Raw genomic sequence first — 42,546 nt, 5'->3', positions numbered from 1 at the left:
ACCCGGCGTACCCCGGCTACCCGCAGCCCGGGCCCGCACCCGCCTACGTCCAGTCCGGCTGGCCCGCCTCCTACCCCGCGCCGCAGGCGCCGGAACCGGTGGACTACGAACTGGTCAAAAGGCTCCGGGCGGTCGTCGGCGGACAGCTCAGCCCGCTGCGCCCGGGCGCGCTCGAGCACCAGCGGCGCGAAGCCGAACCGCTGGTCATCTCCGCCGCGCGCAACGCCGGGGTGAAGGAAGGGGTGATCGACGAGACCGTGCAGGCGGTGTTGGACCTGATCTTCGGCGCGGGGCGGCTGCAGCGGCTGCTGAACGACCCGGAGATCGAGAACATCGACTGCAACGGACTGCAGGTGTGGGTCTCCTACCGGCAGCGGCCGGACGAACCGGTGCTCGTGGACCCGGTGGCAGATACGATCGAGGAGTTCGTCACCCTGATCCGCACCCTCGCCTCCGGGCTCGGCACCGCCAGCTCCTCGCGGCCGTGGGACACGGCCAACCCGCAGCTCGACTTCTCGCTGCCCGGGGGCCTGCGCTTCTCCGGCGTCATGGACGTCTCCAAGGAGCCCCTACTCTCGATCCGCCGCGCCGGGATGCACCGGGTCTTCCTCGAGCAGCTCGTGGAGAACCGGACCGTGCTGCCCGGTGCGGCATCGTTCCTCGCGGCCGCGGTCAGAGCGCGCAAGAACATGATCGTGTGCGGGGAGACCAACAGCGGCAAGACGACGCTGCTGCGGGCCCTGATCAACCTCGTCGACCGGCGCGAGCGGCTGATCCTGGTGGAAAACGCCCGCGAACTCGCCATCGACGAGCTGCGCGACCTGCACCCCAACGCGGTCTCCCTGGAGGTGCGCCTGGCCAACAGCGAAGGCGCCGGCGAGATCGACATGCGCCAGCTCGTGCGCCGCTCGCTGCGGATGAACCCCTCCCGCGTGATCGTCGGAGAGGTGCTCGGAACGGAGATCGTCGAAATGCTCCTCGCGATGAGCCAGGGCAACGACGGGTCCCTGTCCACGATCCACGCGAACAAGGCCGAGCTCGTCTTCGACCGCATCACCACCTACGCCGCGCTCGCCCACGAGCACCTGCCCCCGGCCGCGGTCCACCAGATGATCGCCGGCGCGGTCAACTTCGTGGTCTTCGTCCGCATGGTCAAGCCGGGCGCAGGCGCACCGGCCTACCGGTGCGTCTCGGAGATCCGCGAGGTCAACGGACACGACGGCACCGTCCTGTCCAGCCAGGTCTTCGGCCCGCGCGAGGACGGTCGCGCGGTCGCGCGCGCCTCGGTCTCCTGCTTCGACGAGCTGGTCGGGCACGGCTACGACTACACGCTCGAAGGGGGCTGACATGCTCACCGGCTCCCAGGCCGAATCGCTGCTCCTGGCCGTGCTCGCGGGCCTCGCCCTGTGCACCACGCTCTACACGCTGATCCCGCGCGAGGTCACCGCGGCCAGGCGGCTCAAGGCCGAGCGTCGCGCCAAGGCCCGCCGCCTGGCCACCCGCACGATGCTCGCCCTGACCGGCGGCCTGATCATGGCCGTGGCCACCGGGTGGCCGGTAGCCGGGATCGGCGCCGCCGCGCTCGTGCTCGCATGGGACAAGGTCGCCGGCGGGCTCGCCTCCGAGCGCGCCGCGGCCACGAAAGTCGAGGCGCTGGCCGCGTGGACCGAGACGCTGCGGGACACGATGGCCGCCTCCGCCGGACTCGAGCAGGCCATCCCGGCGGCCGCGCGCACCGCGCACCCGATCCTGGCCCGGCCGATGGCCGGGATGCTCGAGCGACTCGGCGCCCGCGTCCCGCTGAACGAAGTGCTCCGGGAGTTCGCGGACGAGGCCGACGATCCCGACGCCGACGTGATCATCGCCAGTTTGATCATGAACTCCACGCTGCGCGGCCCCGGACTCGGCGGCGTGCTGCGCTCCCTGTCCAAGTCCGCACGGCAGATGGCCCACCTGCGCCACCGCATCACCGCCCAGCGCGCCCAGTCCCGCCGCGGCGTGCAGATCATCGTGGTCGCCACCAGCGGCATCATCACCTACACCGCGGTGTTCGACCACGGATTCGTCGGCGCCTACGACTCGCCGCTGGGCGAGGCCGTCCTGGCCGTCATCCTCTCGATCTTCGCGGCCGCCTTCGCGTGGATGCGCAAGCTCGCCCGGGTGCAGGCCGGCGGCCGCATCCTGGCGCGCCCGGCGCCGGACGAACCCGACCCCGACCGGGAGGCGACGTGATCTACCTGGTCCTCGGGTCCGTCGCCGGGCTGTGCCTGTGCGCAGCGGTCTACGCGCTCCTTCCGCGCAAGGCCAGCGCCGCCGAGATCCTCGCGGCACTCGACATCCAGCGCTCGAGCGTCACCGCGCCGCGCCCGGCGGCCGCCGGATGGCGCGGCGCGCTCGGCGCCCGCATCGCAGGGATCCTCGCGGCCCGCGGCATCCAGCTGCGCTCGGTCCGCAAGGACCTCGCGCTGCTCGGACGCGACCTCGAGGCGATGCTCGCCACCAAGGTCCTTCTGGCGGGGCTCGGAGTCGTGCTCGCGCCGTGCTTCTGGGCGCTGGCCTACCTCCTCGGCATGCACCTGAGCCCGCAGGCCCCGGCGTGGGGCAGCCTGCTGCTCGCCGCCGTGCTCTTCTTCGCCCCGGACCAGGACGTGCGCAGCCAGGCGAGGCGGCAGAGGGCGGACTTCCGCCGCGTGGTCGGGGTCTACCTCGACCTGGTCTCCCTGAATCTGGAGGGCGGGCGCGGCGTGCCGGAGGCGCTGGCCGCCGCCGCGCAGGTCGGGGGCGGCCCCGCGCTCGAGCGCCTGAGCGCGGCCGTCGCCTCGGCCCGGCTGACCGGCATCACCCCCTGGGCCGCGCTCGGGCTGCTCGGCGAGCAGATCGGGGTGGAGGAGCTCGTCGAGCTCGCGGCGATGCTGGAGAACGTCGCCGGCCAGGGCGCGAAGGTGAAAGACACCCTCAAGGAACGCGCCGCGACGCTGCGGGAGCGGCGCGAGGCGGAGATCGAGGAGAGCGCCGGCGGGGGCACCCAGTCGATGCTGCTCGCCCAGATGCTCCTGGCCCTCGGGTTCCTGGCGTATCTGCTCTACCCGGCCTTGACGCGATTGGCGGGGCTGTGAACAGGCGGGCACGGCGAGCCCAGGATCGCGAGGCCGGCTACAGCGTGGTCGAATTCGTCCTCTGGGTCCCGCTCTTCTTCGGCCTGCTCGCCTTCGCCCTCCAGGCCGGGATGTATCTGTGGGCCGAGCACGTCGCCCAGTCCGCCGCCCAGGCCGGCGCGCTGACCGCGCAGGACGAGTACGTCGGCGACCGCGCCCACTGGTACGACGACGCGCGCCAAGCCGCCCTCGGCCAGTGCCGCCAGCTCGCCCCCGACCTGCTCCAGGACCCGGCGGCCGCCCCCAGCCAATCAGGGACCACCGTCACCGTCACGGTCACCGCCCACGTCCCCGAGATCCTCTTCCCGTTCCTGACCGCGGTCAGCGCCAGCGCGTCCGGGCCGGTCGAGACCTGGACCACCCCATGAGCGCCGTCCGGCGCCGACGCGGCGAGGAGGGGTTCAGCAGCGTCGAGGTCGTCATCATCGCCCCGGCCATCGCCGTGGTCATCCTGCTCATGGTCGCCTTCGCCCGGGCGGTGACCGCGCGCAGCGACCTGGAGAACGCGGCCGACGCCGCGGCCCGCGCCGGATCGCTGCAGCGCTCCTACCCGGCCGCCGTCGCCGCGGCCCGCCAGGTGCTGGCCGAGGACCTCGGGACCGAGTGCGTCGGCGGGCCGGACCCGAACTGGCCGCCGGCGGCATCCTTCGCCCCGGGCGGCGACTTCGTGGTCCACGTCAGCTGCGCCGTCGGGCTGCTGGGAGTGCCCGGGGTGCCCCCCGACGTCGACCTGCACGCGGTCGGGGTCTCGCCCATCGACCCGCTGCGCGGCCTGTCATGATCACCCGTGTCAGGGCGCGGATCAGGTATCTGCGGGCGCAGGATCCCGAGCGCGGCTCGGGCGCCGTGTTCCTGATCTTCTTCACGCTCATCGTGCTGATCGTGGCCGGCCTGGTCATCGACGGCGGCAACAGCCTGGAGATGCGCCAGCAGGCCGCGAACGAGGCGGGGCAGGCCGCCCGCAAGGTCGCCGAGGACGTCTCGGCCGCGGGCCTGCGCTCCGGAACCATCACGATCAACGCCGGGAACTGCTGGAGCGACGCCGACCAGGTCCTCGCCGCCTACGGCCAGGGCACCGTGACCGCGTGCACCGTGGCGGGGCGGGATGTGACCGTCTCGGTCTCGATCACCTACCACCCGATCCTGCTCGGCCTGCTCGACGTGAACCTCACCTTCACCGCGCGCGCCACAGCGGTCGCCCACCTCGCCGCCGGCATCACCTCGGGGAGCTGACCGATGCGCACACGACCCCTGCTGCGCCTGGCCGCCGGCCTGGCCGCGACCGCGAGCCTCGCGATCCTGGTGCTCGGCGTGCCCGCCGGGCTCGTCTACTGGCAGCACAACCCGCTCCCGCACACCCTGCCGGGCGCCTCGGACCTCAACCACCCGATGACCCTGGACGCGATCGCCCGATGCGTGGCCGTGCTGCTGTGGATCGCCTGGCTCCAGTTCGCCCTCGCCGTCGCCGCCGAGGTCCGCTACCAGTGGCCGCGCCGCCACCAGGCGCACGGGACACGGCAGCCCGGGCGCGGGAGGCATCTTGCGCTCACCGGCCCCTCCGGATCACTCGCCGGCCGGCTCGTCGCCCTCGCCCTGCTGCTCACGACCGCCTCCGCCGCGATCCTGCCGAGCGCCAGCGCGGCCACCGCCGCACACGCGAGCGCCGCCCCCACCCGGCACCACACCGTGGCGGCCGCCCCGGCCAGGCCCACCTCGGCGCGAACCGCGCGAGCCGCCGACAGCACGAGCACCGAGTCCGATGCTCCCGCCGCATCGAGCGTCGCGGGGATCCCGGTCGGCGCCCGCTACTACACCGTCGCGCAGACCGACAGCCTCTGGCGCATCGCCGAGGAGTGCCTCGGGGACGGGTCCCGCTACGGCGAGATCTACCAGCTCAACCACGGACGAACCCAGCCGGACGGGCGGGCGCTGACCGAGCGCTCCCTCATCCAGCCCGGCTGGCATCTGATCGTCCCGGCCGACGCGGCTGGCTGTCCGCTGGCCACCGCCCATCCCGGTACTCAACCGCACGCCACCGCCTACACCGTCGTGGCCGGCAACACCTTGACCGGTATCGCCGGCACCGAGTACCACGACCCCGCCGACTGGCCTCTGATCTACGACGCGAACCGCACCACGGTCCACAACCCCGACCTGATCTACCCCGGCCAGGTGCTCGAGATCCCCGCGCTGCCCGGCCAGGCCACGGCGTCCGCGCCCGCGGCCGGCGCCCGCCCGGCGAGCCCCGCCACCGGCAGGAGCGCCGCGACGAAGACCGGCACGAGTTCGAAGAGCACCGCCCCCTCCGGCGCCACCGGTCACACCGGCACCCAGCCGTCTACCGCGGTGACCGCGAGCCCGTCGCCGTCCGCCTCCACCGGCCCGGCTGCGCCGAGGCCTGCCGCAACAGACGGCGCCGCCCGGACCCCGGCGTCGGCGGACCCGACGCACGTACCCGCGCGCGCGGGCGTCGCCGCGGCCGAGGTCTCCGGACAGCGCGCGATCTGGGAGCTGCTCGGCATCGGCGGCCTGGCCGCGGCGGCCGCGGTCACCGCCCTCGACTTACGCCGCCGCCGCCAACAACGGGCCCGGAGAGAAGGGGAGTACATCAAGCTGCCCGGCAGCGGACCGCTCCCGACAACCTTCGAGATGCAGCTGCGCTCCGGCAACGACGAGCAGACCGGGGCATGGCTAAGCCAGGTCCTGCGCGCGGCCGCCGCCAACGCGGCCGCCACCGGTCGCGAACTGCCCGACCTCCGCGTCGTCTCGCTCGGAGCCGACGCACTCTATATACAGCCCGCCCAACCGACCGATCCGGTCGCGCCGTTCGCGGCGGCCGAGGACTGGTGGGTATGCCCGCGCACCTGCGAACTCCCGGCGCCCGCCGCACTCGCGGAGGTCCGCGCGCCCTATCCGGCGCTGGTCACCGCGGGCCACGACGAACACGGCCGGGCGATCCTGGTGGACCTCGAGTCCATCCGCTCGCTCGCCGTTCCAGGCCCGGCCAGCCTCGGCGCGCTGCGCGCGATCGCCCTCGAACTGCTCGGCCAGATCTCGGCCGACCAGCTCACCGTCACCCTGGTCGGGGTCGGCGCGGAGCTCGCCTCAGCCGGCCTGCCCGCCTCCCTCAACCTCGCCGCCGACCTCGACACGTCGATCGACGCGCTCGCCGACGGGATCGAGTTCGCCGCCGGGCGGCTCGACGCATCCGGCGCGCCGAACGTACGCGCAGCACGCGTCGCCGGGCACGTCGACGCACCGGTCGCTCACGTGCTCATCAGCGCCGAGGAACCCACACCGGCGCAATCCGAACGCTTGAGCCGCCTGCTCGCGGCCGCCCCGGCCGTGTGCGCAGCCGTGGTCACCGCCGCGCCGCTTCCCGTGGTCGGCGCGGCGTGGGTGCTTCCGGCCACCGGCGCGCCCGAGATCCTCGCGCCGACCGGCATCTCCGTTCAGGGCCAGTACCTGACCGACGACCTCTACGCGCAGTTGATCGAGCACCTCGACACCAGCGGCGATCTGGAGTCGACGCCGGACCCGCAATGGGTCGCACCACCGCGATCGGGCGCGGAGGCGGCCGAAGAACCAGCGGACGTGGACGACGAGTGGATCGCTGACCCCGAGTACTACGTCGACGGGCTCGAAGTCGGCACCTTCGAGAGGGAGACGCTCGAGACGAAGGCCCTCGACACTCCGCAGGAGCCAGCGCTCCTCGCCCCGGCCGGAAAGACGCGCGCGACCGGGCGGCTGGCGCCGTTCCCCGGCGCCGCCCCGGCCCACGCCACCGCGCGGCCGGTGTCCGCCGCCCCCCGTGTGCTGCTGCTCGGTCCGATCGAGCTTGTCGGAGCGCGCGGCAGCGTCGAGCCCTCCCGGGCGTCGCGGCTTCGCGAACTCGCAGCGTTCATCGTGCTCAATCGGGACTCCACCGCCACCCATCTGGTGGAGGCGGTCTGGCCGAACGGCACGACACAGGGGAACAAGGACACGTCGGTGAACAAGCTGCGTCACTGGCTCGGGCGCGACGATGCCGGCAAACCGTACTTCCCGAATGCGCACGGCGGCTACCGTCTGGCGCCAGGCGTCGAATGCGACCTGCTCGAGTTCGAAGAGCACTATCAGGCCGCCCTCCGCGCGCGTGCGGACGGTGCCATCGAGCAGGCCGCTGCGAGTTTCGAGGCAGGACTCGCCCTCGTGCGCGGTCGTCCGTTTGCCGGCGCCGAGTCCAAACGCTACGGATGGGCCGAACCGGCGCTCCAGAAGGCGGTGTCCGAGATCGTCGACTCTGTCCGGCACCTGGCCAGGATTCGGATGGCCGAGGGTGACTGGATGGCGGCGGCGACGATCGCGGCCTGGGGCATGGGGATCGGGCCCGAGCACGAGATCTTGTTCCGCCTCCGATTCGAGGCCGTGTATCGGATGGGCGATCAACGCGAACTCGACAGGCTCTGCACCGTCCTTCAGGCCAGGTTGGACGATGCTGGCATGAGTATGCAGGATGAGACAAAGGCATTGTTAGAGGAGATGTTGGACAGGCGCACGGCCAGTGTCACGCTGTAGGTTCGGCAACGGCGTGAGCGGTCCGGACTCGCCGCTGGCCTGCGGGCGGCGCGCTCTCGCTGTGGGGGTCCGGCGTGTCAGCCCAGCTGTGGCGCCTACCCGGAACCCGCAGGGTGAGTGCACCCGGGGCATAGAATCAGCGGACTGACCTCATCCCTACCCGAGGGGGATCATGGGTGCCAGCCCAACCCATCCCACGCCCGATGTGCAGGCCATCCGCGAGGCTGACCTGCCCCTATTTGCTAGGGGCCGTCACCTGGACCTGATGATCGCGGCACCGAAGAGCGTCTCGGTCCTGCTCGCCAGCTATCTGAGCGCGGGCCGGCAGGACGGTGTCTTCCAGACAAGGATGGCGCACACCGTCGCGATCGAGGCGGCCTTCAACTACCTGCAGAAGGAAGCCGGTTACGTCCGCGACGGCGCCGCCTACCTCGACGCGACGCTGCATCTGCGAGCGCTCGACCACATCGCGGCCGAGCGGGAAACCGGCGACCCCCACCTTCACACTCATCTGATCATGGACCTTATGGCAACCGGCCCGGCAGGCCGCGAACTGCCGGTGTACCGCGGCGGGGTGGATGCGGTACGTCCGGCGGTTCACGCAATCTACGACGCCACACTTGAGGTCGAGCTGCACCGCACCGTCGGTGTCGCGATGGCGACGCGACCCGGCTCGGACCGGCGCGAGGTCGCCGGCATCGACGACGCGCACATCAAGGCGTTCCGCGGAAGCCGATGCACGATCGGCCTTGAGCAGATCGTCATCAGCGATTGACGGCGGTCGCCCTCGAATTCTTACGACCCGCGGAAGCGCCTCCCACCGGCCTACGGGATCATGAGCACTGAGCCGGTTGCGCGCCCCGCGCCGGTCTGCCCGGCATGAAATGGAGTTCACCGCCGATGCCCGATGACACGCCGCGCGAGGTCGCGGAATTCGCCTGCTACTGGTGCGGAACGAGGGCGCGGGCGTGCGTGCGGTGCGTGACGACCATCGGGGTCGACCCGGGCACCGGGCTGCCACCCGACTGGGCGCTGACGCCGGACTATCAGCACCTTACGGCTGCTGAGGTCAAGGAGGGGTTCGCCGACCTGGTGCTTACCGGCCGTCTGCTCACCGGGCAGCCGTTCGCTGCCGAGGCGTGGGACCGGCTGACCGCGCGCGGGCTGTGCGACGCGTGCACGCGGGTGCCGTTCGGGCTGGAGCCGTCCTCCGCACGGCACGATCGGCTGGCACGCGAAGGAGGCGGCTGTCGGCCGGACGGCCCGAGATACGGATGATGCGCGGCGCGGGCCTCGGGCTGACGCGGTCTCAGGAGCGTTCGGTAGTGTCGAGGCCGGAGCCCGGCCGGGACGGTCGGTCAAGGCCGACCGTCGAGAAGGCCCGCTGCGTGACGGAGAGGATGAGCTGCCATCACGACCGAGGAAGCCGTCGCTGATGACGGGGAGCTGCTCGGCCCTGATCATCCCCTGGTGGCCGGCGCCCTGCAGCTGCGACCGCCTGCGCCGTTGACGACGACCGCCCCCTTGCAGCTCAACCTGGGCGATCTGTCGTGGGAGGCGGTGGAGTGTCTGGTGGTCGCCCTCGCCCGCGAGGTCGAGCAGGCCCGCGAAGCCCGGCGATACGGACGACCCGGACAGCAGCAGCACGGCATCGACGTCGCGGCGTTCTTCGACGCGCAGCCCGCCACCGTCTACCAGGCCAAGCGCTACGAGAGATTCACCGCCCGGGACCTGCGGAACGCCGTGTCCGCGTTCGCCACGGGCATGCGGCCGTACGACGCGAGCCGCCTGGTGATTGTGACCACCGCCGACATCGCCGACACGCGCATCGAAGACGAGCTCGAAGCGCAGCGCGCCGCACACCCGGACCTGCGCATCGACCTGTGGGGCCGCGCGCAGCTGTCGGACACGCTCCTTGAGCGTCCGGATCTGGTGCGCCGGTTCTTCGGTGAAGAGACGATGCGGATCTTCTGCCGGCCGCTCGGGGCTGCGGACGCGCCGGGCCCGGCGGCCGGCGAGGCCGAGGCCTACCGCGAAGGGGTCGCAGCACGTCTCGGCGGCCGGCTACCGGAGACGGTCAGCCTCGACATCGTGGTCGACGACACCGGCGAGGTGATCGCCAGCAGTGCGCTTTCCGCCTGGATGAGCCCCGGACGACACACGAGCCTGCGCGGCGTATCTGGAGCCGGCAAGACCCACGTGCTCAGCCGCCTGGCGATCGACCTGGCAACCGCCGGCTGGCTGCCCATAGTGGTGAGCGCCTCGTTCTACGAGGGAGGCCTCGAAGATCTGCTGGACGACGCCGTCGCCCCGTTCACCCGGCTGAGTGCCTCCGTGCTCGCGCAGGCGGCCCGACGCGACGGCCGTGCGCTCATCCTGCTGGCGGACGGGCTCAACGAATGCCCGGCCGACCAGCGACCGCGGCTGAATCATCAGCTCAGCGCCTGGTGCGCGCGCGAGGACGCCACGCTCGTGACCACCAGCGCAGACCGTGGACCCGGCCCGGTGCGCAAAGCCGCCGAGCTGACTCTGCAGGCTCCCGGCGCCGAGCAACGCCGGGCACTGACGCACCTCTACGGCGCGGACGCCACCGACGATCGGTTCGACGCCTTCACCACGCCCTTCGAGTTGTCCCTCGCCGCGCAGCTTGCGCGGGAGCTGCCGGAGGGCGCCGGGCTGGCCGTGCTGCTCGACTGCTTCGTTCGCCACCAGACGAACACCACGGGCCACGGCGGATCGGTCCGGCAGGTTCTTCGCCGCTGGGCGACGGCGATGGACGAGCGTCTGGTCAACTGGCTGCCCCTGGCCGAAGCCGAGCGTCTGGCCCATACCGCTGACAGGGGCTCGGTGCGCGAGACGGACCTGGCGCTGAACAGCGCACTGGTCGTGTCCGACCGCCACCGCGTCTCCTTCCGCCACGAGTTGCTCGCCCGCTTCCTCGTCGCCGAAGCCCTGCGCTGGCAGATCCAGGCTCCCGCCCAGCTCGCGCTCGAACTGACCCGCCAGCATCACAAGGACCTGGCCCGGCTCGTGCTGCCCTTGGAGCACGACCCGGACCGCGTGCTCGGCCTGCTGGTGCACCTTCACGATCACCACCTCTTCGAGCAGGGCCTCCTCGGCCGCCTGGGCGCATCCGCACTGCAGGCGCTTGGGGGCGAGGCTCACCGGCTGCTCGGCCTCGCGACCGAAACCGCCGAGGAGACCGCGGTGACGCTCGATCCCGAATCGGGGCAGTACGCAGCAGAGCCGGCCCGCGCATGGAGCAGCTACGAGATCGCGATGTTCATCGCGGTAGGGGCCGCCGCCCGCCATGGTCTCTTCTTCCGCGAACTCGTCGCGCTGGTTCGGGCCACCGGCGCGGCGTGCGAGCGCGCGGCCGCTCCGGCGCAGCACAGCGCCGGAGCGGTGACTGCATACGTGCTGCTCAAACTGCACCGGAGCAGCGAAAACCGACTGCCCGCCGACTGGCTCGTCCACGAGATGAGCGCTCACCGCGGATCATCTCCTGGCCCGATCGGGGCCCTGGAGCGCGCCACCTCAGCTGACCTGGCGCGGCTGCTCGAGCAGTGCACCGCGACCTCGGTCAGCGAACTGCTGGTGCTGTGCATCTTGGTTCGGCACGACGACGAGCCCCGAGCCGCCGCCCTGGTGCCGAGAATCCTCGCTCTGGCCTGGGAGAGCGGCGTGGCCGACCTCCAGATCCAGGCCCTGGACGCGGCCTGCCATATGTCGAGCGTCGCGGAGCCGGAGACGTACGAAGCCGTCATCGACGTCCTCGACGGGCTGTACAGCAGTGATCCCTTCGTATCGACGGCCCTCGGTGACGCGCTACGTGTGTACGGCCGGATCGCCTCGCCCTACTCAACGGAAACGATCAGTATCGAGATAGCCGACGTGCTCGCCCGCCCGGATGCACCAGACGCGCCCGAGCGCGCGAGTGGCCTGGTGTGCGGACAGTTCGAGGACATCATTGCCGCGCCGTGCACCGAGGCGGTAGAAGCGCTCTCCGGGACCGATCGCATGCGCCTGTACGCCCTTGCAGTCAGAGCGAAGCTCGTCGACAACTTCACGGCGATGCTTATGGACCATTTGCTGAGCGGCGGCGACGGAGCGGCGCTACCGGCGTTCGTCTACTGGGCCGGCCGACTCGACATCGACGCACTCTTCGCGGTCGACGAAGTCGGCTGCCATCTTCGCGGGATCGTCGGCTGCGCCGCCCTCACCGAGACCCCGCCGGACCTGCTCACCGCTCACAGCGGTCCTGACGCCGAGGCCTGGCGGTGCTACGGGGAGATCGTCTTCTGGCTCAATCGGCCGGATCTGACGCCCGAACAGCGTGCCGGTCGAGGCACTGCCGCCCTTGACCGCCTGACCACGAGCCTGCTGGACGCCGCCACCGATCCCTTGCAGGCGTTCTACTGGGCCTCCTTTGACTACCGCGATTCGCCGATGCGCCAGCTACTTCGCACCTTCCCCGCGGAGATGAGGCACATCCTGACCCACGGACTCGGGCACCGCGATCGAATCACCTCGCTCTTCCGGGACCCGATCTCAGGGTTGAGCAACGACCCCTTGATCGCCCTCTTGGGCATGGTCGGCGACCACAGCACCATCGCCCTCCTCGAACCGCTTCGCGAAGACCGGATCTACGGAAGGGACGCCGCCCATGCCGTCCGCGAACTCAAGGAGCGCCTCACAGCGTGAGGGCCGGTCGGTCTCGACGGCTGCCCCAGAACTCTCGCCGGGAAACCGGACGCGCCCGAAGAAGCCCACCGGAACTTCGTCCATCGCCCGGCTGCCGGGCGCGACGAGTGCGATCATGGCGGTGTGGCCGCCTCCGTCGAACCGACCGTCGAAGACGCACGCGCACTCGTGGACCGTTCCGTGGAGGTGGTCGAAGCTTTACGCGCCCTGGCCAAGCCGCGAAAGGGCGTCAGCAGGGCGTTGCGCAACAGGATCGGGAGACGTGACGGGTGGATATGCCGCATATGTAACGAACCGGTCGATCCCGCGCTCGCTTACCAGCAGCGCACCCCGCAAGAAGCCCGCGACCACGCAGAATACCTGGCCCAATACGCGGCGGAGGATGTTCATATCGTCATCGCGTGGGTGGGGCAGGATGGGGGCCGGGCCAACTCCGCGCTCCGGTGGTTCTCCGCGGCTCAATCTGCAAGTGACCTCCCCGAAGGATCACCGCGCTCGAGCTCGCGCAACTTTCTCAATATCATGATTTTGGTCGCGCAGGCGCGGGCCGAGCACAACCGGCGAACCGCGTCGGTCGAGCATCTGCACCCAGTCTCGGTCGGCGGCGGGAACGAGATGGACAACCTCGCGATCGCCCACCGGGGCTGTAACGCCGCCGTCAATCCGGCAGCGGAGAACGCGGATCTGCTTGACGCGCCGAGGCTGGCGGCCGAGTTTCTCGAGTGCCTGCACCGCGGCTCCACCAACGGCGAAGCGCAGGCCCATCGCCTGGATCGGGTATGCGCGGCCCTGGCCGGCTGCGGCGCGCCGGTGCCGGACCACAGGGACCTGGTGATGGGCTTCCCCGCTGCGCTCGCCGTGGTGCATGTCGCGTTCGCCGACATGTGGGCGGCGCGCCGGGAGTGCCGGATCCACCTATCGTTCCTGCGGTGGGACGCGGATCGCGGCACCGCCGAGGGCGGCGCCCGGCTACGCGAGTTGATGAGCGCGTACGGCCGGGTGCCCTGGCGCGGCCACACCGCGCAGTGGTGGCTGGCCCGGCGGGCTGAACTGCCCGAACTCTCTGCGGCGTTCGTCGAGTTCATGAGCACTTGGGACTTCGAGCTCGAACTCGACGATGAGGAGAGCGTCCCCACGCAAGTGCTCAGAGCACTCAGCCAGCACTGATAGAACATCCGTCCGAGCCAGGTGCTGCCCGTTGGCCGGGCACTTGTTCTCGATCGGCCGGGCCGCAGATGCCTTCAGCGGAAGTCGCGGCGGCGGATGCGGGTCGGCTGGGCGGCGACGCGCAGCGGCGCGATGCGCCCGGCCACGATGTTGATCGCGCCCTCGCCGTGGTCGGAGCGTTCCAGGCTGCCGGTGATGCGCAGCGCGCCGTGGGCGAGGATGACCTTCTTGTTCGCCTCCCAGATCGGTGGCGAGCATACGATGTTGCATATCCCGGTCTCGTCTTCGAGGGAGAGGAAGCAGACGCCGCCGGCCGTCGGGGGCCTCTGGCGGTGCGTGATGATCCCGGCGACGTGGACGAGTCTGCGGTCCGGCAGGTCGGCCAGATCGGCGACGGTGACGAAGCCGGCCTCGGCCAGGCGCGGGCGCATGTGGCCGACGGGGTGGGAGTCGGGGGAGGAGCCGGTGGACCACAGGTCGGCGAAGGTCTGCTCGATCGTGCTCATCGCGGGCAGTTCGGGCCCGGCCCCGGCGCCGGAGGTGCCGGGCAGGTGCGCGGCGCTGGTGCCGGCGAGGGCTCCGGCCTGCCACAGGGCCTGGCGCCGGGCGAGGCCGAGGCTGCGGAACGCCCCTGCGGTGGCGAGGGATTCCAGGCCCGCGCGCGGGATCTCGGTGCGGCGCACCAGGTCCTCGATATCCAGGTACGGGCCGTTCTCGTCGCGCTCGGCGGCGATGTGTTCGGCCCGCTCGGCGCCGAGCGCGCGGACCTGGTCGAGTCCGATGCGCACGGCGGGCTGGGGGTGGGGGGAGGCGTGCTTGTGCGTCGCGGCGTACGGGTGCGGCGCCTTGTCCAGGGTGGTGGCGGCGAGCGAGGCGTTGATGTCGGGGCCGAGGACCTGGACGTCGTGGCGGCGGGCGTCGGATATCAACGTGGCGACGGAGTAGAAGCCCATCGGCTGGTTGTTGACCAGCGCGGCCGTGAAAGCGGCCGGGTAGTACCGCTTGAGGTACGCGCTGGCGTAGACGAGGTAGGCGAACGAGATCGAGTGCGCCTCCGGGAACCCGTACGAGCTGAAGGCCTCGAGCTTGCCGTAGATGTCCTCGGCGAGTTCGGGCTCGATCTTGTTGGCCGCCATGCCGGACATCAGCCGGGCCCTCAGCGCGCGCATCCGGCCGGTCGAGCGCTTCGAGCCCATCGCGCGCCGCAACTGGTCGGCCTCGGCCGGGGAGAAGTTGGCCGCCGCACACGCCATCTGCATCACCTGCTCCTGGAACAGCGGCACGCCGAGGGTTCGCTCGAGCGCGTCGGCGAGCAGCGGGTGCGGCGGGTCGGGCTTCTCCATCCGGTTGCGCCGGCGCAGGTAGGGATGCACGGCGCCGCCTTGGATGGGGCCTGGGCGGATGAGGGCGACCTCAATCACCAGGTCGTAGAAGCACTCCGGTTTCAGCCGGGGCAGCGTCGACTGCTGCGCCCTCGACTCAACTTGAAATAAACCTATCGAGTCAGCCTCTTGGAGCATCGCGTACACGGCCTCGTCCTCGGCCGGGATCCGGCCGAGCCACAGGTCCTCGCCGTGGTGGGCGCGGATCAGGTCGAAGGCGTCGTGCAGCGCGCCGAGCATGCCGAGACCGAGAAGATCGAACTTCACCAGACCCGCATCGGCGCAGTCGTCCTTGTCCCATTGAACTACTGACCGGTTTTCCATCCGCGCCCACTCGGTGGGACAGACCTCTGCGATAGGCCGGTCCGTGATGATCATTCCGCCGGAGTGGATGCCGAGGTGGCGGGGCAGGTCGAGCAGGCGTCCAGCCAGGTCGCGCACGTCGGCCGGGACGCCGTCGGCGTCGTCCTCGGGCAGCGGGGAGTACGGGCCGAGGGCTGCGGACCAGGAGTCCTGGGCGCCGAGGGAGTAGCCGAGGGCCCGGGCGGCGTCGCGCAGCGCGAGCTTGGGCCGGTAGGTGATCACGTTGGCGACCTGGGCGGCGTACTCGCGGCCGTAGAGCTCGTAGACGTGCTGGATGACCAGCTCCCTCTTGCCGCTTTCGATGTCCAGGTCGATGTCCGGGTAGCCCTCGCGCTCGGGGCTCAGGAACCGCTCGAAGACGAGGTTGAAGGAGACCGGGTCGCAGCCGGTGATGCCCAGGGCGTAGCAGACCGCGGAGTTGGCGGCCGACCCGCGGCCCTGGGCGAGGATGTTGTTCTCCCGGCAGTAGGCCGCGATCTCGTTGACGATCAGGAAGTAGCCGGCGAACTCCCTTTTCGCGATCACCCCGAGCTCGTAGTCCAGCTGCCGGTAGGCCTTGGGGTTCTCCGGGCGCGGCCCGTAGCGCTCCCGGGCACCTTGGAGGGCGAGCTCGCGCAGCCAGGAGGACTCGTCGTGCTCGGCGGGCACGGGCTGTCGCGGCAGGCTCGGGGTCACGGCGGCGAAGTCGAACGCGCACGCGCGGGCGAGCTCGAGCGTGCGCTCCAGGATGCCGGGGAAGCGGGCGAAGCGCTCGGCCATCTCCTCGCCCGAGCGCAGGTGCGCGCTCGCCCCGGCCGGCAGCCACCCCTCGATCTCCTGCACGGTGCGCCGCGCGCGCAGCGCGGCCAGCGCCGAGGCGGCCGGGAAGTCGCCCGGGGCCGCGAAGTGCACCTGGTTGGTCGCGATCGTCGGCGCGTGGTGGAGGTCGGCGAGGTGGGCGAGGGCGTCGTTGCGCTCGTCCTCGCCGGGCACGTCGTGGTCGACGAGTTCGACGTAGACGTTCTGCCTGCCGAACAGCGCCTGCAGCCGGCGCAGTTCTACCCCGGCCTCATCTGTCCCGCCGCGCGCTAGTGCCGCGGGAACCAGGCCCTTGCGGCAGCCGGTGAGCACGGCCCACCGGCCGGCCGCGCGCTCGGCGAGGTGCTCGAGGTCGTAGACGGCGCGGCCCTTGCCCGTCCCGGCGAGCCTCGCCGCGCCGATCGCGCGCGAGAGCGAGCGGTAGCCGTCGATGCCGCGGGCGAGCAGCAGCAGGTGGGCGCCGGGCGGGTCCGGGACGCCGGTACGCTCGGCGCCGGCCGCGCCGAGGGAGAGCTCAGCGCCGAACACCGTCTTCAGGCCCGCGGCGCGCGCGGCCTCGGCGAAGCGCACGGCGCCGTACAGGCCGTCGTGGTCGGTGATCGCCAGTGCTTCCAGCCCCAGCCGGGCGGCCTCGGCCGCCAGCACCGCGGGGTCCGAGGCCCCGTCCTGGAACGAGAACGAGGAGTGCACGTGCAGCTCCGCGTACGGCACGCGCCCGGGCGCCAGGGCGGGGCGGCCCGCGGGGGCCGGCGGTTCGGCCTTGACCGCGGCGAGTTCGCCGTACCTGCCCCAGGACAGGCGCTTGTCCACCTCCCGCCACGGCACGACGGGGTTGAAGCCGCTCACTGGTGGACCGCCTCCACCCGCCAGGTACCCGACTCGAGCACGAGCAGCAGCACCCGACCGTCGGCAAGCAAGCACTGCATCCGGGCCCGCCGCCGTCGACCGGCCGTATCCCAGCTGCGCTCGTACCCCCACGGGCCCGCGTACCCGGCCACCTCGATTTCGCGACCCTCCAGTACGACCAGTGCCGGTGTGGCCGAGATGCGGGCGCGTCCGGACACCGCGACCGGCGCCCGTCGCGCGTCGAGCACGTCGGCCTGCGCCGGTTCGGGCGGGACGGCGGAGGGCGCCGGCCGCAGCACGGCTCCCGGCCACGGCGCCTGCTCGGCCTCGGCCGCGGGCTCCTCGCCCCACGGCACCAGCTCGAGCATCTCCGCCGGGCCGCGCCCGCCGACCAGCCGCAACCGCGCGACACTGTCATGCCCGAGCAGCGCCTGGACCCGCTCGGCCGCCCTCGCCACCCGGTCCGGGATCACCTCCGCGCCCCACAGCGCCTGCTGGGTGCCCGTATCGAGAACGAGCTGGTCCGGGACCAGCCGCAGCAGCGCGACCGGATCAGCCACCGGGTGCGCCTCGCGCGAGCGCCAGCCGTCGAGCTGCCAGGCCGCGCGCTGAGCCAGGCCGGCCGCCGAGAGCCGCCCGCCGTTCGCATCCGCGTGCCGCCACAGCCGGTAGCTGACCCGCCCGGTCACGGTCTGCGCCTCGATCCCCACCCGCACACACGCGAGCCCGGCCGCGGAAAGACCGGCGTGCAGCCGGTCGGCGAGCATCTTCGCGACGAAGACCACCGGCTCGTCCGTCTCGGCCGGCGGGTCGAACTCGTGCTCCACGCAGAGATCCTCGACGGGCCGGCGCGAGGCCGGCGGCCGCGGATCGAGTCCCCGCGCCGATCGGTGCAGCATGACGCCTTCAGCGCCGAAGCGGCCCGCCACATCGGCGACCGGGAGCGCGGCGAAACGGCCGATGCTGCGCACCCCGAGCTGGTCCAACACCGCGATCAGGTCGGGCGGCGCACCGATGGCCGAGAGCGGGAAAGGCGCGAGATAGGCGGCGCTGCCTCCCGGCTCGATGATCACGGCCTCGTCGGCGCCCGGGGTGCGCGCAGCGATCCCGGCAGCCGTGACCCCGTCGGCGATGCCGATACCCACGATGATCGCGCTGCCCTCGCCGGTCTCCAACTGCGCGACCCGGTCTCGCAGCACCAGCCCGAGGGCGCGCTCCCCGCCGTGGTATCGGGCCGGCCCATGCGCCGAGAGCGCGAGCAGGCCGGGGCGGATCACCTCCACACCGGCTGCGACCTGCTCGGCCGCGGCCACCACCGGTTCGAACGCCCGCGCCTCGGCCCGCTCGTCCCGGGCGAAGGCCGCAAGCTGCGGCACGAGCCGCTGGGCGTCGCGCAGCCGCTGGCCGCGCCGGACCCCGGCCGCCCGCGCCCCCGGCGAGCACGCGATCACCACCCGGCGCGCTCCTTCGCCGGAGAACACCGCGACCTGGGCGTCGAGGTCGGCGCCCACGGCGAGAACGGGAAAATCGGGGCACCACGCGACCGCCGCGCGCGTAGGTCTCGCGTCCATGGCCGCCGCCCTCAAGCGACGACGCGCAGTGCGCGTTCGCCGGACGCCTCGGTGCCGCGCGCGGCAACGGCAGCATCATCGATCGGGCGCGCGGCCCCGTCCGCGGCGGGAAGCCACATCCGCGCGGAGTGCCGGCGCCCGCCGGTGGCCCGCCCCTCGGCGACGAGCATCGAGACCCCGCCGGTCAGCCGGCCGCAGCCGCGCGTCGGACCCACCCCGTCCAGCCCCGTCCAGGTGGTGGCGGCGGTATGCAGAACCAGCCGCGCGCTGCTCCAGGCTCCGAGCACCACCAGCGCCGCACTGTGCCGGGTCCCGGAGCTGCGTCCCTGCCGCAGCCGGGCATCGACCCGCCGCCCGACCTCCGCGCGCACCTCGATGCCCGGGCGCACCAGCACCAGGTCCACCCCGTCCGCCAGCGCCGCCACCACCTCCGGCCACTGCTCGCCGGGCGCTGGAACCACCACGAGCCGGTCCAGCGCGGCCGCGCGGTCTACGTCTCCTTCGCCCGCGACCAGATCGGCCAGGGCCGGGCCGCCGAGCTCCGGTACTCCGACCACCGCGCACCACAGACCCGCGGCAAGCGCCCCGGCCAGGAGCGCGAGCGCGAGATAGTCGCAGATGCCGTCGCGCGACTGCACCGAGACCGCATCGCCCCGGCGCACCCCGCCGGGAAGCAGACCCGTCAGCGGCTCGAGCACGGGGATCGACTCCTGAACCTGCTCGGCACCGCCGCCCGCGCCCACGATCTCGCTCAGCGGCGCCGCGCCGAGCACGGAGCGCTGCCCGCCGGCCCTGGTAGACGGCACCTTCTCCAGCGCCGCCGCGAGCGCCGCCCGACGTCCGGCGAGATCCGTCGGATCTTCGAACGTTTGAGCGACCACGTGCCAAGTCTCGCCCCCGGGCCAGGAAAGGTCAAGCTATGTACTTGGCTGACGCACTTTCAGCCGCCTCGGCGCAGGCCACGCGACGCGCCCGCGATGCGCAGCGCTCCCGCGCATGTTAAGTATCGAAGGTGGGCATGCAGGTTCCCGAGTCGATGCTGACGGCGCCGACGAACACGGCGGTGCTCCCGGCCCGCATGATCGCCGAGCCGAAGTGGGACGGGATTCGCGCGTGGATCGCCCGGTTCGCGGACGGCCGGGTGCTCGTCCGCTCGCGCCGCGGCACCGATCTGACTGCGGCGTTCCCCGAGCTCGAGGCTGCCGCGGCCGCGCTGCCGGCGACGTGCGGCGAGATCCTGCTGGACGGGGAGATCGTGCTGTGGTTCGGCGGGAAGCTCGCCTTCGACAAGCTGCTGAGCCGCATGGGCCGCAAGCGCGCGAGCGCCGTGCGCCTGGCCGCCGAGCTGCCCGTGAACTTCGTCGCGTTCGACCTGGTCCACCTGGATGCCGACGACCTCCGCGCTCAGCCGTACGCCCGCCGCAGGGCCAAGCTGGTGGAGCTGTTCGCGCGACTGGAGCTCGCCCCGCCGTGGACGCTGTGCCCGGCGAGCGCGGACCCGGACGAGATCGCCTCGTGGCTCGCCGCGTGGCTTCCCCTCGGGATCGAGGGCCTGTGCTTCAAAAGGGCTGACCAGCCATATCAACCTGGGCGTAGGGGGTGGCTGAAGTACAGGGTGCGCCACAGCACGGAGGCGGTGGTCGGCGCGGTGACCGGGCGCATCGAGGCGCCCTCCTCGCTGCTGCTCGGCCGGTTCGACGAGAGCGGACGGCTGCGCTACGTCGCGCGCACCACCACGATCGCGCGAACGAGCGCGGCCGAGGTCGGCGCGTTGCTCACCCCGGCCGCGCCCGCCCACCCGTGGGCAGGGCGAAGGCCCTCGCCGCGGTGGAACGCCGCCGACCCGGACCAGATCACGCTGGTGGAGCCGCAGGTGGTGGCGGAGTTCAGCGGGGACCTGGCCCAGGATGCCCGAGGGGTGTTCCGGCACCTGGTCCGCCTGCTGCGGATCCGGCCGGACCTCTGCGCCGCCGACGCCCCGCGCGCCTCGGCCGGCGGTGAGGCCGCGGCCGGTTGAACCGGGCGATCAGCTCCTGCTCATCGCGGTGCCCGCGAGATAGTCGGGATCGTCCGGGTCGGTGACCTCAGCCCAACGGTCGGCGTCGAACGGGTCGTACGGACGCTGCGACGTCACGGGAGGCTCCGCAGGCCGGGGCTCGGCGAAGCCCGTCTCGCCCAGAAGTGTGCCGGGCAGGCCATCGTGCAGTGCCAGCCACCATGCCGCATCGTGCGAGTGGCCCGAGACCTTCCTCAACTCGTTGACCCGATCGCGTATCGCCGCGGGCTCACGCTTCAGCCGGGCCGCCGCGCTGATCGCGGCCGCCCGCTTCGCCTCCCACCGCTCGATCGCATCGGGCCGCTTGAGGCGAGCCAGCCTCCGGCTGATCGCATCGATCTGACGTCGCAGCGTCAGTCCGGTTCCCGGATTGTCGAACTCGAAAGCCCGGATCCGCTCCATGCACGCGCTCCGGGCATCCCACAGTTCCCGGTGGTGCGTCGCGTAGGTCTTCAGCGCTTGGCGTGCCTTGACGTCCAGGCCGTTCTCGCCGTCAGCCGCCGTACCGAGCAGACGCCGAGCCTCAAGCAGGGTTCTGACATTCCGCACTGTGTACTTTGCGTCGATCTCGCGGGCGTCCCGCAGCCGCTCGAGATCGTCCAGGAACCCTCGTGCGCTGCCCGGGGCCGCGAGCAGGACCGCGTTCGTGGACCCCTTCGCGCCGATGTGCGTGTTGCACCGCTTGTGCGCGATCACCAGGTTCGACTCCGCGTTCGTGCCGCCCACGGACACGGGGATCAGGTGCTCGACCGTGCCGCACTCCGCGTTGCGAAGGGCGCGCTGCTCGGTCACCTTCCACAGCGCGCTGTCGAGGCTGGCGGGCGACCCGCCACGGTCCCGGCCGGCTTGTGCGAGCACGCGTGCGTCATGCCGGTCCGCCCAGCTCACGCCGCGCGACCACGCGTAGGCGACCTGCGCCCGATCAGCGTCGCCTCCCACCCACGCGAGCACCTCGGCCTCACCGGCCGGGTCGAGAAGCGCGATCTCGGCCTCGTACTCGGGGATCGCTGCCCGGTTCGGCTGCTCCCACTGCAACCGCGGGTCGATCAGGCCGTGGCAGACCTGGCAGATCCAGCCGTCACGATCCCCGATCCGTTTGCGCTGCAGCGCAGTCACCGTGCCGCGCCCCTTGTTGAGCGCAAGCACCGAGCGGGCCAGTTCCTCCGCTGCGGCCAGGATCGCATCGGCTTCGGCCAGTGACGCGGCATCGACGATCGGCATGGACGCAGCATCGCAGAGGGCGGTGACACGGAATCGCGCCGGGCGCGGGCAAGGCCGGTCGGTCCGTGTCGCACCGCAGCCTCTTGCGATCGTGTCGAGCGGCGCGCACCAGCGCAGAGGTCGCGCTCGCAGGCCGCCTGAACCTCGCTCACCGTCTCGCTCGGAGGCAACGATCTGATTTCGCGTGCGCTCTCGCCCATTCGAGCGAGAAACCGAGCGAGTGGCCCTGACCAGCGTGGATAGCGAACCCGATTCGCGATCCAGGAGGTCAGCCATGCCCGGCACGAGCACGCTCGCCGCCACCCCGTACGCCCTGCGCCTGAACGCCGACTGGACCCACCTCTCGCGCCGCCCAGCCACCGCGGCGCTGCTCAAGTCGCTCGCCGCAGGCCACCCCGGCTTCCCCCAGGGCGGGGCGGACGCCGTGGTCTGCGCGCTGCGCGCCGACGACGACGCGCTCATGCGCCTGCTGGTCGCCGCCGCTCAGGAGCCGGGGGAGAGCGGGCAGATCGCGGCGCGCATCGTGATCGAGGCGCTGCGGCCGCTGGCGGTGCGCCTGGCCCGCCAGCACGCCGAGGCCGGCGGTTTCCAGGACTCGTTCGCGCACGTGACCGCCGTGCTGTTCCAGGTGCTGCGCACCGTCCCGCTCACCCGACGCGGCGCGATGCTCGCCAACATCCGCATGGAGATGGTCGGGCTGCTCTTCGGCGAGCGGCGCAAGCACAACCCCGCCGCCCGACGCGCGATCAACACCGCCCGCCCGCTGGGCGATCCGGCCCGGCTCGCGACCACGCGCGCGTCCGGCGCGATCTCGCTCGAGCTGGCCGACTCGGCGGAGGACCTCGCTCTCGGCGCGCTCGCGAGCGCCGACGCGTTCTCGCGCGCCCGCGCCGCGGGGCTGGCCGCAGGCGAGGAGAGCGGCGAGCGCGGCGAACTGCTCGACCTGCTCCTGTGGGCGCTGGACCAGCGCGTGATCACCACCGGGCAGGCCCGCGCCCTGTCCGAGCACGGGCAGGGCGGCGCCGAGACAGCGGCCAGCCGCGCCGCGGTCAACCGCGCCCGCGAGCGCGGCATCCACCGGCTGCGCGAAGCAGCCTCCCGCTACCTGGCCGAGACCGCGCAGTGATCCCGCGGAATCCGCGAGCGAGGACGTGTCGCAGCGCGCCGGCGCCGGGCCCCTATGCCCGGTAGCCGATGCAACCGACGCGAGGAGAGCTGCGACCGTGGCCGAACCCACCGCTTCGCCGAGCGGGATGACCCTGCCCGAGCAGACCGTCGCTCGCGCCCGCGCGATCGCCCGCGACCTCGGCGCCCGCCTGTTCATCAGTCCGAGCAACCTCGAGCTCTACGACGAGCTCGAGTCGTTCCTCGCCGCGGACGCGCCCGCGATGCGCGCCGCCCTGGCGGCGCTCGAGGAGCTCAGCCCCGCGCAACTGCGCCGCCGTCTCGCGGCGATCGGCGCCCCCGTGCCGCCGGAGCACGGCGCCCCCGCCCCCGCGGTTGCGACTCCGGCGCAGGCCGGATCGGCGAGCACCGAGGACTCGACGGCAGAGGACGGATACGTCAGCCCCTGGCCGAGCCTCACGCCGCGCGACGAGCGGTCGGAGGAGGCTGCCGCGCCGACGGCGGACGCGCAGGTGGACGAGGACGACTCGTGGCTTCGGGAGTGGGACCGCGAAGCCCTGCTCGGCGGGGTGGAGCAGTGAAGCGGCCGCTGCGGCGCCGCGACGCCGCGCCCTCCGGTTACCTACCCCCGCACCGGGCCACCGCCCAACCGGCCCCGGCCTCCGGCCCAGGCGCCCCGGAGCGCGGATTCCGCCAGATCGCGCGCTCACGACGCCAGACCCAGCGCGCCGCGGCCGCCGCGCTGTGGACGCTGGTGATCTCTGGCCCGCTGCTGGGCCTGGCGGCCTTCGCCGAACACTCCACCCCGCCCCGCACCGCCGCGGCCCCGGCCGCCACGGCCGACACCACCGGTGCGGCGGGCGTCGCAGAACTCTACCTTCAAGCATTCCTCGCGGCCGGACAGGGCAGCGAGGCGAGCGTGCGGGTGTACTACCCCGCCTTCCCCGACCAGGCCCAGGCCTCCGGCCAGCGCCAGGCGGAGGCCGTCGCCGTCGTCTCGAGCCGCACCACCTCCGCGGGCGTGGTCACCGTCGTGCTCGCCGCGCACGTCGTGGCCGCGCAGACGGGCGACACCTGGGCAGATGAGGGCTGGCACTACTACCAGATCGCCATGGCCGCACCGGCCGGCGGCGGCTACCTCGCCCTCGACCTGCCCGCCGAGATCCAGGCCCCCGCATCCCTCGCCTCGGCCCCGAACTCCGGCTACAGCGACTCGGACGCCCCGACCTCCGGCACACCGCTCTCGGCCGCCGTCGCCCAGTTCCTCCAGGCCTACCTGACCGGCAACGGCGTGGTCTCGCGCTACACCACCTCCGGCTCAGCCCTGACCGCGATCACTCCGACGCCGTACGCCTCGGTGCAGCTCACGGGCCTGGCCACCGACGCCACCAGCAGCCAGGACGAGGCGACCGCCGTGCCCGCGGCCGGAGCGACCCGGCACGTGCTGGCCACCGTCACCGCCGTCGACGCGCTCGGCCACAACTACACCCTGGCCTACCCGCTCACCCTCGTGAGCGTCGCCGGCCAGTGGGAGGTCGCCTCCCTCGCCCCCGCCCCCGCGCTGGCCAGCGCGCCCGCGGCCGGGCTGGCCAGTCCCGGCGGCCAGGCGGGCACGCCCGCGGCCACCGGCTCCCTCACCGGCTCTGCCGCCTCCACGGCGCCGGTCGCATCAGCATCCTCCTTCGCGAACGGAGCAACGCCATGACCTTCCTCGCCTCCCCGCCCCAGAGCATCGAAGCCGCCGACTTCCTGACGTGGTTTCAAACCACCACCGGGCGGGTGGAGAACCTGCTGCCGATCGTCGCGATCCTCGCCGTCGGGTTCGCCGTGCTGAAGGTCTACCACCGCTCCGGCGGCGCCCTGGCCCCCACGCTCGTCACGCTCCTGGTCGGCGGCGCCGTCGTGTGGGGGATCATGAACGTCACCTGGTTCAGCACGAGCATCGGCGGGGTGTTCAACAACGGCGGCGCCCCGGCGCCGCACAGCGTGGTCCAACTCGAGCGTGGCCGGTCCGCGTGAGCGAGAACGAGCCGCTGCTCGGCCGCTCCTACACCCGGGCCCGCCGCTTCCCCCTGGTGATCGGCAAGCTCCCCGGCGGCGGGCGCATCCTCGGCGGCCCCTACACGATGACCCAGGTCGGCGTCATGGTCGGCGCGATCGTCGTGCTGCGGGTGGCCGCCCCGATCTGGGCCCACCTGTCCTACGGCGACGCCCTGGTCTACATCGCCGTGCCCTACGGCCTCGGCTACCTCGTGCGCCGCGCGCGATTCGAGGGCCGCGAGCCGCTGCGCGCCGGCGCCGGCGCCCTGACCGCCATCGGCGCCCCGCCCGCCGGCCGGCTGCGCGGACGCGCCTGGCGCGAGCCGGCCCCCGACCTGCTGCGCGCCGACGCCTTCACGATCGAGGAGGGGCCGCGGTGAAAAACCCCATCAAACACCTGGCACACAACCTGATCTGGAACACGACCGGCCAGGTCTGGGCCGTGTGGCGGGTGGAACCGGCCGCCTACCGGCACGCGAGCCGCAGCGCCAAGAACCAGCTGCTGGCCGACACCGAGGCGTTGATCAAGTCGATCGAGGGCGAATACCGGCTGATCTCCGCGTGCGGCCAGCTCGATCCCGCCGCGACCGTCGAGCGGATGATCAACGGCGTCGACCTCGCGGCCAGCCCCGAGTACGCGGCCGTGTGCGAGCAGGTCCTGGACCGGCTCGAGGCGATCGAGTCGCGCGAGCGCTCGCGCTACCTGGCCGTGCCGCTGCCCGAACCCGGCGGCGCGCGCGGAGCTCTGGCCGCCTTCGCGACCGCCGCGTCCTCGCTCGCCGCGAGCGCCGGCGCAGCACCGGGGCGGATCAAGCCGAGCGAGGTCAAGGCCAAACTCGCTCAGGCCCGCGCGCTGCGCGCGAGCTGGCCCGGAAGCATCGACCTCGCCGAGGCCGCGCCGGCCGAGATCCTGTGGCTCTACGCGCGGGCGCCGCGGCGCGGATTGGACGAGCCGGCCCGGCCCCGCCCGGGCGAGGGCCCCGTGAGCGCGACCGGACTCGGCGCCCTGGACGAGGTGCTCTACGACGAGGGGGCCAGGACCGACCGCGGCCGCTCGGCGAAGGCGCTGAACCCGTTCGCGCACCGGCACCTGAAGACCTTGACTGAGCACGGGCCGAGCTACCAGGCGTTCCTGTGCCTTTCGGAGATGCCGAGCCAGTTCGTCTTCCCCGGCAGCGAGTGGCTGGCGGGATTGGACGAGTTCGACTTCCCCGTGGAGTGGGCCGTGTGCCTGCGCGGCGTCCCGCGCACCGAGGCCGAGGCCAAGTCCCGCCGCCAGGCCCGCGAGTTGCAGGCGCAGGTCGGGGAGTACACCGGGGACGAGGGCGATGAGGCGAGGGCGCCGGCGCCGCTGATCGAGGCGATCGGCGCGCTGGAGAACATGCGCGAGCGGCTCTCCGCGAGTTCGAGCGAGCTCGAGGTTCAGGCGAGCGCGGTGCTGTGCGTCTACGGCGAAACCGCCGCCGAGGCCGAGCGTCGCGCCGAGACGCTGCGCAAGGCCTACGCGGCGACCGACTACCAGCTCTCGCGCCCCACCGGCGGACAGCTGACCTGCTACCAGGCGCTGCTTCCGGGAGCCGCGACGCCCCGGATGCTGGGCGACTACACGCAGTTCACCCTGGCCAGGGACTTCGCGATGGCCATGCCGTTCTCCGGGGACCGACTCGGCGACGACGAGGGAGCCCTCTACGCCCTCGGCCTGTCCGGCGCCGGGATGCTCCCGGTGCTCACCGACTTCTCGCTCGGCCCGCGCATCGACGCCTCCGCGTCCGCCGCGTTCGTCGGCGAGCTCGGCTCCGGGAAAAGCGTCGCGATGAAGACCGCCGCCTTCTACGTGCTGGCCAGGGGGCGGCGCCCGGACTGGCCGGGCTCGCGCGGCCGGGTGCTGGCGGTGGACCGCACCCCCAACCAGGAATGGGTGCGCTTCCTCAAGGCCTGCCCGGGCCGCACCCAGGTGATCGAGATCTCCGACCACGCGACGCTCTCGCTCGACCCGCTGCGCATCTTCGCCGGCAAGCAGGCCGCCCGCTACACAGAGGCGGTGCTCACCACGCTGCTGCAGGTGCGCACCATGACGGACGAGGACGTGGTGCTCAGCGAGGCCATCGAGGACACGGTGCGCGCGGGCGCACCGAGCCTGCTCAAACTCGCCAAGCGCCTTGCCGCCCGCGGGCGCACCGACCCCGAGGCCGCCTCCCTCGCCCGCAAGCTGCGCGCGATCGCGTTCAAGGGCCAGGCCAGGGCCCTGTTCGATCCGCGGCTCGAGCCGCTGAGCGTCTCGGGCGCGGACAGCATCGTGTTCGCCGTGGCCGGGCTCACCCTGCCCACCCCCGAGGAGCTCGCCTCCGAGGTGCGCCTCGCCCGCCTTCCCTTCGAGAAGATCTTCGGGCAGGCCGCGTTGGTGCTCTTGACCGCCGTGTGCCGGGAGACCGCGTTCGCCGCCCCTCACGAGTTCGTGCTGACCAGCTGGGACGAGTGCTGGTGGATGGCCGGCTGCCCCGAGGGCAGGGCCTTGATGCTCGAGATGGTGCGCGACTCGCGGAAACACAACTGCGCCGCCCACTTCGGCCTGCACGACGGCGACGACCTGGGCGTGGGCGACGAGCACGCCGACACGCTGCGCGGCCTGCTGCGGCTGCGCTACCTCTTCCGCCACCGCACGGCGGCGCTCGCGGCCAAGGGCCTTGAGTTCATGGGCCTGGAAGGAGGCGACCGGGATCTGCTCGAGCTGGTCATGGGGCTGAGCCCGGTGGCCGTCTCCCCGGCCGAGCGGGCCGCGCGCGCGGGCGAGTGCCTGCATCGCGACCTCTCCGGCCGCCTCGGTCTGATCAAGGTGCTGATTCCACAGAGCGAGGCGGTGGCCCGCGCGATCCTCACCACCCCCCGCGCCGGCGCCGAGCAGGGCTCCGCCGCCCCGGCCGGGGACGCGGCGGTGGCACGGTGAGTGCGTCCCGGGGTCGCCCCGCGGTGAAGCGGCTGGTGCTGCTCGGGGCCGGGGCGCTGATCGCGCTGCTCGCCTCGACCGGCGCGGCGCAGGCCTCGAGCTCGTCGGCGCCCGTGCCGCTGCCCGCGCCGAGCTCGGGCAGCAGCCCGTCGGCGGTTTCCTCCAGCCCGAGCCCCGCGCCCACCACCTCCGGCGCCTCGCCGTCCGCGAGCGCGAGTTGCCCGGCCGGATACACGAGCACCTCCAGCGGCGGTCAGAGCGCGTGTACGCCGGACCCGACCTCCAGCGCCACCGAGGATGCGAACAACAACGGGGCGTTCGGCTCCTTCAACGACGAGTCCACGTTGGACTGCACCGCGGCGACCAAGAAGGCGCCGAGCGCGTGCGCGCATGTGATCGACGACTACTCGGTGACCGCGGACGACGGTCCGTGGAACGCGATCGGCGCGCACCTGGAGGACTGGTTCACCCAGGCCATCTGGTACTGCGACAAGATCATCCTGGGGATCGCGGTGTTCATCCTGGTGTGGGCGTTGCAGTTCGGGCTCGCCAAGATCTTGCTGACCCCCGTCCAGCAGCTGTGCCTGGCCTACCAGCAGCAGGTGATCGGCGCCCTCGGCCTGCCGACGCTGTGCATGATGATCGCGGCGTTCCTGTGCGGGATGCAGATCCTGTTCAAATCCCGAGCCCGAGGCACCGCCGAGTTCGCGATGTCCGCGGTCATCGCGGCCCTCGCCACCACCTTCCTCGCCGCCCCGGCCACCACGCTGCTCGGCGACAACGGGGTGCTCACCCACACCGAGCAGTTCTCCGTCGGGGTCGCCGCGGTCTCGCTCGGGCAAGGCCAGGACTCGGCCGACCCCTCCCAGGTCACCCAGCCGCTCGCCAACGCGCTGATCGAGACGTTCGAGCGGGAGCCGGACCAGGTCCTGCAGTACGGGGCCGTGCTCGACACCCCGGGACACGTCGATCCCTGCTACCACATCTACGCCGCGCAGATCCAGGGCGAGGTCCAGTACGGCTACACCAGCGACCAGCCGCCGCCCGACTTCATCCTGTCCAGCACCTGGCAGGAGATGTCGTCGTGCAACCAGAGCTACGCGGACTTCAACCAGAACCCGTCCTTCGAACGGATCTTCATCGCGCTCTCGGTCGGCATCGCGGACGTCTTCCTGCTGTTCCTGGTCATCCTCATCTCCGGCGGCCTGCTCGTCGCGCAGTTCGGGCTCGGCATCGAGTCGATCGCGCTCGTGTTCGCGCTCGTACTCGGAACGCTGCCCGGGGGCGGGCGCGCCATCCTGTGGCGCAGCGTCGCCCGCGTGGTCAAGGCCGTCAACGCCGTGCTCTTCTCCATCCTGTTCGTAGCGGTGTTCTGCGTCGCCATCCAGACCCTGATGTCCTCGCTCGCCGGGCAGGACCTCATGCTGCGCTTCACCCTCGTCGACGCCGCCGTCGTGGCCGGGCTCGTCTTCCACCGCCGTATCTCCGAAGCCGGCAAGGACGTCGCCTTCAACATCCAGAGAAGGCTCGAGAGGATGAAGGTCGGCGGCGCCAGCGGATCGGCTTTCATCCGCGCGACGATGCTCTACGACCAGCGCTCCCAGTCCCAGTCCCGGCTGGGACTGGCCGCATTCTCCGCCGCCGTCGGCGCGGAGACGGACCGCGTGCTCAACCCGGCCCGGATGGTCGGACAACGCGCCGCGAACGCCGGCCGCCGCCTGGTCGACGCCAACCGGCGCGCCCGCGAGCGCGCCGCCGCGTGGAACGAGAACCGCTCCGGGCCGACCGGCGGCGGGCGCGGACCCGGACCGCAAGGCCCCGCGCAACCCGGCAGCGGCGGGCGCGGCCCCCGGGGCCCGCAGCCGCCCGGCCCCGGACCTTCGGCACCGTCGAACAGAGCCGTCCAGGGGCAGCGCTCACGATCGAGCGCGATGCGCTCCCAACTTAGGTCCGCCAGCGGTCAGGCGGCCGCAGGCCTGCGCAATTCCAACAGCCCGACGCCGCCGAACGCTTCGGCCCCGCCCCGGTCGACCCCGTCGACACCGCCACCCGCACAGCAGCCTCGCCCGGGCCGCCCTAGCCGTCCGCCGACGCCGCCTCCCAGCCCGGGCGGGGGCGGTGACTGATGCTGCCGGCACTCGCGGCCAAGCACGCGCTGCGCTACCTCGCCAAGCACCCCGCCGCACGGCGCGTGGCGATCGCCAGCGCGATCGCCACGACGTTCGGGGTCCCGCTGACCGTGACCGCGGCCGCCATGATGGCCTTCGGCGGCGGCGCGTCCGCCGCGGCCGCGCCGCAAACAGTCCCGGGGATCCCGCCGCAGGCGCTGGCCGCCTACAGCGCCGCGGTCACCGAGGTCACCAACTACGTTCCCACGTGCCAGGGCCTCACCTGGGCCGACCTCGCTGCGATCGCCCAGGTCGAATCCTCCCAGATGGCCGGGGAGACGATCTCCTCGGACGGCACCGTCAGCCCGCCCATCTACGGACCCGAACTCAACGGCACCGACGGCAACAGGGTCGTCAAGGACACCGACCACGGCGTGCTCGACGGCGACACCGTCTACGACCGCGCCGTCGGGCCCATGCAGATCCTCCCCGCCACCTGGACGAGCCTGCGCCACCAGATGCACCTGCCGCTGGGCAACCCGCAGAACATCAACGACGCCGCCCTCACGACCGCGGTCTACCTGTGCGGGAACGGGCGCGACCTGTCCGATCCGAAACAGCTCGCAGCGGCGATCTTCGAATACAACAACTCACAGCAGTACGTCCAACAGGTCGAGTCCTGGATCACCGCCTTCAACTCCCAAGGCCAGAACCCGCAGGCAGCGAACAAGGGCCAGGTCGCCATCGCCGCCGCGCAGCGCTACCTCGGCACCCCGTATTCCTATGGCGGCGGGAACCCGAGCGGGCCGACCCTCGGCGAATGCGACTGGTCGGTGGGCGGAGGCATCCTCGACGGGGTCTGCTACGGCGCGACGACCGTCGGCTTCGACTGCTCCGGCCTGGCGCAGTACGCCTACGCCCAGGCCGGGGTGACGCTGCCGCGCGTGGCCCAGCAACAGTACGACCAGGCCCCGACGAAATACACCGCGGCACAGGGCCTGTCGGTGCTCCAGCCTGGTGATCTCGTCTTCTTCGCGTACAACACCGCGGACCCCGACGCGTACGACGGCAACATCCACCACGTCGGGATCTACCTCGGCGGCGGAATGATGATCGACGCGCCCACCACCGGCCAACACGTGCGGACCGAAAGCGTCTGGCTGGACCAGTACGCCGGAGGAGCGCAGTGGTGGTGATCAAAAATAACGTGTCTTTTATATCAAGCGGTAGATATCTACTGTGTGCCGCCGCGGCCCTCGCCGGCCTCGGCGTCGCCGCGCTGGGCTACAGCCTCACTCTGCCGCACCCCTCGGCTGCGCCGCCCGATCTGGCCGCATCGCGCAGCACGTCCTCACCACCGGGCGACTCCGCCTCGCCCCAGGCGCTGGCGGCATCGACGGCGCCTGCCCCTGCAACGAGCACGGCCGCCCCGATCGCCACCGCGAGCCCCGAGCCGGCTCAGGTGGACGGCGGCTCCTCGTCGGCCGCGCTGCAACGCGCCCTGAACTCTTCGAGCCCGCCGGACCTCCCGAGCGCGACCGCGAACGCGTTGATCGTCCTCGGCCGCAGGGACCTGACCCGCGATCTCGTCGCCGGCGGCACGGCGGCCGGACTTCAGATCCAGGCCGCCATCGCACGGCGCCACGCCGGACGCACCGACCTGGCGGACGTGACGCTCCTGTACACCGACTCTGATCCCGCGACCCTCGAGCCCGAGCACCTCACCGTGCTCGCCTTCGCACTGACCCCCTCGGGCTGGGTCCCCGTCGTCGGGCAGAGCGGAGCGAGCGAGCCCTAGCCGGCCACCGCCCCCGCGTCGCATCCTCGGCCCGCCCGCTGTCGCGTCCTGCTCCGCCTCGGCCCCTACATCAGGTCGAGGGCGCGAGCGCGCCTTCGCTGAGAACGCCGGATCGCGAGGGAGCAGACCGATGGCGGGTCCGACGGCGAGCGCCGTGCAAGGCGGCCGCGAAGCGCCTGCGGCCCGCGGTCCGGTCGACCTGTCCGCTCACCCGTCCCCTCACCGATCCGGCGACCTATCCGCTCACCAATCGGCTCACCTATCCACTCGCCTGTCCGCTCACCCGAGCACGCCACCCGGAATCAGCAATCCGCGCAGCTCAACAGCCATGCGAGCGAGTGAGCGAGGTGCGCGACATCTTTCCTATCACTACCGACCTTTGAGAGGGAGGGGGTCCGGAGCATGACGGCAAGCACCAAGAGACCGTCCAGCTGGGCCGAGATCGTCGGCCTGATCCACCGCGCGCCGAAGGCGCACGTGCTCGCCATAGAGCTCAGCGCGGTGGCGCTGCTGGCGACCACGGCCGCCGTAATCATCGCGGTCCGCGTCATCCGCCACTGCAAGACCACGGCGGCTTTGCAGGATCGAGGCGCCTTCGACCTGCTCCCCACCAACTCCTTCGACCCGACGCCCGAAGACATCCACCGGTTCGCGCGCCTGGTGCAGCGCACCCGCCTGGCCGCCCCAGGCTCGACGCCACGGCGCGCCGCCGCCGTGCGCATCCGCTTGCACACCGTCGAGCACGGCCGCCTGGCCTACCGGGTGGAGGGCTCGCGCCGCGCCGCGGCGGTCCTCGGGCAGCAGACCTTCGCCGGTGTGGAACTGCGCGCGGTCATCGACCGCCAAAGCGATGACGCCGAGGCGCCGGCGTCACCGGGCACGCGGCAGGCCGGCCCGGGGGAGCGCGCGATGGAGGATCGCCGATGAGCACCGGACCCCAGCCCGGGCGAGCGCCCGCGCGCAAGAGCGTCGCCCGCGCCGAACTGCGCCTGGCACTGCCAAATCACCTGTCGCTGCGCGAGGTTCCGCTCAAGCCGGATCCCCTCGCCGCGTTCGCCGCCGCCGTGGCCGATGTACGGCCAGAACTCGGCGAGGACGCGCAGATCGCCATAGACCTGCTTCCCCTCACCCCCGCGCGCTCGCGCCACCACCGCAAGCGCGCGGCGCACGCAGCCCAGCAGTCGCCTACCGGACCCCGGTCGCTCGGAGCGGCGATCGGCGCGCAGGTGCAGATGGGCCTGCAGGCGACCAAGGGTGTCGGCGCCGTCAGCCCGCCGCAGGCCCCCCGCCCGGAGCGGTCCGCCCGCGCCGCGGCCGCCGCAGCGATGGGGAAGTACACGGCGGACGACCCGCTCTTCGCCATCCAGATCCTGATCCGGATCACCAGCGAGATCCCCGAGCGGGCGCAGGCACACCTGAAGAAGGTGCTGTCCGCGTTCAACGTGTGGGACGGAGAGAACTCTCTGCGCGTCGTCGGGCGCAGTCTCGGCCCATGGAACCCTAGCTCGGATGCGCGCAGTCGGCGAAGGAGGTTCGACCGGCGTTTTGAGACGGGCCTGTTCGACCCGTCCGCCGAGTCGGTGGTGACGGGCCGGGAGATCGCCGGACTGCTCAAGCCGCCGACCAAGCACTGCGCCCCGACGAACGTGGAGCGCAGCGGCGGCCTCGTGCCGCCCGCGCCCGCAGAACTGCCGACCTACGAAGTGGGCGCCGCGGGAATCCTCCCGCTCGGCTACGTCACCAACGCCGACGGCACTGAGCGCCTGGCCGGCGCGCCGCTGGACGAGACGCTCTTCTCGCTGATCCTGGGCAAAGCCGGTTTCGGCAAGACGGAACTGATGCTCACACAGATGATCGCTCTTGCGCGAGCGGGCTACGGCACGTGGTTCCTCGACCCGCACCGCGACGCCGCGCGCAGGGCCATGCCCTACCTCGCCGCGCCCGGGGTCGCCGAACGCATCCTCGACATCGATCTGACCGTGCGCCGGTCGAGCGAACTGATCTGCAACTGGAACCCGCTGTGCATGATCGGGCGCGACGCCGACGACATCCCCGACGTCGTCGGCTCGATCAGTTCGGCGTTCGCCTCCGCGCTCGGCTGGGACTCCACGTCCAACAGGGCGTTGACGATCCTGAGCAAGGCATGCGAAGCGCTGGCAGACCTCTCGCTCAAGATGGTGCAGCGCGGCACGCCCGAGCTCGCCCCGACGATCTTCCAGATCCCGACGTTGCTGACGGACAAGGACTGGCGCGAGGCGGTGGTGGCACGCCTGGACGAGCAGTACCGGCGCTTCTGGATCCACACCTTCCCGAACTACCCGGCCGACGCCGTCCCCGTGGTTACCAACGCCATCGAAAGGCTCTCGACCTCCAATACCGCCCGTGCGTTTCTCGGCGGCCCGATCTCCACCTACGACGTGCGCGAAGCCATGGACACCGGCAAGGTCGTGTTCATCTGCCCGGCCGGCACCGGCCCCACCGACCGGCTGCTGTCCTGCTTGTTGATCTTCGACTTGTTCCGTGCGGGGCTCTCGCGGCGCGACCAGCGCCCGGCGGACCGGCGCGAGTTCTATGCGTTCATCGACGAGTTGACCTCAGTGGACGGCGCGTCGAAGGGGACGCTCGCGGCCATCGTGGAACAGCTGAGAAAGTTCATGGTGCGCCTCTACGCCGCAACGCAGATGGCCGCGCGGCTCACCCCGGCGACCAGGGACGCGCTGATGCAGAACAAGTCGGTCCTGTCGACCACGGCGAGCGAGGCGGAGGCCGCACGGCTGGTGGCGCGCCAGTGGAGCGGGGACGTCGACCCGGAGACGGTCATGATGCTTCCGCGCTTCCACCACATCCTGTCCGTCACGCTCGGCGGCGCCGCCACCACCCCGTTCAAGATCCGGGGGGCGGAGGTGACGAAGCTGTTCGCCCGCTGGTTCGAGCCCGAGGGCGAAGCCGTGATCGCCGGTCACGTCAACGCGACCCTGCGCCGGCGCCCGATCGGGCAGGTGCTCGCTCAGCTCGCCAAACTCGACGAGCGCATCCACGACGCGGTCGGCCGCCGTGCCAAGGAGACCGAGCGGGAGGACGGTGGGGCAGGCAGGAAGCGCCGGGGCGGCGGATCCGCCACCACTGCCGCAGGGCAGGGGGATACGCCGCTGCGCGGCACCGGAGCGCCGGGCAGCGAGATCGGCGGGAGCGTGCCGGCGGGTGATCCGGCCGCCGGGACCGGTACGCCCGCACGCCCGATCCGCCCCCCTGGTCCGCAGGACGAGCCGGGCGATGAGAGCGGGAGCGTGGCCGAATGAGTATGCCTGAGACCCTCGCGTCGGGCGCGGCCGCACCCGGCGCGCTCACCCCCAGCCAGCAGCGCATCCTCGTGTGCCTCTACCACCACCGGCTCCTGAACACCCGGCAGATCTACGAGCTGGTCGCCGATATCGCGGCCAACCGCAGGGGCGTGCGCATGCGGATCGCGGAGATGCGCGAGCGCGGGCTGATCGAGGGCGTGCGGGTGGCCGGCGAGCCGCGGCTGATGGCCTGGTTCACCACCGCGCTCGGCGCGGAGCTCGTGGAGGCCGCGGACGCGGTGCCCCCGCGCTCCTACCGGGTCACCGCGCAGACCGCGGCCGGGCCCCTGCAGGGCCACACCCTCGCGGTCAACGACGTCGGCACTGCGTTCGTCTCCCACGCCGCGCGCCTGGCCGACGCAGGCTACGAATGCTCCCCGCTGGACTGGGTGCCCGAGGTCGCCCACCGGATCAGCGACCAGTCGGGCGGGCAGATGCTGGTGGCCGACGCGGTCATCCGCGCCGTGGTGCCGCGCAGAAGCAAGCGGGTCCTTGTGCGCGCGTTCCTCGAACTGGACCGCGCGACGATGAGCGTCGAGCGGCTGGCCGAGAAGCTCAACGCCTACTCCCGCTACCACGGGTATACCCCGGGCGCTGGCAGCCCCGGGCGCACCGTGATCAACATCCGCCCGGCATGGCAGTACCTGTATCCCGCCTGGCCCAAGATCATGTTTGTTCTGGCGCAGCCGTTCGGCCGCAGGGCGCAGCTCGCCGCCCGGCTTCAGGACCTCGCGATGCTCACACAGCGCGCGGTGCAGTCCGGCAGTCTGGACCAGGGGCTGGTGGTGACGGCGTGCATTTTCGAGGATCTGATCGAAGCCGGGCCGTTCGCGCCGATCCACACCGACCTGATCACTGGCGAGACGGACATGCGGCTGTTCGCGGACGCACCGAACCTCGGGCGGTAACGCCGCGGCGGCGGATCCGCCGGGCCGCGCTGCGCGCAGCTCGGCGCACGGACGAGCCGGTCGGGCGGGGCGTGCGGTCATCTCGGGTCCCGCTCGCCCGCATCCGTTGAGACGGCGGCGGGCTGATCGATGTTCTCGGACGCGGCGGGCGTCGCGGCGGCTGGTCTAGTCGGCGTCGGTGTAGACCCGCGGCACGCTTATGACCATCCTGCGTAGCAATTGCCATGACTGCGTCCCGCCGTACGGGCTGGCGAGGTCGACGCGCGCTAGCTTCCAGAGGCGGTCCTGGTCGAGGTCCCGTCCGTGGACATAGTCGTTGATCACGCAGAGCAGTTCGATCCGGCCGCGCTCGCCCGGCGTCGCCGCATTCAGGACCACGTCGAAGCTGGGCCAGTCGAGCAACGCCTCCAGGACCTTCGTCGGTCCGTCCTTGCGCTGCATCACCCCCAACGCGCACACGACTCCGGCGTTGTGGATGAGGTCGAGCGAGTCTTGGACGGCGAGACGCGGCCCCGTGGGCGACTGCGCCCAATCGTGAATCTCACCGAGAGCGCTCGGCCACCGCTCCTGCCCGATCAGTGCCTCGATCAGAAGCCGCTTGGCGCCGGTGTCGATATCCGCGACACCCCTGGCGACCAGGTGGCGGCAAATACTCTCGGCCGCACGGAAGTTCCGCTGCTGGAGCTGAACCTCCGCCTCGTCGAGCTGGGCCCTTAGCCCTGAGTACTCCGAGGCGGGCAGGCGGGAGATGAGCCTCGCGAATGCCTTGGAGAGTCGTTCCAGAGCGGGGGGCAGGCCTTCGACCGGTGACCGGCTGAGCAGGTTGGCAGCGAGTAGGGCGATTTTCATCGCGGCGCCGGACGGCTCGTGCGACCACGCCTCGGCTTGCCGGAGCACCTCCTGGAGCAAGCTCGCCACATCCGCAACTGCGGCATCTTCGCCGCCGTCTATCTCCTCCCTCAGGACACGATTCCAGTAAACGGTCGCGAGGCCCAACTGGTTCTGCACGCGCAGAGCGAGGTTCGTCGGGGGAGACGCATCGACATGGTGAAGAGCGCGCAGGTAGCAGTGGGCCGCCGTCTCGTCCTGGCACCGTTTCGAGTATCCGCCGGCGAGGTTGCCGTAGAGCAAGGCGATGCGCTGGCTGGTCAGGCCGATCGCCTCGATGTGGTCGAGCAGCCGCTCGCCGTGCGTCTGAAGGACGGCGGTGCCCTCGGCGTCTCCGAGCGCGAGCGAGCGGTGCAGCCAGTTGTTGACATGCCATGCCAGCGATTTCAGGCCCGTGGGCAGGTCGGGGTTGCTTCCCACCCGGGCGCGGACGACGACCTGCACGACCGTGTTGACGGTGATGGTCCTGGCGGACTCCGGTCCGATGGCGGGAAACGGGTGCGGAAGCGGTAGATCTTCGCCGATCAGTGAGAAGCGCCGCAGTTCGCGCAGGTGCTCGCCGAGGTCGGCCTCCTCGGGCGCCATGAACGCCGGGGTTTGATCGGCTTCGGCTTCGGCGTCCAGACCGACGTCGCCGCCGGCGGCGACTGCAAGCAGTAGGTGAGCCGGGATCCTCTGGGAAGCGAGGTAGCCGGCCGCGATGAGCATGCCCAGCGCGACCTGGGCGCGGTCGAGACTCTGAGTCGAGCGGGCGGTGATCTTGTCGAGGCTCAGCCCGAGCGCGGCGACGAGAGTGCGTGGGTAGCCGGGGGGCACCGAATCGTGGTCGGACAGGGCCCGCGCGGTCAGCCGCGTCAGGTACTCGTCCACGCCGGTCAGGGCGATGCCGCAGCTGTAGATGTAGCCGGCCCCGAGCTCTAGTGCGAGCGGCCAGTCGCCGAGCCCAGCCGCCAACCGGTCGAGGACCTCGGCGTGCGTGCGCTGGTCCGCAACGGCGAGCTGAAGACGCCGTGTGAGCAGGGCCACCGCCTCATCGCGCAGCATGGTTCCGACGTTCACGCGCTTCGCATCACCATAATTCGAGGCGGCGTCCAGAGACGTGAGGATCACATCGCCTCGGCCGAGGGCTGGGACCCAAGGCTCCATGTCGCGAACGGACCCGGCATTGTCGAACACGAGAAGCCAACGTCCGGACAGGCGCCCGAGCGCGGCGCGCACACGGTGGGCGAGCTGGTCGGGCGGGAACTCGTGGCGCCCGGTGACGGCGGGGTCCATCGCGGCGAGCAGCGCGTGGAAGGACGCGAGCATGCTCTGCGGCGTCTCGCTGTCGATCCAGCCGATCAGGTCGTAGGCGTCGGCGCGCTCGGCTACGAACTGCACCGCAAGGCTCGACTTCCCGATGCCCGACAGGCCGAGCAGCGCCACCCGACGCACCGGGGTGTCGCGTGGAGTGTCCACGGCGGCGCAGAGCTCGTTGAGCAAAGCCCGGCGGGAAACGTCCGGCACTCGCGGCAGGAGTCCGACAATGGAGCCCCAGTCTTTCCATCCGAGAGCGCTCGCGAGCACGTCTCCGGGCACGAGCACGTGCCCGCGCAGGGATGCCACGTCGAAGGCTGCGCGCTCGCCGGCTGTATCCGCCGCGCGCCACAGGACCTCCGAGATCAGATACCCGGACAGCAGTCCCGCCGACTGGTCGCCCAGTCCCTCGCGGTGTCGGTTGCGGTAGGTGCGCAGCGCTTCGCGCAGGTCCGTCCTGATCTCATCGTCATCCCGCGGATCCACCTGGATGCGGCTTCTGCTCAGCCTCGCGAGCAGCTCGTCATCCAGGCGTGCGACCTGCTCCGCGCGTCTCGGCGCCTTCGTCTTCGGGAACAGCGACGCGAGACGTGCTCGTAGATCAGCCAGGTCCGAGGCTTCCTCGAGAGCCGCGGCGAGGCGCTGTGCGGTGGCGTCGAGGGCGGCGTTCGTCACGAGCGCGTACCGCTCTGCCGTGGAGCCCTTCGCCAGCGCGAGCAGTGCGTCGAACGCCTTAGGGGCGGACATCTGCAGGCCGAGCGCCTTGCTCTTGACCTGGGCCGCGAAGATCACTGAGCCGTCATCGCGCTGGGCGTCGAAGTCGACCGAGTCGCCGACGGCCGTCTCGGTCGGCGCCGGCCCCTCGACGCGGACCGCGGCGACCGCCGGATCGTCGAGATGCGCGACGAGCCACTCGAGTGTGCGGTGATACTGGTACTGGAAGCCCCGTGCCGCCGTTCTGCCGCCGTCCATCATGTGCCCCGCTCAGTCTTGAAGTCGCACTCTCGATCGGTTAACGAAGCCCGCCTCCACCTACGCGGAGGTCGTTGTGGCCGCTGCGCGGCTGAGAAGGTCCGCGTTTGCGTGGGGCGTCCCGGCGCGCGCAGGAACGGCGCCACGCTGAGACCCGCCGCGAGGGCGGTCCTCGGGGTCGTGCATGCGGACCACGAGCTGCTCGCCCTCTCGGGCTTTGAGGCTGATCTGCTCCCCGAAGATGAGCCACAGTGAGACCTGATGCCCGGGTGGCACCAGGTCGAAGCCGTGACCGGTGAACGTACTGAGCGCCTCGCTCTCAGCGGGCGCGGAGCTGTACAGCACGTTGTAGCCGGCATTGTCGTACGTCTCGATGGCCGCCTGCAGGAGCGCGTCACACAGCCCGGTTTCTTCTCTCGGGGCGGTGGCGAGGCTCGTCACCTTGGCCAGCGAGTGCGCTGCACAGAGCGCGGCGACGGGCGCGACGCCATCGTTGATCAGGTTCTGCATCAGCCCGATGGCAGGGCTCACGCTGATCTCGCCGACGACGGCGCCGTCGCGCACGGCCGCGAGCACCAGCGAGAGTTCGTGCAGAACGCTGAGGTCTCCGGACTGCACCGCGCGGGTAAGCAGCTTGAGCCAGTCCTCGCGCCCTGACCGTACGCACGCCTTCAGCGTTCGCGCCATGACCCCGGTGCCAACCGCTACTCGCAGGGATGGGTTGAGGGCCGTCCCCGCCGCACCAGCCAACTCCGCTATGGAGGCGATCTCGTCGGGCTGCGCGGGCCGAATCGTGACGTTGCCCGGTCCCGGCCATCCTCGCGTAAACCGGTCGGTACCGACGCGCCCAGCGGCCGCGGCACGCTTCTTGCTCGCTCTACCCACGGCCTTCACCCTAACAAAGAGCACTGACATGGCACGGCGGTTTCGCGAAGTACCGGTCGAGGCTGCCGGCTGCCGAGGACGGCCGTTCCAGTGCCGCAGGTGCCTGCTGCGCTGCCGGCCGCTGATGTGGGTGCCGCTCTCATGGCGGCTCCAGCTTGGCCGGCTGGTCCGCCTGCTCGGGCGGACCAGCCGAGGGAGCGACGCTGATCAACCGCCGTTGATGCCGGGTGGGAGGGGCGCAGCGCGCGATCGGCGGCGGTTGCGGACCCCGTCCCACCGGTCGAGGATCGCGATGCCCCAGAGGATGGTGACGCCCAGGACGATGAATCCGGCGATCACGAGCGCGGGCGCGAACATCAGGCGGGCGAAGGCGCTCAGGCTCTCGTGGCTCTGGCACGTCGGGGCCGCAGCGAGGACGCGGACGGCCAGGACGGTAGCGGGGTCAGGCATGAAGGGGCCCTTCCTATGGCTGGTCTGGGGACCTGCGGGCGTCGGGGTTGGCGGTCAGTGCGCGGAGGGCCACACGCGTAACGGGAAGACGGCGATGGCGTGCGGTTCCATGCCGTATCCGGCTTCTGTGGGGGCGGTTTCCGCAAGGTGCGTTCGGCGCTGGCGCTCCAACGCGATCTCGGCGGCCTCGTCCGGGTTGGTGGCGACGACGTGTTCGATGAAGTCGTCGACCGGTTCGCGGTCCTGGCAGCCGGGAATCTCCTCCGGCCTGTTCCAGGCTCCGACGACGGTGTGGGCGCGAACAACGGGGACATCGCGCGACAGCCGCGCGCACGCGGAGAGGTCGACGCAGAGCCCTGCGCTGGAGCCGCTGGCTTCGCGCCGTGTGAGCTGCACGGAGTCCGCGGCGGCGTCGAGCGCTGCGACCGTTGCGGCCGCGCGGGCGAGGAGTGCGGCGTAGCCGCCTTCGGAAACCTCCGCGGTGGTGAAGGTCTTCAACGCGGCGCCGTCGCGCCTGGTCACTCGTACTGGATCAGGCGCCGTGCGGCCGTCGGCGACGTGTAGGTAGTGGGCGTCCGGGAAGCGGGCGGGTACGGCGTCGCCGAGTAGCGCGAGTGCGGCAAGGGCCGCCGTGTCGCGCGCCTCTCGGAGGTTGCTCCAGGCGCGGTCCATGGCCGTTTCGGCCGGGTGGGCGCGCAGTTGGTCAGCCTCGTTCACAAACGGCTCCTTCGTCGGGTGGGCGTGGAGGTCTCGGCCGGGCCCGCCGCCGCGCGGTGGGTGAGCCCGGGTCAGCATCAAGCCGCCGGGGCGGGTTCGACGCGCGGCGACCCGCCGCCACGGGTGTGGTCGGCGGGTCGCTGGGTTCACCGGTTCGACGCACTGGGGGTGCGTCGAACCGGGCGCGGCCCCGATTTCGGACGGGTTGCATGCCGCCCGGGGTCACCGGGGGACCGGTGCCGCCGGGTGCTTGCCGGGCGCGCGCTGCGCGCGGCCCGTGGTGCCCTTCGCAGGAGTCGAACCTGCGTCCTCCCGATCCGTCGTCGGGCGCTCTGATCCGCTGAGCGAGGAGGGCTCCTGAGCGGGGGTCGGGGGCGGCGCAAGCCGCCCCCGACGGGGTTCACTCGGTCTCGGTGCCGGTCTGCGGGTCCTCGGCGGTCGCGCCGGTGATCAGCTCCAGGACGGTGATCTCCTCGGTGAGGTCCGCCAGGCTCAGGTTCAGCCCGGCGAGCGTGCGCTTGTAGGCCTCACCCACCTCGGCGATCTTCGCCTGGAGCTCCTGCTCCAGCTTCCGGGCGCTTTCCAGGCGCGCGAGGTCGCGCTTGTGGTCGGCCGCCTTGGCGATCTCCTCCAGGTCCGGGCGGGCCTGGTAGTGCTTGACGATCGCGGCGACCATCGCGGCGGCGCGACGCTGCTCCTTCGCCTCGTTCGAGAGCGAGAAGCGCTGCATGTGCGTCGGGGCCATGGAGTAGTGGAAGGTCAGGTTCTCCCCGTCCTCGCCCATCTCCTCGGGGTTGATCCGCTTGCGGTTGACCAGGTACATGCTCGCGCCGACCAGCGGCACGTCGGTGCGCTCGTGGCGGACGTCCGGGTTTCCCTCGCCGAAGTAGACCGAGAGGAGTCCGGGCTGCGGCTTGAGCGAGGTGTCGGGGCCGATGGTCAGCTTGCCGACCGGGATCGCCTCGCCGCTGCGGGTGAGCCGCGTGATCGAGTAGAGCACCTGGCCGGTCTCGATCGGCGCGCTCTCCAAGGCGTACTTCGCGCCGTTGCCGTTGCCGGTCGTGACGATGTTGTTCTCGTCGGTGGCCACTGCATCCTCCAGGGTGCTTAAGGGGGTCTGGTGCCGGTTCGGGCTGCCGTCCCGTTCCGACAACAACTACAATACAAGTCTTATTGCTATAACGCAAGTCGGCGGCTGGACTGCAGGAACACCGGTGACGGGGCCGGGGGAGCGGGAGCGGCGTCGTGTGGGAC

33 protein-coding genes and 1 tRNA gene are annotated in these 42,546 nt (G+C 71.8%); 24 read left to right on the top strand and 10 right to left on the bottom strand.

The annotated features are described in order from the left end of the window. Window positions 1–98: 98 nt before the first annotated feature. The 11 genes from KDK95_RS20885 to KDK95_RS20835 all read left to right on the top strand — a co-directional run bounded on the left by KDK95_RS20885 (window position 99) and on the right by KDK95_RS20835 (window position 13,583). On the top strand, window positions 99–1,346 hold the full coding sequence (locus KDK95_RS20885; RefSeq protein ID WP_212519916.1) for a TadA family conjugal transfer-associated ATPase: 1,248 nt from the start codon (window positions 99–101) through the stop codon (window positions 1,344–1,346). Window position 1,347: 1 nt separating this feature from the next. Continuing rightward, window positions 1,348–2,232 (top strand): type II secretion system F family protein, encoded by an 885-nt coding sequence (locus KDK95_RS20880; protein WP_212519915.1) that lies wholly within the window; start codon window positions 1,348–1,350, stop codon window positions 2,230–2,232. Beyond that, complete coding sequence (locus KDK95_RS20875; protein WP_212519914.1) at window positions 2,229–3,116, top strand: type II secretion system F family protein; 888 nt, start codon at window positions 2,229–2,231, stop codon at window positions 3,114–3,116. The genes KDK95_RS20880 and KDK95_RS20875 overlap by 4 nt, the downstream gene beginning before the upstream one ends. After that, window positions 3,113–3,523 (top strand): TadE/TadG family type IV pilus assembly protein, encoded by a 411-nt coding sequence (locus KDK95_RS20870; RefSeq protein ID WP_212519913.1) that lies wholly within the window; start codon window positions 3,113–3,115, stop codon window positions 3,521–3,523. The genes KDK95_RS20875 and KDK95_RS20870 overlap by 4 nt, the downstream gene beginning before the upstream one ends. Then, complete coding sequence (locus KDK95_RS20865) at window positions 3,520–3,936, top strand: TadE/TadG family type IV pilus assembly protein (protein WP_212519912.1); 417 nt, start codon at window positions 3,520–3,522, stop codon at window positions 3,934–3,936. Before KDK95_RS20870 ends, KDK95_RS20865 begins: the two co-directional genes overlap by 4 nt. Further along, window positions 3,933–4,388 carry a pilus assembly protein TadG-related protein gene (locus KDK95_RS20860; protein WP_212519911.1) on the top strand — a complete coding sequence of 152 codons (456 nt, stop codon included), beginning with the start codon at window positions 3,933–3,935 and terminating at the stop codon, window positions 4,386–4,388. Before KDK95_RS20865 ends, KDK95_RS20860 begins: the two co-directional genes overlap by 4 nt. 3 nt (window positions 4,389–4,391) lie before the next feature. Continuing rightward, window positions 4,392–7,712, top strand: coding sequence for a BTAD domain-containing putative transcriptional regulator (locus tag KDK95_RS20855; RefSeq protein ID WP_212519910.1), 3,321 nt, complete (start codon window positions 4,392–4,394; stop codon window positions 7,710–7,712). Between the two features lie 172 nt (window positions 7,713–7,884). After that, entirely contained in the window at window positions 7,885–8,487 is a 603-nt protein-coding gene (locus tag KDK95_RS20850) for a relaxase domain-containing protein (RefSeq protein ID WP_212519909.1), read from the top strand. A 125-nt stretch (window positions 8,488–8,612) separates the two neighbouring features. Continuing rightward, entirely contained in the window at window positions 8,613–8,990 is a 378-nt protein-coding gene (locus KDK95_RS20845; RefSeq protein WP_212519908.1) for a hypothetical protein, read from the top strand. Between the two features lie 192 nt (window positions 8,991–9,182). Further along, window positions 9,183–12,416: a restriction endonuclease gene (locus tag KDK95_RS20840; protein ID WP_212519907.1), complete on the top strand. Its 3,234-nt coding sequence runs from the start codon at window positions 9,183–9,185 to the stop codon at window positions 12,414–12,416. A 123-nt stretch (window positions 12,417–12,539) separates the two neighbouring features. Further along, window positions 12,540–13,583 (top strand): HNH endonuclease, encoded by a 1,044-nt coding sequence (locus KDK95_RS20835; RefSeq protein WP_212519906.1) that lies wholly within the window; start codon window positions 12,540–12,542, stop codon window positions 13,581–13,583. 74 nt (window positions 13,584–13,657) lie between these two features. Here the strand turns inward: KDK95_RS20835 and KDK95_RS20830 are convergent, their stop codons facing one another. From KDK95_RS20830 to imuA', 3 genes are read right to left on the bottom strand one after another with little or no spacing between them, the layout of a single operon-like run. Further along, window positions 13,658–16,972 carry an error-prone DNA polymerase gene (locus KDK95_RS20830; protein WP_212519905.1) on the bottom strand — a complete coding sequence of 1,105 codons (3,315 nt, stop codon included), beginning with the start codon at window positions 16,970–16,972 and terminating at the stop codon, window positions 13,658–13,660. Further along, entirely contained in the window at window positions 16,969–18,543 is a 1,575-nt protein-coding gene (locus KDK95_RS20825) for a DNA polymerase Y family protein (RefSeq protein ID WP_212519904.1), read from the bottom strand. Before KDK95_RS20825 ends, KDK95_RS20830 begins: the two co-directional genes overlap by 4 nt. Before the next feature lie 11 nt (window positions 18,544–18,554). Next, window positions 18,555–19,424 carry a DnaE2-dependent mutagenesis accessory factor ImuA' gene (gene imuA' / locus KDK95_RS20820; protein WP_212519903.1) on the bottom strand — a complete coding sequence of 290 codons (870 nt, stop codon included), beginning with the start codon at window positions 19,422–19,424 and terminating at the stop codon, window positions 18,555–18,557. Between the two features lie 137 nt (window positions 19,425–19,561). Between imuA' and KDK95_RS20815 the strand changes: the two genes are divergently transcribed. After that, window positions 19,562–20,560 (top strand): ATP-dependent DNA ligase, encoded by a 999-nt coding sequence (locus KDK95_RS20815; protein ID WP_212519902.1) that lies wholly within the window; start codon window positions 19,562–19,564, stop codon window positions 20,558–20,560. A gap of 9 nt (window positions 20,561–20,569) precedes the next feature. Here KDK95_RS20815 and KDK95_RS20810 read toward each other — a convergent pair whose 3' ends face one another. Continuing rightward, on the bottom strand, window positions 20,570–22,123 hold the full coding sequence (locus KDK95_RS20810) for an HNH endonuclease (protein WP_212519901.1): 1,554 nt from the start codon (window positions 22,121–22,123) through the stop codon (window positions 20,570–20,572). Between KDK95_RS20810 and KDK95_RS20805 the strand changes: the two genes are divergently transcribed. The 12 genes from KDK95_RS20805 to KDK95_RS20750 all read left to right on the top strand — a co-directional run bounded on the left by KDK95_RS20805 (window position 22,095) and on the right by KDK95_RS20750 (window position 36,084). Then, window positions 22,095–22,946 (top strand): hypothetical protein, encoded by an 852-nt coding sequence (locus tag KDK95_RS20805; protein ID WP_212519900.1) that lies wholly within the window; start codon window positions 22,095–22,097, stop codon window positions 22,944–22,946. The genes KDK95_RS20810 and KDK95_RS20805 overlap by 29 nt on opposite strands. Window positions 22,947–23,043: 97 nt before the next feature. Further along, entirely contained in the window at window positions 23,044–23,526 is a 483-nt protein-coding gene (locus tag KDK95_RS37785) for a hypothetical protein (RefSeq protein ID WP_212519899.1), read from the top strand. Then, window positions 23,523–24,650, top strand: a complete 1,128-nt coding sequence (locus KDK95_RS20795; protein WP_212519898.1) for a conjugal transfer protein — start codon at window positions 23,523–23,525, stop codon at window positions 24,648–24,650. The genes KDK95_RS37785 and KDK95_RS20795 overlap by 4 nt, the downstream gene beginning before the upstream one ends. After that, the gene (locus tag KDK95_RS20790) at window positions 24,647–24,964 is read left to right on the top strand and encodes a hypothetical protein (protein WP_212519897.1); all 318 of its coding nucleotides are present in this window, start codon (window positions 24,647–24,649) and stop codon (window positions 24,962–24,964) included. The genes KDK95_RS20795 and KDK95_RS20790 overlap by 4 nt, the downstream gene beginning before the upstream one ends. Further along, entirely contained in the window at window positions 24,961–25,365 is a 405-nt protein-coding gene (locus tag KDK95_RS20785; RefSeq protein WP_212519896.1) for a hypothetical protein, read from the top strand. Before KDK95_RS20790 ends, KDK95_RS20785 begins: the two co-directional genes overlap by 4 nt. Then, window positions 25,362–27,929 carry an ATP-binding protein gene (locus KDK95_RS37450; protein ID WP_212519895.1) on the top strand — a complete coding sequence of 856 codons (2,568 nt, stop codon included), beginning with the start codon at window positions 25,362–25,364 and terminating at the stop codon, window positions 27,927–27,929. Before KDK95_RS20785 ends, KDK95_RS37450 begins: the two co-directional genes overlap by 4 nt. Then, window positions 27,926–30,055 (top strand): hypothetical protein, encoded by a 2,130-nt coding sequence (locus KDK95_RS20775; protein WP_212519894.1) that lies wholly within the window; start codon window positions 27,926–27,928, stop codon window positions 30,053–30,055. Before KDK95_RS37450 ends, KDK95_RS20775 begins: the two co-directional genes overlap by 4 nt. After that, window positions 30,055–31,233, top strand: a complete 1,179-nt coding sequence (locus tag KDK95_RS20770; protein ID WP_212519893.1) for a C40 family peptidase — start codon at window positions 30,055–30,057, stop codon at window positions 31,231–31,233. Before KDK95_RS20775 ends, KDK95_RS20770 begins: the two co-directional genes overlap by 1 nt. Further along, window positions 31,227–31,835: a hypothetical protein gene (locus KDK95_RS20765; RefSeq protein ID WP_212519892.1), complete on the top strand. Its 609-nt coding sequence runs from the start codon at window positions 31,227–31,229 to the stop codon at window positions 31,833–31,835. Before KDK95_RS20770 ends, KDK95_RS20765 begins: the two co-directional genes overlap by 7 nt. Window positions 31,836–32,237: 402 nt before the next feature. Then, a complete protein-coding gene (locus tag KDK95_RS20760) occupies window positions 32,238–32,762 on the top strand; it encodes a hypothetical protein (protein WP_212519891.1) in 525 nt (174 codons plus the stop codon). Beyond that, window positions 32,759–35,134, top strand: coding sequence for a type IV secretory system conjugative DNA transfer family protein (locus KDK95_RS20755; protein WP_212519890.1), 2,376 nt, complete (start codon window positions 32,759–32,761; stop codon window positions 35,132–35,134). Before KDK95_RS20760 ends, KDK95_RS20755 begins: the two co-directional genes overlap by 4 nt. Beyond that, on the top strand, window positions 35,131–36,084 hold the full coding sequence (locus KDK95_RS20750; RefSeq protein ID WP_212519889.1) for a replication-relaxation family protein: 954 nt from the start codon (window positions 35,131–35,133) through the stop codon (window positions 36,082–36,084). The genes KDK95_RS20755 and KDK95_RS20750 overlap by 4 nt, the downstream gene beginning before the upstream one ends. Window positions 36,085–36,249: 165 nt before the next feature. On the opposite strand, the gene KDK95_RS20745 is transcribed toward KDK95_RS20750, so the two are convergent. The 6 genes from KDK95_RS20745 to KDK95_RS20720 all read right to left on the bottom strand — a co-directional run bounded on the left by KDK95_RS20745 (window position 36,250) and on the right by KDK95_RS20720 (window position 42,382). After that, on the bottom strand, window positions 36,250–39,243 hold the full coding sequence (locus KDK95_RS20745; RefSeq protein WP_212519888.1) for a tetratricopeptide repeat-containing protein: 2,994 nt from the start codon (window positions 39,241–39,243) through the stop codon (window positions 36,250–36,252). Window positions 39,244–39,300: 57 nt separating this feature from the next. Further along, entirely contained in the window at window positions 39,301–39,927 is a 627-nt protein-coding gene (locus KDK95_RS20740; protein ID WP_212519887.1) for a hypothetical protein, read from the bottom strand. Window positions 39,928–40,332: 405 nt separating this feature from the next. Then, a complete protein-coding gene (locus tag KDK95_RS20735) occupies window positions 40,333–40,575 on the bottom strand; it encodes a hypothetical protein (protein WP_212519886.1) in 243 nt (80 codons plus the stop codon). 54 nt (window positions 40,576–40,629) lie between these two features. Continuing rightward, on the bottom strand, window positions 40,630–41,292 hold the full coding sequence (locus KDK95_RS20730) for a hypothetical protein (RefSeq protein ID WP_212519885.1): 663 nt from the start codon (window positions 41,290–41,292) through the stop codon (window positions 40,630–40,632). A gap of 278 nt (window positions 41,293–41,570) precedes the next feature. Beyond that, a tRNA-Arg gene (locus KDK95_RS20725) sits at window positions 41,571–41,647 on the bottom strand. A gap of 45 nt (window positions 41,648–41,692) precedes the next feature. Continuing rightward, on the bottom strand, window positions 41,693–42,382 hold the full coding sequence (locus KDK95_RS20720; protein ID WP_212519884.1) for a hypothetical protein: 690 nt from the start codon (window positions 42,380–42,382) through the stop codon (window positions 41,693–41,695). Between the last annotated feature and the right edge of the window lie 164 nt (window positions 42,383–42,546).

It is taken from the genome of Actinospica acidithermotolerans, from assembly GCF_018139625.1.
GTDB classification, from domain to species: Bacteria; Actinomycetota; Actinomycetes; order Streptomycetales; family Catenulisporaceae; genus Actinospica; species Actinospica acidithermotolerans.
Note: the sequence above shows the minus strand (reverse complement) of the source record. Positions and strands in the feature narration are given on the sequence as shown.

Excerpts from the sequence above, each read along its gene's own strand:
- KDK95_RS20880 (WP_212519915.1), top strand. The coding sequence starts at position 1,348 with ATGCTCACCGGCTCCCAGGCCGAATCGCTGCTCCTGGCCGTGCTCGCG.
- KDK95_RS20865 (WP_212519912.1), top strand. The coding sequence starts at position 3,520 with ATGAGCGCCGTCCGGCGCCGACGCGGCGAGGAGGGGTTCAGCAGCGTC.
- KDK95_RS20860 (WP_212519911.1), top strand. The coding sequence starts at position 3,933 with ATGATCACCCGTGTCAGGGCGCGGATCAGGTATCTGCGGGCGCAGGAT.
- KDK95_RS20855 (WP_212519910.1), top strand. The coding sequence starts at position 4,392 with ATGCGCACACGACCCCTGCTGCGCCTGGCCGCCGGCCTGGCCGCGACC.
- KDK95_RS20850 (WP_212519909.1), top strand. The coding sequence starts at position 7,885 with ATGGGTGCCAGCCCAACCCATCCCACGCCCGATGTGCAGGCCATCCGC.
- KDK95_RS20845 (WP_212519908.1), top strand. The coding sequence starts at position 8,613 with ATGCCCGATGACACGCCGCGCGAGGTCGCGGAATTCGCCTGCTACTGG.
- KDK95_RS20825 (WP_212519904.1), bottom strand. The coding sequence starts at position 18,543 with ATGGACGCGAGACCTACGCGCGCGGCGGTCGCGTGGTGCCCCGATTTT.
- KDK95_RS20815 (WP_212519902.1), top strand. The coding sequence starts at position 19,562 with ATGCAGGTTCCCGAGTCGATGCTGACGGCGCCGACGAACACGGCGGTG.
- KDK95_RS20805 (WP_212519900.1), top strand. The coding sequence starts at position 22,095 with ATGCCCGGCACGAGCACGCTCGCCGCCACCCCGTACGCCCTGCGCCTG.
- KDK95_RS20790 (WP_212519897.1), top strand. The coding sequence starts at position 24,647 with ATGACCTTCCTCGCCTCCCCGCCCCAGAGCATCGAAGCCGCCGACTTC.
- KDK95_RS20770 (WP_212519893.1), top strand. The coding sequence starts at position 30,055 with ATGCTGCCGGCACTCGCGGCCAAGCACGCGCTGCGCTACCTCGCCAAG.
- KDK95_RS20760 (WP_212519891.1), top strand. The coding sequence starts at position 32,238 with ATGACGGCAAGCACCAAGAGACCGTCCAGCTGGGCCGAGATCGTCGGC.
- KDK95_RS20755 (WP_212519890.1), top strand. The coding sequence starts at position 32,759 with ATGAGCACCGGACCCCAGCCCGGGCGAGCGCCCGCGCGCAAGAGCGTC.
- KDK95_RS20750 (WP_212519889.1), top strand. The coding sequence starts at position 35,131 with ATGAGTATGCCTGAGACCCTCGCGTCGGGCGCGGCCGCACCCGGCGCG.
- KDK95_RS20745 (WP_212519888.1), bottom strand. The coding sequence starts at position 39,243 with ATGATGGACGGCGGCAGAACGGCGGCACGGGGCTTCCAGTACCAGTAT.
- KDK95_RS20740 (WP_212519887.1), bottom strand. The coding sequence starts at position 39,927 with ATGGCGCGAACGCTGAAGGCGTGCGTACGGTCAGGGCGCGAGGACTGG.
- KDK95_RS20735 (WP_212519886.1), bottom strand. The coding sequence starts at position 40,575 with ATGCCTGACCCCGCTACCGTCCTGGCCGTCCGCGTCCTCGCTGCGGCC.